We start from the raw sequence: 44277 nt of genomic DNA on the forward strand, positions 1-44277 counted from the left end.
ACTCCCCCGACGACCCGGATGGCCGTCGACCTCGTCTACGAGTCGCACTCCACCAAGGAACCCCCCACGGATTCCTGCCCACCGACCGGCCCCGGGGGTCACCGGTCCTTGAACTCCTCGATGGCCGAGCGGACGGCTCGCTGCATCGCCTCGCTCCCGGCGTGCCCGGAGTCCTCGACGATGTGGAGCCGTGCGTCCGGCCATGCCTCGGCCAGTTCCCACGCCGTCTGCACCGGACAGCCCATGTCGTGCCGTCCGTGCACGAGTACGCCGGGGATCCCGGCCAGGCGGTGGGCGTTGCGGAGCAGTTGGTCCTCCTCCAGCCACGCGCCGTTGCTGAAGTAGTGGGCGCAGATCCGCACGAAGGCGATCCGTGCGTCGACCTCCCGGTCGCTGTACATGCCGGGCACGCCGTTGGGCTGGTTCGAGACGACCGCGTCCTCCCAGGCGAGCCGGTCGGCGGCGGCCCTCGCCCGGACCGCCCGGTCCGGGTGCTCCGTCAACCGGGCGTAGGCGAGCAGATCGCTGTCCCGCTCGTCCTCGGGGACGCCGTCGCGGCCCCGGTCCCACGCCTCGGGGTGGAACCGTCCGGCGCCGCGGTACAGCCAGTCGATCTCGGTGCGGCGGCTCGTCATCACCGCCGGGACGACGATCTCGGTGACCGCTCGGGGTGTTGCTGCGCGTACGCCAGGACGAGGGTGGCGCCCCAGGAGCCGCCGTTCAGCAACCACCGGTCGATGCCGAGGTGTTCGCGCAGCCGCTCGATGTCCTCGATCAGGTGCCGCGTGGTGCTCGGGCTCATGTCCGCGGCAGGGTCACTGGCGTGCGGCGTACTGCGGCCGCAGTTGCACTGGTCGAAGCGGACGACGCGGTAGCGCTCCGGTCCCAGGCCCTCGTCGGCCGCCGCGGCGCGCCCGCTCCCGGGCCGCCGTGGACGTTCAACGCCGGCTTGCCCCGGGGGTTTCCGAGCTGTTCGTAGGAGATGCGGTTGCCGTCCCCGGTGTCGAGGAAGCCGCTGTCGTAGGGACCGGTCGGAGGATGGAGTTCAACCACGGCGGCTCATCGTAGGCGGCTGCCGCCCGGCGGGAAAACGGTTTGCCCGCGGGCCCCGACCCCGGCCATGATCGCCCACATGTACATGTAACGGCTGCCACACGGCAACGACCGACCTGTCGCGCGGTCCACCTCCGGGCCTGGCCATTCGGCCCCGAGGCGACGACTCGCGCCCTCGTGTGCATCCGTCATGTTCCAGGAGCCCCGGCCCGGCCGCGAGCGCTCCTGCCGAGTCCTGAAAGCAACCACAGCCATGAATACCGACCGCAAGGCCCTGTGGGCCGTGCGTCAGTCCGCCCTGCCCACGGTCGTGCGCCCCTGCCCGGACTGCTCCGGCACGCGGCACCGCCCCACGGGCCGGATCCGCGTCAACGCGAGCGGCAAACTCCTCGACGTCTGGCTCCTCCTGGGCTGCGCGGCCTGCGACCGGACCTCGAAGGTGCCCGTCCACGAACGCGTCCACGTCTCGTCGCTGGAGCCCGCTCGGCTGGTGGCGTACGAGAACAACGACCCGGCCGTGGTGCGGGAGCTGACGGTGAGTGCGTCGCTCGCCGCGAAGAACGCCTACCGCCTCGACTGGACGGGAACCTGGGCGCTGGAGATCCGCACGCCCCTGCACGCGCTCGACGACCCGACGCCGCTCACCGTGCGGGTCGGCTTCGAGCTGCCCGTGCCGGTGCGCGTGGAACGGCTGCTCATGCTCGGCCTCGGTGTGAGCCGCGGCGCGGTGCGGCGCCTGGTCGCGGACGGGCGGGTCCGCCTGCCGCTGGCCCTGGACGCCAAGGCGCACCGGGACTTCGAACTCACCGTCCACGCACCGGGCGCCGCCGGCGCCGCGCAACGGCCGGAGCTCCTCGGCGGTCCGGACACCGAGCGCACCGGCCCGACCCGCATCGGGCCGGCCGACCCGCACCGGTTCGCACGCCCGGTGACGGCGGGAGCGTAGCGGCGTGACGGCAGGGCCTCCCGGACCGCGCGAGGGCGCAGTCGGCCTTCGAGCCGCCGGGAGGCCCTGCCCCTGGCGGTGTCGTTGACGATTCGACGGTTCTCGTCCGGCGTCACCCTGCGGAGCAGAGGCCGTCGTTCGGGCAGAACATCGCCCACACCGCGTTGTAACCGGGCTGGACGGTCAGGCTGACCGGGTCGGGGCCGGCGTTGAGGTACGACCCGGGGTCCGGGGTGGCCGTGAAGGTGACCGTGGTGCCGACCGGGAACGAGGCGGCGCAGGTGCCGGTCGGGTTCTCCTGGCCGACGCCGTTCCACGGGTCGGCAACGGTCTGGTGGCAGTTGATGCCGGCGGGTCGGCTGGTGACGGTGCCGCCGCCCCAGCCGTCGCTGACCCAGGAGTACACCTGGCCCTGCGGGGCTGGAGCGGCGGCCCTGGCGGTGAACGGAGCGGCGGTGCCGAGCGCGGCGGCGGTCACCAGGGCGGTGGTGACCACGATCGTGCGGCGGACGGCGCGGGCCCCGAACGGCTGCAGGGCGGATCTGACGGTCATGACGGTCGCCTCCCGCGGACGGTGCGGGTTGCCCGCGGATCGTGGTGGTCCGCGGGCGCCGCGGTGGCGCCGGATCTGATGTTCATGGGCGGCTTCCTCAGTGCTCGGTTCGCACCCCCACCACTCCAGTGTCCGCGCGAACCGGCCTGCGCAACACCCCGTCCGGCGGGCCGACTTCCTGTCACCGGGAGGCCACTGAGCATGACCGGGACTCAGGCGGCGGGCAGGAACGAGCCCACAGCCGGGCATCGGCCGGCAGGTGCGAGCACAGCCGCGCCGACGGGCCCGAGGTGCAAGGACGGTGTCCGGAACCGCCGACCACGGACCGTGCTCACAGGCACGGACGGTGACGTCCGACAGGCTTCGCACAGAACGTGACGCTCCCTCATGAATTGTCCGGCGGGTCCGGACGGGGCCCGCGCCGGGGACCAGCGGGTGCGGGTGCGGTACTGCGGGTCGTGGAAGTCGGCGTGGTGGCCGCGGCCGGTCAGGTCCCGGGCCCAGAGTCCGAGGAAGGCCCCGGTGAAGCCGAGGGCGCGGCGGCCACCGGCGTCGTGTTCCTCGGCGTGTTCGTCCGGGAGGACGGTGGCGTCCAGCAGCGGGCCGAAGGACTGCCGGCCGTCGCCGTGGTCGTAGCGCAAACGCAGCTGCGGGCCGTCGAGGTCGAGGCCGAGCCGGACGGTGGTGCCGGCGGTGAGGGGCCGCTGTCCGGTCTCGTCGACGGTGGTCACGCCGCGGTCGCAGCCTGCCCGGCGCAGCCCGGTGCGGCCGGTGCGGTCGGCGGTCAGGTGCAGGAAGTACCAGTTGCGGGTGTTGTCGTAGGCGGTGATGCCTGCCAGGTGCTGGAAGCCGGTGGGGGGCGAAGTCGACGGCGGCCTCGAAGGTGCAGTGCCGGGCGGTCGCGCGGCGCGCGGCCGGGGAGGCTCCGGTGAGGCTCTGCGGGGAGCGGTCGCCGCGCAGCCGGAGGCCGCCGGGGCGTTCGGTCGCGGAGATCCAGTCGGGTGCGGCCGGGCGGTGCAGGGTGGACCACTCCGGCCCGAGCAGGGGTCTCCGGGCCGGGCGGCCGGGCCGGGCAGCCGGGCCGGGCGGCGGGTCGGCCGGCGGGTGGGGGTGCGGGGCGGGCGGGCCGGCGGTGCCGCGACCGCGGCCTCCGGGAGGCCGGTGCGGGTGCGCGGCCAGCCGTCGTCGGTCCAGTGGACGGGAGCGAGGGCGGTCTCCCGGCCGAGGATGCACGGGCCGTGCCGGCCTTCGGGCCGGGCGACCAGGTACGCGAGGTAGGTCGAGCCGTCGGGGGTGTCGACGAGGCTGCCGTGACCGGCCTTCTGCAGGGGCAGGTCGGGGTGGTCGCGGGAGGTGAGCAGCGGGCCGGCCGGGTCGGGCTCGTAGGGGCCGGCGAGCGTGCGGGAGCGGGCGACGGTGACCTGGTGGCCGTAGCCGGTGCCGTCGTCCGCGGTGATCAGGTAGTACCGGTCGCCGCGGCGGTGGAGGCTGGGGCCTTCGATCCAGCCGGCCCGGGGCGGGAGCAGGAGCGGGACCGGTTCGCCGACGAGGCGGCGTCCGGCGCGGTCGTAGCGGGTGGCCTCGAGTCCGGCGCTGCCGCCGTGGCCGGGGCTCCGGTGGACCAGGTCCCGCGAGTGGTGCAGCCGCACGCCGGGGTACCACTCGAAGGTGGGGGTGGCGAGGTGGTGGTCCTCGCCGACGCGCAGGATCGACGGGTCCGGGTGCGAGCCGGGCAGCACCGGATTGTGGATCCCCGCCGTCTCCGGCCTGCGCGTCCGCCCGTCCACCCGTGCCCTCCGCGTCCGCCGGCCGCCGGGGGCCGGCGGGCGGGAGGAACGCTACGGTCGAACACGTTCGCGGACAACGGCGGTCTCCGCCGTGTCCTCCCTGTCGGAGGCTGCCGCTACGCTGCGGACCGCAGACTTCCCGTCAGGAACGGACCCGCTCCATGGACCTCGTCTTCGCCGGCCGCGTCATCGAGTGGCGCGGGCCCTCGCCGTTCTACTTCGTGCCCGTGCCGGAGGAGCAGTCCGCCGACGTCCGCGAGGTCGCCGCGCAGGCCACCTACGGCTGGGGCGTCGTCCCCGTCGACGCCCGGATCGGCGGCGTCGCGTTCGCCACCTCGCTCTTCCCGAAGGACGGCGGCTACCTGCTCCCGCTCAAGGCCGCCGTGCACACGTCGGGGGCCCTCTCCGCCGGGGACGAGGTGAGCGTCGAGATGACCGTCCGCCTCGACCGCCGCACGGCCCGGCCGTAGCCCGGCGCAGCCCGGTCGGGACCGGCCGGGATCGGCGACGGAGCAGCCGGCGGCGGGTCAGCCGGTGAAGGGGAAGCTCGGCAGGCTCCGGCAGGCGGCTTCGGGCGGCGTGCCCGGACGGGGCGGCGCGGGGGCGCCCGTTCCGGTCACGTGGAGCCCGGTCAGCACCGCGGCGGTGACGGCCAGGACGGGCAGCAGGTACCACCGGGCTGCGCGGCAGCGGGGAGAGCACCGCGCCGAGCAGCAGCAGGACGACGAACACGACGGCCCACACGGAGCGGGTGGCCGCGGCCGTCCGGGGGTCGGGTTCGTGGTCCTGGGTGAGGCACCGGTACCAGGTCTCCGTCACCCGACCGGCGCCGTGGAGGACGCCCCCGGTGGCGAGCACGAAGGCCGCGAGGACCCACGGCGCCGCCCAGCCGCAGCCGCTGGCCGGCCGACGGGCCTTCACCGCTTCCGTGCCACCCCCGAGTTCGCCCTGTGGTTCGCGACGCGCCCGGCGCGTCCGCGGTTCCGGACCGGACGGCCGGGGCACCGCGCCCCCGTACCGGCCGGCGCCGGTACGGGGGCGCGCGCCCGCGGATCAGCCCGTGGCGCCCCAGCTGTGCGCCACGTCGATCACCAGCCGGCCGTCGAGCTGGAGGACGCGGTACGGCAGCCGCGCCCGGACGCCGAGCCCGATCTGCGTCTCACCCGCGTGCGAGCCGCCGCCCCGGGCCTCGACGAAGGTGGGGTAGCCCGTGAAGTCGAGCCCGGGCAGCTTCTCCCCCGTGCGCAGCGGGTAGGTCGTGTTCCAGTCGGCGTCGGTGGTGTGCGCGCCGATGACGATGTTCAGGACCTTGCCACCGGCGACCGGGATCAGCCGGTCGTCGGTGGTGGTGCCGATCGGCGAGTCCCGGTAGTCGATCCGGTACGCCACCGGGTCGGCGGGCGACGAACCGGGCACGTCCACGACCATGCGGTCGAAGCAGGGGTGCGTGCCCGTCCTGATGCCGGTCATGTACCGGTAGGCGTCCGTCCCGGCCCGACCGGCCTTGTCGAGGCTGCCCCAGCCCGAGTCGCACTGCACGGCGGCCGTCGCCGTCCCCGTCGCGGCGGCGGCCGGCATCACCGCCGATCCGAGTCCCACCAGCGCGAGTGCCACCGGCAGTGCCGTCCAACGTCGCATGTTCCGTTCCCCGTTCGATGAGTCGGTCGTGTACCCCTACAGACGCCTCGGACCCCGCCCGGGGTGTCACGGCGCCGCGAAGTCAGGACGTGTGGCGGGCCGCTTCCGGGGCAGCCGGTCCGTCGGGGGACGCGCCGGGGCGGGAACGGCCCGCCCGGCACCCGCGACACGAAGGAGGGCGCGATGAGCGACATCGTGATCTGGGACTTCCGCACGACGTCCGGCCACGTCGCCGGGAGCGACCTGGTCGGCTTCCACGTCGAGGCCACCGACGGACCCATCGGCAAGGTCGACGAGCTGTCCGAGCGGACGGACTCCCAGTACCTGGTCGTCGACACCGGGCCGTGGATCTTCGGCAAGCACGTGCTGCTCCCGGCGGGCACCGTGGTGCGCGTCGAGCAGGAGGAGAAGAAGGTCTACCTCGACCGCACCAAGGACGAGATCAAGAACAGCCCCGAGTACGACCCGGACCGGCACGACCCGGCGGACGACGACTACCGGGAGGCGTACTCCGCCTACTACGGCACCTACTACGGCGGTCCGGTCTGACCGGACCCGTCCGACCGGACCCGCAGCGGGCCGGGCCACCGCGCACGTCGGCGGCGGCCCGGCCCGCGTGCGTGCGGACGGCGCACCCGGGCGGCGGCGGTGTCCGGGCCGTCCGCCGGCCGGCGTCAGGGGCGGAGCAGCCGTCGAGTTCCCGGAGCTCGCTGTCGGCCTCGTCGAGGCGCGGGTTGTTCAGCCGTGCGGTCCGGCGCGGGCGCGGGGGGGTGTGCGGCGGGGAAAGCGGGGCAGCCGGGCCACAGGAAGAGGCCACGAGGGGAGGCCCGAGATGGACCACCGTGACAACGCGCTGAGGGCGATGGGCTGGGCACGCACCCTGCCCGTGTCGAGCGGCGTCCGGGCCGGCCGTGCCTGGGCGCGCCGTCACCTCGACGCGCTCGGCTGGACGGTGCACGCACCCGAGACCGCCGATGCCGTCGTGCTCACCGTGTCGGAGCTCATCACCAACGCCCACATCCACGCCCGCAGCGACGCCGATCTCGTCCTCACCTGGGACGGCTCCTGCCTCTACGTCAGCGTCCACGACGACTCGCCGCAGCTCCCGCGCCCGCGCGAGGCCGGGCCCGAGGCCACCTCCGGCCGCGGCATGCGCCTGGTCGACGCCCTCGCCGACGAATGGCAGAGCCGCCCCGACGCCCGGGGCAAGACCGTCACCGCCTGCTTCCACCCACCCGGCCGCCCCGGCCACTGAGCCCTGCCGGGGCGTCAGTCCTGCGGAGTACCGGGGTCTCCGTCGAAGAGCCGCCTGAGCAGGCCGTGGAGTCGGGTGCGCTCGGCGGCGGAGAGCGGGGCGAGGAGTTCCGCCTGGACGGCCTCGGCCTCGGCCTGCAGTTCGCGCAGGGCCGTCCGTCCGGGGTCGGTGACGGTGACCCGGATGCGGCGGCGGTCGGCGGGGTCGCGGGAGCGGTCCACCCAGCCGGCCGCGGCGAGTTCGTCGACGACCTTGGCGATGTCGCTGGGGTCGACGGACAGCCGCACCGAAAGGTCGCGCTGTGCGTGCGGGCCGAAGTCGGCGAGCGCCGCGAGCACGGCCAGGTGCCACAGCCGCAGTCCGCGGCGGGCGAGCCGCTCGGCGAGTCGGGTCCGGGCGGCCTTGCCGGTGCGGGACAGCAGGTAGGTGCTGAGGTCCAGCAGGCTCGGCGGGACGGCGGTGGGCTCGTTCACGACCCAATTCTAGGTCAGGACCTATAGTGGGTGTAGACCCACTATTTCGAGGAGCCTTCGTGGACGCGCTGCACCCCCGCCTGCTGGTCGACCGGTTCGCCGAGACCTTCCGCTTCTACCGGGCGGTCCTGCCCGAGCTCGCCGGCGCCGAACTGGCCCGGGGGAACGCCGAAGGCCCCTACGCCAGTTGGGACGTGGCCGGGCAGGGGGTGCTGGCCCTGTTCGACCGTGCCGCACTGGCCGCCGCACTCGGCACCGACCCCTCCGGCACCGGACCGGCCCTCGGCGGCGGCAGCGACGGCGGTGACGGCGGCGGTGGCGTGATGTTCGTGTGCCGGGTCGGCGACGTCGACGCCGGGTACGCCCTCTGCCTGCGGCACGGCGCCGAGCCGGTCGCCGCCCCCACCGACCGCCCGCAGTGGGGTCCGGGCCTGCGCACCGCCCACCTCCGCGACCCCGAGGGCACCCTCGTCGAGCTGCAGTCCTACTGACCCGCCCGGCCACGGCCGGGCCCGGCCCGCCACCGCCCACCCGCGCAGGCAACGGCGCAGCCCGGCGAGAGCCCCGAAACGCTCCCGATGCCCGTCCGGGCGGAACGGTGACGCCCGATCAGCTCGACACGGCAGGTACGGCAGGTACGGCGGGCCACGGGCTCAGGCCGTGAGCGCGGCCAGCTCCGCGTTGGCGCGCTCGGCGACCAGGGCGAGCACGCGGCCGGCGGCGGCCAGGTCGTCGGCGGGGATGTCGCCCCAGATGCGGGCGGTGATCGGGGCGGTCTCCGCCCCGACGGCGGCGAGCAGTGCGCGGCCGGCCTCCGTGGGGCGGAGGTGCTCGCCGTCCCGGACGAGCAACTGTCCGACCAGCAGGTCGTCGAGCGCGGCGCGAACGACGGCCGGGTCGGCCTTGAGCGAGGCCGCCACCTGGGCGAGGAGCCCGTCGGCCGTCGGCGGCTCCTCGGCGGTGACGGCGGCGCGCAGGGCGACCTGCTGCTCGAAGGTGCAGCCGTGCCGGGCCAGGACGTTCTCCAGGACTCCGCGGGCGGCGTAGTGGGCCAGGCCGAGGGCGCGGGCGTCGGCCTGGGGCGCGGGCGTGGTGGTGGCGTCGGTGGTCATGGTGTTTCCCCCTGGGAGTTCTCGGTGTTCCGGGAGTTCTCGGTGTTCGGTGCGGACGGAGCGAGGGGCGTGTCGAGCAGGAGCACCAGCTCGTCCGTGAACGCGCTGGTGCGCGGGGCGTCGAGGCCGCCGAGCGGTTCCAGCAACTGCCGGTGCAGGTCCTGGACCACCGCGACGGCCTGCCGGGTGACGGCTTCGCCCTGCTCGGTGAGGCGGAGCTGCACGGCACGCGGGTCGCGGGGGTCACGGGTGCGCTCGACGTGCCCGGCCGACTCCAGGGCGCGCGCCAGTTTCGAGACGTACAGGGCTTCCAGGCCGGTGTGGTCGGCGAGTCTGCGCTGACTGGGCCGCTCGCCGGCGCGCTGCATGCCGTACAGCGACGCGACCAGCGAGTACTGCGCGTGGGTGAGGCCCAGCGGGGCCACTGCGCGGTCGACCGCGACGCGCCACTTGTTGGCGAGCCGCCAGACCAGGAAGCCGGGTGTGGGACCGGGTGAACCCTTGCTCATACCTGAAAGAGTACATGGATATTATGTCCATGGCTACTGTTTTGCCGGACCGCGCGGCGAGGGGCGGACCCGAGGACACGACTCCACCGGTCAGCTGCCGGTCGCGAGCCGGAGAGCATGTGCCAGCCGGTCGCGGACGGCGGTCTGGGCGGCGATCCGCTCGTCGAGGACGGCCAGCCGGGCCCGGGCGATCCGTAGGCCCCCGTCCGAGGGCGCGGTCGCACCGAGGTCGCCGTCCAGGCAGGGCAGGAACACCCGGACGTCGTCGAGGGTCAGCCCGGCGGCCAGCAGCAGCCGGATGTTGCGGACCCGGACCACCGACCCCGGGCCGAAACGGCGGTAGCCGTTGGACGCCCGCTCCGAGGTGATCAGCCCGGCCTGCTCGTAGTGCCGCAGCGACCGGACGCTCGCCCCGGTCTCCGCCGCCAGTTCACCGATCTTCACTCCCACCGCCCCCTGCCCCGCCCTGCGCCGCCCGCGGGCGATCCTGTCACGCCACCAGCGCGCCGCCGTCCACCGGAAGCACCACGCCGGTGACGAACGAGGCCCCGGCCGAGGCGAGCCGGGTGATCGCCCAGGCCACCTCCCCCGGCTCGCCGACCCTCGCCAGCGGGGTGTGCGCCAGCTGCCACGCACGGACGGCGGCCCGGCGTTCCGGGGTCAGCCCCTGGTGCTCGCCGATCGGCGTGTCGACGGCGCCGGGCGCGACCGCCACCACCCGCACCCCGCGCGGCGCCAGCTCCACCGCCCAACTGCGGGTGAGCGTCTCCAGCGCCGCCTTGGTCGCGGCGTAGACCGAGCTGCCGGGCCAGGCCCGCTGCCCCACCGCCGTACTGATGTTGACGACCACTCCGCGGGCCCGCTCCAGCAGCGGCAGCGCCTCCTGGGTGAGCAGGACGGGAGCGACCAGATTGACGGCGAGCTGGTCCGCGACCGCGTCCGGACGGATCGAACCGAGGGCGCCGCTGCGGACGATGCCGGCGTTGTTGACCAGGACGTCGAGGCGGCCGTGACGTTCCCTCACCTCCCGGACGATCCGCTCGGCAGCACCCTCCGCCGTGATGTCGGCCACGAGCGGGGTGATGCCCGGGAACCCGTCGGCGGTCTCCGCCAGCGGCCCGGTCCGGCGGCCGATCGCGACCACGTGGGCGCCCTCGGCGGCGAAGGCCCTGGCGGTGGCCCGGCCGATACCGGTGCCGGCTCCGGTGACGGCGACGATGCGGGGAGGTCGCTGCGATGCGCTGGTGTCCATGCCAGCCATCCTGCGACCCTGCCACCGGTGTCAGGGTCAAGCGGCCGTCGACTTCCGCGGATCCCCGGTCACTCGGGCGGTCGGGACAGCCGCTCCACCATCGCGAGGACGTCGACCGGCCGGGTGACGACCTCGTCCCGCGTCAGGGCCTCGGCCGCGGACGCCACTTCGTCCGCCGTCGCCGAAAGGTCGCCGGCCTCGTCCGCGAGGACCACCCAGTCGCCGACCTCCATCGACCGCCCGCACCGCTCGATGAGCTCCAGAAGCCTCTGGTAGCGGTCGGCGAGCTGCCGCGCCGCAGGGGTGAGGTCGATCGCCCGGCCGTCATCGCTGGTCATACCGGCCACAGTAGGCCCTCCCCTGCGGATCCTCTCGGGCAGCGCGCGGCGCAGGCGCGGCTTCACGGCTCCTGACAGCGTGTCCGGCACACCGGGTTCGGGCGGCCGGGGCGAAGCGATCCGCCCCGGTGACTCGGCCCGGGTGCTACGGGCGGTGGTTGGCGAGCACCTCGTCGATGGCCTGCCCGAGGAATGCGCGTGCGAGGTACGACCGCCGCTCGATCCACCCGGCTGTGGCGGGAGCCGGCCGGCCGTGGCGGCGCCGTCCGATGTCGTGCACCAGCTCGGCGGGGGCGCCGAGGCCGGTCAGGACGGCGAGCGCCTCGGACTTGGTGATGAGGCGGCCGCTGCCGAGGGTCGTCGCCGCCCGGGCCGGGGTGAGCAGGCCGAGGTCGACCCAGATGTCCCGGCGCCACCGGTCGGGGTGGTCGAGGGCGGGACGCCGGTAGGTCCTCAGGTCGTCGGCGACGAAGTCGGCGAGTTGCCGGTCGGTGACCCGGGGCGCGAGGTCCGTCGGCGGGGGTCCGTGCAGGACCGTCCCGAACCGGTGCAGTTCGCAGCGGGTCACTGCCGTGACCGGGCGGTGCATCAACTCCCCGTGGGCCCAGGTGAGGTGCGGCGCCGCATGGTCGTCCCAGCCGTCGGCCGCGACGTAGCTGCAGTGCAGCTCGGCCGCCGAGGGGAACTCGGCGGCCAGCGCCTCGTGGATCCGGACGAGGTGCGCCTGCTGCTGCGGGGTGCAGGGCTGCTCCAGCACGGCGATCAGGTCGAGGTCGCTGCGGCCCGGTCGGTGGTCGCCCGCGGCGAGCGAGCCGTGCGCCCAGACGGAGACCAGCGAGGGCATCGGCCGGAGCAGGCCCACGAAACGGTCGAGGAGGTGCCGGGCCGCGTCGTCTGCCATGCGGGCATCCTCCCCCGTCCGGGCTCCGCGGGGTGGCGGCACGGCACGGACGACTGCGAGGCCGCCGGCGCACGGGGCCGGGGCCCGGGGTGACCGACGATCGCGTCTTCGGGCCGCGTACCGGCATGACACGGCCCGACCGCCAGGGGGGAGGGCGGCCGGGCCGGGTACGGGGGAGGCGGACCGGCGGACCGGGCCTCCTCACACCCACGACGATAGGACCGACGACCGGACTCGGCGGGGAGGCGCGCCCGAAACCCGACCCACCGAAAATCCGGACCGGCCGGCCGACCGGAAAATCCGGTGCGGTGCCTGCCCGGGCAGGAGCAGGATCGTCCCATGGCGGACATGCGGGCGTTCCGGGATGCGGTCACCGACTGGGCGGCGGGCGGTCCCGGCGGCCCGGCGGGCGAACTGGCCGTGCGGTCGGGCGTGCGGACCGCGGTGCTGGTGGAAGGGCCGAGCGACGGTGCGGCCGTGGAGACGCTGGCCGCCCGCCACGGCCGGGACCTGTCCGCCGAGGGCGTGTGCGTCATCCCCATGGGCGGCGCGATGAACGTGGGCCGCTACGCCGGCCTCCTCGGGCCGCCCGGTCTGGGCCTGCGCCTCGCCGGGCTGTGCGACGTGGGCGAGCAGCGGTTCTACGACCGCGGCCTCGACCGGGCCGGTGCGCCGCGCCGCGGGTTCTTCACCTGTACGGCGGACCTGGAGGACGAGCTCGTCCGTGCGCTGGGCGTAGCACGGGTCGAGGAGATCGTCCGGGCCGAGGGCGACCTCCCGGCCTGGCGGACCTTCGTGCGCCAGCCCGCCCAGCACGGGCGGCTCCCGCACCAGCAGATGCGGCGCTTCCTCGGCACGAAGAAGGGCCGGAAGATCCGCTACGGCCACCTCCTGGTCGAAGCCCTCGACCTCGACCACGTACCGGCGCCCCTGCACGGCCTCCTGGCGCACCTGCGGTCGGACCACTGAACGACTGAACCACTGACCGGCACCGGCCCGCGGGGTCAGGGCATCAGGAGGGCCTTGCCCCGGTTGCGGTGGGCCTCCAGGTCGGTGTGGGCGCGGGCCGCCTCCGCCAGCGGGTAGGTGCGCCAGATCGGCACGGCGAGCTTCCCGGCTGCGGTCAGGCGCACCAGTTCCGGCAGCGGTTCGCCGGCCCCGTCCGAGGTGCCTGCGCTGAAGCGGACGCCGTGCTCGGCGGCGGACAGGTCGGCGATGGTGATGACCCTGCCCGCGTCCCCGGTCAGGGCGACGGAGTCGGCCAGCACGCCCGCGCCGGAGGCGTCGAACACGAAGTCGACGCCCTGCGGGGCCGCGGCCCTCACCCGCTCCGCCCAGCCCTCGCCGTAGCGGACCGCGGTGGCGCCCAGGGCGGTGACGCGTTCCAGGTCGCGTTCGGCCGCGGTGCCGACGACGGTGATGCCGCGCGCGGCGGCCAGTTGCACCGCGATGATCCCGACGCTGCCGGCGGCGCCGTGGACGAGCAGGGTCCGCCCCTCCTGCACGCCGAGCTGCTCCAGCACCCGGTGCGCCGTCCGGCCGACGGTGACCAGCGAGGCGGCAACCTCCCAGGACAGGGCTTCGGGCTTGGCCACCGGCCGCTCCAGCAGCGCGTACTCGCCGTAGCTGCCGCCCACGGTGGCGCCGAGGACCTCGTCGCCCTCGGTGGCGGTGGCGCCCTCGCCGACGGCGTCGACGACACCGGCCGCGTCCAGTCCGGGCACCACCGGGAAGTCGGCGGGCGCCTTGGCGGCCAGCAGACCGGACCGGATCTTCAGGTCGAGCGGGTTGACCGAGGCGGCCCGGACCCGGATCCGGACCTGGCCGGGCCCGGGCTCCGGCGGGGTGACCTCCGTCAGCCGCAGCACCTCGGGTGCGCCGTACTCGGAGAAGGTGATCGCTGTGGACATCGGGAACTCCCGTGGAGTGGTGGGGGGGGACGGAGGGGGTCGCCGCCCGCCCGCGGTGCGGCGGACGGGGGCGGGTCGGAGCATGGGTCAGCGGGCGCAGCAGGTGCAGAGGGGTCAGAGGGTGGGGTAGTCGGTGTAGCCGCGGTGGTCGCCGCCGTAGAAGGTGGCCGGGTCCGGGGTGTTGAACGGGCCGCCGGCGGCGAGGCGGGCCGGCAGGTCGGGGTTCGCCAGGAACAGCGCCCCGTAAGCGATCATGTCCGCGGTGCCGTCCTCGACCAGCTCCAGCGCGGCCGGGCCGGTGGCCTCGGGGTGGGTGAACGGGTTGAGGACGAACGTGCCGGGCCAGGTCTTGCGCAGGCGCACGGTCAGGTCGCGGTCCGGGCCCTCCAGCAGGTGCAGGTAGGCCAGGTCCAGTCCGGCGAGCCGCTCCAGCAGCACCTCGTAGACCTCGCGCGGGTCGTCCTCGGCGATGCCGTTGTACGGGTTGCCGGGCGAGAGCCGCAGGCCCACCCGGTCGCCGCCGATCGCTGCCGCGACGGCGGTGACGACCTCGACGGCGAAGCGGGTCCGGCCTTCGGCGTCGCCGCCCCAGCCGTCGGTACGCAGGTTGGTGTTCGGCGCGAGGAACTGGTGGACGAGGTAGCCGTTGGCGCCGTGGATCTCCACCCCGTCGAAGCCCGCGTCGATCGCGTTCCGGGCCGCGGCGGCGAAGTCGGCGATCGTCCGGTGGATCTCCGCCTCGGTCAGCTCCTTCGGGGTCACGAAGTCCTGCGGGCCCTCGTGGGTGAACACCTGTCCGGGGGCGGGGACCGCCGACGGGGCGACCGGCACCAGGCCGTCGGGCAGCAGGGCGGGGTGCCCGATCCGGCCGGTGTGCATCAGCTGGGCGAAGATCACGCCGCCCTCGCGGTGCACCGCGTCGGTCACCCGCCGCCAGGCCTGCACCTGCCCGGCCGTGTGCAGCCCGGGAGTGTCGGGGTATCCCTGCCCGACCGGCGACGGCTGGATCCCCTCGGTGACGATCAGCCCGGCGCCGGCCCGCTGCGCGTAGTACGTCGCCATCAGCTCGGTCGGCTCCGCGCCCGGCCCGTACGCGCGGCTGCGGGTCATCGGCGCCATCACGAGCCGGCTGGCGAGGCGGCGGCCGCCCAGGACGATCGGATCGAAAGCGGTGGTCATGGTCTCTCTCTTCTTCCTTGCGGTCGGTGGCGGGCGGTGGCCCGGACACCCTCACCGTAGCAGTTACCTGCTCGAACAAGTAAATACCGCGGAGCATTCCCATGCCGGCCATCATGGGCATCCAGCAGGGGAATCGAGACAGGGAGGTGGTACCGATCCACGGGATCCGGCGCCCAGCGGGTAGCATTGACTGTCCGCCCAGGAAAGTGAGGAAGAGATGGCAGAGCCCGCCCCGCAGGCCGGCAGGGAACCCACCAGGACGGCACAGGAGGCCAGCGTCCCGGTGCCGGCCGCGGCGGGCGGCGGGCCGATCAGCCACGCGATCTTCCGCCTCGCCCGGCTCCACCGCATGTTCGCCGGTCAGCTGCTGCGCCGGATCGGCCTCCACCCCGGCCAGGAACTGGTGATGATGCACCTGTGGGAGCTGGGCCCGCAGCGCCAGACCGACCTGGTACGCCTCCTCGACTCCGACGCCGCCACCATGACCCGTACCATCCAGCGACTCGAACAGGCCGGCTTCGTCCGCCGCCGCCCCTCCCCCACCGACAAGCGGGCGTCGCTCATCGAACCCACCGCGGCCAGCCACGCCCTGCGCCGCGAGGTCGAGGAGGCGTGGAGCCGGCTGGAGGACCTCGTGGCGGCCGGCCTGACCGACGACGAACGCGCCGCGGCCCTGCACACCCTGGAACGCCTTGAGCAGAACCTCCTCCGAGCCGCCGACGACCCGCCCGGCGCCCCGCCGGAGTGACCGCAGCGACCCGCCGGGCGACCGGGCAGGTCAGTGGCGTCGGGCCGTGACCGCGAGGGCCTACGAACCGTCTTCAAAGAGCGCTCGGCTGGTCGGTTCAGGGGCGCGGGGGGGCACCTGTGTGGCATCCGTACGCCTTCGAAGAAACGTCCTGTCCGGACAACACACCTAGGCGGTCACCGAGAGCCCGAGGACTCCTCGGTCGTGGCCGACGAGGACCTCGACACCGGTGCCGGACCCGGCCGCGGCCAGGCAGGTGACCGCCACGTCCAGCTGGATGCGCCGGACGGTGCCGGTCTCCGGCTCCCACAGGCGCAGGCTCCGCCCCTGCCCGCTGCCGGTGAGGACGAGGCCGGGCCGACCGGGGAGTGCGAGGGCGGTCAGGGCCGTCAGCGGGGAGCCGCCGGTGTCCGGGGGCAGGCCGTCGCCGACCGGGAGGCCGGTCGCCGGGTCCCAGAGCACGACAGCGCCGTTGCGGTCCCCGGTGGCCAGCAGGGTACGACCGTGCACGGGCACCGCCGCGACCACGGTCACGCGGTGGCGGAGGTCGCCGCGCACCCGCTCGTCCGGCGGCACCGCCGCGCCGCGGTCCCAGGGATCGTCGACGGTCGGATCCCACAGGTGGACGTCGCCCTGGGCGTCCGCGGCCGCGATCAGCGTGTGGTCGGCGGCGATCGGGACGGCGGCGATCGAAGTGATCCGGCGACCCCGGGGGTTGAGACGTCCGAGGGGGTCACCCGTCAGCGGATCGCGCAGCCGTACCGCGCCCCGGTCGGTCGCCGTGACGAGGAGCGTCCGGCCGTCCGGCAGGGACGCGGCGCACATTCCGATCACCGCCCCTAGCCAGTTGCCGACCGGTTCCCGGACCGACTGCCCGGTGGCCGCGTTCCGGACGCCGACCGTACCGGCGTCCCCGCCGCTCACCAGGAGGACGTCACCGTCGGGCAGCGGAAGGACCGTCAGCGAGCGGACGGGATCCGGGTGACCGGGCAGCGGGCCGTGGCGCAGCCGGCCGTCGGCCGGGTCCCAGAGGCAGAGCACGCCGCTGTCCCCGCCGCCGGCGACCAACGTGGGCAGGCCGGGCCGCACCACGACCGCCAGGGCCTTGACGCCGGCGCGCGTGCCGGGCTCGGGGGAGGCGAACGCCTCGACGCGGCCGCGGAGTGTGCCGTCGGACGCGAGCAGCCGATCCCCGTCGCGCCGGAGTCCGGTTCGTCCGGCGGCCTCGGCCCCAGCCCCGCCCCCGCCCTCGTCCTCGGTGGGTGGCCATGCCTGGCGGCCGTGGTTCTGCGGGCGTGCCCCGTCGGGATGCGGCGCCAGGCAGTCGGCGGTCGTCCAGGTCTGCTCGCAGTCGGGGCAGCGGACGTAACCGGTCAGCAGCATCAGCGTCCTGGCCCATCGGGCTCCGGCCCACCCCGGCGTGCCCTTGACCGCGACCATGGCGGCGACCAGGCACAGCACGTCCGGCCCCGGTGTTCCGCGCGGCACGCCGGCGGCGGCGACCGTACCCGCCGCCCGCAGGAAGGGCTCCCATCCCTCGCCCAGCGCGTCCTCCCGCAGGACGGCGGCGACCTCGCCCCAGGGGTGCTCGCCCTCGCGGACCAGGTCGGGGCCGGGCCGCTCACGGTCCGGGCCCGGCCGCGCCGGGGCCTCGAAGGGCGGCCGCACCGGGTCCACGAGGAACTCGGGGAACTCGGTGTCGGTCTCGCAGTCGGGGCAGACCAGCACGAGGCAGGGCTCCTCGGGGTCGAGGAACCTCCACAGCACCTCGGCGGTGTGATGGCCGGCCAGGGCGACGCAGGCCAGCGCCAGTTCGGCGCAGCCCGCCGCGGGGGTGCCGGCCGCGAGGAAGCCGCGTACGGCTGCCCGTTCGGCCTCGCGGAGCGCGGCGTCGAAGCCCGGCCGGAGGTCCGCCGGGACGGGGGGACGGGCGGCCGCGGTGACCATCAGGCCCAGGTCCGTCCAGAGGTCCGTGAACCGCTCGGGCGGCAACTCCGCTGCTGCGGCCACCACATGCGGCAGTGCCGCGTAGGCGCCGTCCAGGACGACGTCCTCGCGCATCAGGCTGTCGGTCAGGCCCTGCCAGGCCTTCCGCCACCCGTCACCGGGGGTGCCGATCGCGTCCACGACCTGCCGCACGTCCTCGGCGGTCACCCCGTCGAGCTCACGCCAACGGGGGCTGTTCAGGGGCAGCTTCGCACGCATGGGACGAGGTTAGCGATCGGCACCGTCGGCCTGGGCAGGTGCCCGGGCGCCCTCCTGGTGGCGGCCGTCGGCTCGACCGGCCGGCTCGCCGACGCGCCCGCCCGTCCACGCGTCGACGGTGGCCACCAGCGCGTCGGGCGCGAGCCGTTCCAGCAGGGGCAGGACCTTGGACCAGCCGTCGAGTGCCGCCGCCCGGACGGCCAGCCTGCGGGCCTCCGACGGTTCGGACGACTCGGTCAGCACTTCGGCGAGTTCGGTCAGCGCGCGGGCCCGGGTCGCCCGGTGGACGATCGTCCGGGCGAGCGCCTCCGCCCGGTCCCGCTGCCCGTGGCGGGCCGTCTCCGGGACCACCGCCACCAGGGCGTGGTCCCGCAGCCACGGGTCGTCGATCGTGTCGGCGAGCCTCGCGGCCCGGTCGGTCTCCCCCTGCCGGGCGAGTTCGCGGACCACGGCGACCAGTGCGTGGCCGCGCGTCGCGCCGTCGCCGATCGCCCGGGCGAGCTCCTCCGCCCGGCCGGTGTCACCGCCGCGGGCCAGCTCCGCCACGATCTGCGTCTGCCGCTCCTCGCGGACGTCGGGGGCGTGCATCGCGTCGGCGAAGGCAGCGGCCCGCTCGACCTGCCCGTGCAGGGCCAGCATGCGCGCCGCCGCCGTGCACAGCGCGATGGCCTCCCCGGAGGACGTGGCACAGGCACCGAGCAGGGTCTGCGCCCGGTCCGCGAGGGCGAGGGCCGTCTCCACGTCGGTGCTCGCGGGGGCCGAGGCGAGCACGACCGCCATGACCCAGGCGTCGAGGGGCGACCGGCGCGGACGGCGGAGCAGCGCGTCGAGGCGGTCCAGGTCCCCCCGGTGGAGGTCGCGCACCAGCACCGTCGCCAGCGGCCGTGGACGGTCCCGGTCGAAGCCCCCGTCACGGCGCCCCCGGGACCGTGCCCAGTCCTCCAGCCGGTCGGCGAGGTCGTCCGCCCGGTCCCGGTCGCCGACGAGGTCGGCCACCTCGAGGAGGAGGACGAGCACCTTCGCCGCCGACGGATCGCCGCAGAACACGTGCTCCTCGGCACGATCGGCGAACGCCAGCGCGGCGCGGGTGTCGCCGCCGTCCGCCACCGCCTTGGCCAGCAGCGCCCAGGTGACGGCCCAGTGGTGGGGATAGCGGACGGTCTCCGCCAGCGCCACGGCCCGGTCGCGTTCACCGGCCCGCGCCCAGGCCGACACCTGGCCGACCAGTGCCTGGTCCCGGCACTGCCGCAGGGTGATGGAGTCGGTGAGCGCCTGGGCCCCGTGCACGTCCCCCGCGTCGGCCGCGGCCCGCACCACGGCCAGCAGCCTCTCCGCCCGGCCGAGTTCGTCCCCGGTCGACAGGGCCAGCTCGGCCGCCAGCGGCAGGTGTCCCGTGCGGGCGAGCCCCGCCAGCAGCCACGGGGGAAGGGAGTCGACGTCGGCGCCGAACCGGGGCGGTGCGGACAGCCGCAGGAGGGTCACCAGGCAGGGAGCGAATCCACTCCGGACGGTGTCCCGTCCGGTGTCCTCCGCCGGCGCGGGTCCGCGACCCACCTCCCACTGCCGCAGGAACGGAAGCGCGTGCCCCCACTGGTCCAGCCCGTTCCGCATCCCTGCAGCCCCCTCCCGCGCCGACTCGCCTCCCCCAGCATGACGGCGCCCGCCGACACCACCACCGGCCGGGTGCACCACCAGGCCCGCCCGAGCGGAGGTCGATTCGGGCGCCCCACGCACTCCTACGTGGCGTCCATACGCCCGCGAAGGCACGTCCTACGCCTCCGCGAGCACCGCCCGGATCACGTGCCGGGCGTTGTCCGCCATCACCGGGTTCGTCCTGCGGTAGTACGGCAGCGCGATCAGTGCCTGTGAGAGCGTCCGTCCCCGGCCCCTGGTCCAGGTCGCGTCGTCCACGTCGAGCGCCGCGCGGAAGACCTCCCTCGCGTCGGCGGGCAGCAGGTTCCACGCCGGGAACAGGTCGCAGGCCGGGTCCCCCACCCCCGCGCACCCGAAGTCGATGACCGCGGTCAGTCTGCCGTCGGCCACCAGCAGGTTGCCCGGCATGAGGTCGGCGTGCAGCCACACCGGCGGGCCGTCCCGGACCGGGGCCCGCAGCGCCTCCTCCCACACCGCGGTGGCGGCGTCGCAGTCGACGCCTTCCTCCGGGATCCCGCGCAGTTCCTCGATCGCCGCCCGGGTCGCGGCGTCGAGCGAGGCGACCGGCCCACCGCGGTGGGCCTGCGGCGCGGCCGGTAGGGTGATGCTCCGCATCGCCGCGACGAATCCGGCCAGGTCCTCGGCCAGCAGGACGGGTTCGCTCAGCGCCCCGGCCCCGGGGTTCTCCCCCGCGAGCCACCGGTACACCGACCACGGCCACGGATATCCCTCGGCCGGCCTGCCCGCTCCGAGCACCTCGGGGACGGGCGCGGGCAGGTGGGGCGCGAGCCGGGGCAGCCACGTCCGTTCGAGCGCCACGTCACCGGCGCCGCCCGCCACCAGCGGAAGCCGCACGACCATGTCCTCGCCCAGCCGGTACATGGCGTTGACCGTGCCACCGGACGGCACCCGCTCCACCTCCGCCCCGGCCCACCGGGGGAACTGCCCGGCGACCAGCCGCCGCACGAGGTCGCCGTCGACGGGATGCATGCCGGGGTGCATCTGCCCTGTGCTCATGACACCCCATCCGATCGCCGGACGCCCCCGGGCGTCAACCCCGTCGCGACGGGGCCGCCGTCGTCGTCACTCGTTTGCCCACGGACTCCGAACCGCTCAGAATGCAGCCACTATGACGCTTCATCACGAGATACTCGAGACCGCGCTGGCCCGGATCACGGCCGGATACGTGTTCCCCGAGCAGACGGCCGGCATCGATGCCGTGATCCGTCGCCGGCTGGCCGAGAGCGCGTACGACGGTTTGGACGAGCGGGAGTTGTGCGAGCGGGTCACCGCGGACCTGCAGCAGGCGTGTCCGGACAAGCACCTGCGGCTGCTGTGGAGCGAGGAACCGCAGTCGATGGAGGAGGAGCCGGAGGAGGTCAGCCGGGGCCGCTTCGAGGCGTTCAGCCGGGCCAACAACCACGGCGTCCGGCGGGTCGAGCAGCTCGACGGCAACATCGGCTACCTCGACCTGTCCATGATCGCGCCTGCCGAGCTGGGAGGCCCCCTCTTCGGTGCGGCGATGCACCTGCTCGCCGCCACCGACGCGCTGGTGGTCGACCTGCGCCGGTGCCTGGGCGGTTCGCCGGAGGGGGTGCAGCTGTGGTGCAGCTACTTCTTCCCCGGCGACGAGACCCACCTGAACGACATCTACGACCGGGCCACCGACTCGATCCGCCAGTACTGGACGGTCGGCCACCTCGCCGGCCCGCGCTACCTGGACCGCCCGGTCGCCGTGCTGACGTCGGCCGTCACCTTCTCCGGCGGCGAGGAGCTGGCGTACAACCTCAAGGTGCTGGAGCGCGCCACGCTGATCGGCGAGACCACCCGGGGCGGCGCCCACCCGACCTCGCGCATCCCGGTCTCCCCGCACGTCGCCGTCACCGTGCCGACCGCCCGCTCGATCAACCCGGTGACCGGCACCAACTGGGAGGGCGTCGGTGTCCTGCCGGACCTCGCCCTCCCGGCCGACCGGGCGCTGGAGGCGGCACTGGAGCACCTGCGCGAGCAGCTCGGCTGAGCCTCGGAGCCTCGACCGGGCCCCGGCGACGACAACGGCGGGGAGGGGGCCGCACCGGCTCCCTCCCCGTCCGTGCCACGAGTCGGTCGGATCAGCAGGGGAAGGTGCCGCTGTAGACGGCGTGGCCGTAGGAGGAGCTGCCGTTGCCGAAGCCGTGGATGCCGTCGTCGCTGAAGACCGCCTCGCGGAAGCCGTTGACGCAGGTCGAGGTCGGCGCGATCGCGAAGCCCTCCAGGTTGTCGGTCGGCATGACGGCCGGGTTGGTGTAGGTCACGTCGGGGACGACGGCGCCGGCGGCGCCGACCTTCAGGAAGGTGTGCGTCTCACCGCAGGTGTTGTCGCAGGTGGCGACGATGCGGCTGGTCCCGGCGTCGAACATCACGTCCATCACGGAGACCTTGCCGGTCGCGATCGTGCCGAACGTGGTGAAGGTGCCGTCGGAGTTCAGGCCGTAGACGTGCAGCGAGCCGTCCCACTCCAGGCCGGCGAAGAACAGGCCCGATCCGTGCAGCGGGTAGTTCGCCGGGTTGTAGGCGCTGCCGGTCAGCGGGTCGACCCAGCCGTTGGCGGTCAGCCAGCTGTCCGGCACGTAGCCGACGCCCTCGAAGCCGAGGTTGGCGTCGTCCTTGCTGCCGGTGTTGAGCTGCGGGAACTGCGAGGTCATGTCCCACTGGTGGACGGGCGTGAGCGTCGAGCCGGTCGCGGCCGGGTCGAACTCCATGATCGTGTCCTTGGGGACGGTGTTGTTGGTGTTGTCGCGCTCGGAGGTCACGTAGACGTGGCCGTTGGCGCCGATCGTCAGACCCTCGGAGTCCGGCTCGCCGGTGCCGCTCGCGAAGCGGATCTGCTTGCCGGTCGCGCTCCACGTCGCGTCGGGGACCCACGTGCCGTTGCTCTTGACCAGCTTGTACAGCCAGTTCTTGTTCTTGGCGGCCCACAGCACCGTCGGGTTCGCGGGGTCGAACGCCAGGCCGCTGACGTCCCGTCCCTCGGGTCCGGTGGACGTGGTGAACGCGCAGACGTTGTCGGCGATCGTGACGTCCGGGCCACCCGGCCAGGCCAGGGTGCCGGACGGGGTGGAACCCGTGCCGGAGGGCGCCTCGGGGCTGCAGCCGCTGGTGAGCGCGCCGCCGCCGCCGAGCAGCTGGCCGGTCTGACCGCCGCCGCTGCCGCTGCAGGAGTTCGCGCTGCCGAGCGTCGCGGTCACCGCGGTCCGGAACCAGCCGGTGCCGTTGGCGCAGCGCTCGTCGGACGGCTTGGCGCCGTCGGTCGCCCAGGTCACCGAGTCGACGGTGCTGCCGTTGCCGTCGAGCAGGAAGACCGAGTCGTTGTCGCCCAGGCCGAGGGTGGAGTTGAAGGTGACGTACCCTCCGGCGGGGATGCTGGTCGCGCTCGGCGAGGAGGACGAGATCGAGACCGGGGTGTGGGTGGTGTCGCCGTCGACGTACTTCCACGACCCGATGCTGACGGCGGTCGTGCCGCCGTTGTACAGCTCGACGGTGTCCGAGCCGTTGGAGGTGGCCTCGTTGATCCGCACCCGGCTCGCCGCCGGGATCGACGACGGGCAGCCCGGGGCGTTCGCCGCGCCGAACGTGGTCGCGGTGGCCGCGGTCACCCACGCCCCGGCGCCGTCGCCGCCGCAGCGCGCCATCGCCGGCTTCGCCCCGTTGGTCGCCCACTCGACGCGGTCGACCACCGTGCCGTCGGCCGTGTAGATCACCAGCTTGTCGGAGTCGCCCAGTCCCTTGGGCGAGTTGAAGGTGACGAAGCCGCCGGCGGCGATCGTGGTGGAGGAGGGGCTGAACGACTGCGGCGAGAAGCCGTCGTCGGACATCTTCCAGCCGCTGATGCTCACCGCCGTCGACCCGGTGTTGTAGAGCTCCACCGTGTCGTTGTTGGACGAGGTGACCTCGTTGATCCGAACGTTCTGGTAGCCGGCCGGGTCGGCGGCCGCCGCGGGCTGCGCGGCGACCAGCCCGGTGACGACCAGACCCGAAAACGTCAGAGCCGCGGCGCACACGGAGGCGACGCCGGCACGCGAGTGTGAGGTATGCACGGGGCCGAACTCTGGTGGCACGACCTTGAAACGGCGTGTACGGCGGCTGAATGCCGCCCGCTGGGCGCCGTAACGCTGGGCGCCGGTCCGCCGGGCGGGGTCGTCGGCGGCGGACCGGCGCCCGCGGTTCAGCCCCGCCCGGTCGGCCGCAGGTGGCTCTCGGCGTAGCGGAGGAGTTCCCTGCGGGTGCGCTCCGGGTCGGCCGCCGCCGTCGTGGCGCGGCTGGCGGGCAGGTAGCGGATCCCGTCGATCTCGCAGACCAGCGGCCCGGCACCGGTGTCGTGGACCAGGGCGTCGCCGACCGGCGGCGGCCCGCCGATGGTGCCGCGCCCGGTGCCGCGGGAGCCCGAGATCGGCTGCACGTACAGGGGTGCCGCGGTGTCCTCGCCCTCGGGCCGGAACAGCACCAGCACCATCCCGCCGGTGATCTCGCGCAGCCGGACGTACCGCATCGGCTGCCAGCTGCCGTCCGCCGGGTCGGAGCGCACGGCCCGCAGCACGGGGCGCCACAGCGAGGACCGGTCGGTGGCGAACCAGCCGATCCGGGCGACGGCGGCGATGCCGAGCGTGCCGAGGAGGAGGAACCGCCAGTGGCCCAGGTGGAAGTGGTCGTCGAGGATGCCGCCGAGGGAGAGCGCCAGGAGCACCCAGGCGCCGGTGCCGAGGGCGGTGGCCGCCGCCCAGCGGCGCGGCGGCACGGAGGTGCGGCCGGGGCCGCGGCGGGGCCGGGTGACGCGGGCGCCGGGGTGGTGCCGGTCGGCGTGCCGGGCGGCGGCCGCCAGGTTGGCGAAGGTCAGGCCGCCGTCGAGGGCGGGCCACTGCTCCTCGGTCCCGTCCGCGGCCCCGGCCACCGACGGCACCGGTACGGACCCGGTGCGCAGGGCCCGTCGGACGCGGCGGGCGCAGGCCAGCGGGGTGACCACCAGGCTGCCGGCGAGGCCGAGCAGGCCGAGGCCGCCCCCGGCCGCGGCGGCCACGGCCGGGGTGGTCCGGGTGTCGACGGCCTCGCCGAGGAAGGGCCACGGCAGGGCGATCACCGGCAGGTGGTCGCCGGGGCGGAGGTGCGCGGTGTCGCAGTCGACGTCGCTCTGCTGCGCACCGCCGTCCCAGCCGACGGTGCAGCCGCCGTTGTCGTGGTCCACGGCGAGGACCTCGGCGGTGGTGCGGTCGCCGAGCAGGGCGACGTCGGCGGCGGCCAGCGCCGTGAACAGGGCGCCGGTGAGGGCGAGGGCCGCCCACATCGGAGCGGCCGGCCGCAGCCGCCGGGCGGGTGCCGGGGCTGGGCGGGGCGGTTCGGCGAGCCAGGCGCCGACGGTCCGTGCGTCCCGGGTGGGCATGCCCAGTTGCAGGACGGTGCCCTCGGGCGTGCGGTAGCGCAGGCCGACCATCTCGACGGCGGCTCCGGTGACGCGCAGGAGCGTGGCGTCCAGGACCTCGCCGCCGTGCGGCAGGGCGGTGGCCGTGCCGTCGCGGTCGAGGAAGACGGGCCCGTCCAGGCGCGGGTCGGCCAGCAGCCTGCCCCTGCGGCCGTCCAGTCGGCACCGGAAGTGCACCGGCCGGCCGGCCGTCAGGGCGTGGCGCCGTCGCGCGGCCGCCCACCGCGCCAGTCCCGCGATGATCATCGGGATCACCACGAAGGCCAAGAAGCTGCCGATCATCCTGCTGTCGTCCCCTTCGTTCGGTCAACGAAGGGTAAAGGTGCCGGTCGTGGGCGCCGCACCGGGGTGCCTGCTCACCGGAAACGCCCGGCCGGACCTTGGGGTGATGGGCTAGGGTCTCGGCGTGGATCAGCCCGTGCCGCACCCGGCCCTCCCGTCATGAGCCTCGCCCGCGCGTTGGTCGACGTACGGCCGTTGAGGACGTCTCCGCTGTTCCGGCGGTTGCTGATCGGGCGCACGGTGTCCACGCTCGGCAGCTTCATGACCGTGGTCACCGTCATGTTCCAGGTGTGGGACGCGACCCGCAGCACGGTGTGGAGCGGGGCGGTGGGGCTGGCGCAGGCGCTGCCGATGATCGGCATCGGCCTGTTCGCGGGGTCGTGGGTCGACCGGGCCGACCGGCGCCGCGTCCACCTGCTCGGCAACGCCGGTCAGGCGGCCTGTTCGCTGCTGCTGGCCGTCCAAGGGTTCACCGGGCACGTCCCGGTGGCCGCCGTGCTGGCGCTGGTGGCGGTGCAGGCCTCGTTCGGGGCGGTGGGCGCGCCGGCGGCGGGGGTGTTCGTGCCGCGGCTGCTGCCGAAGGACCAGGTGGCGGCGGGGCTGGCGCTGAACCAGGTCACCGGGCAGGCGATGATGCTGCTCGGTCCGGCCGTCGCCGGTGTCGTGCTCGGCTGGTGGGGCATCGGCGTCTGCTACCTGCTGGACGCCGCCAGCTTCGGGGTGTCGTTCGCCGCGTCCTTCGCCCTGCCCGCGATGCCGCCCGTGGGCGAGCGGTCCCGTCCGGGTCTGGGCGGGGTGGCCGACGGGCTGCGCTTCCTGACCGGCCACCGCGTGGTGCGCGGTGCGCTGCTGACGGACCTGGCGGCCACGGTGCTGGCCATGCCGGCCAGCCTCTTCCCGCTGGTCAACAGCGAGCGCTTCGACGGCGACCCGCGCACGCTGGGCCTGTTCCTGTCGGCGCTGGCCGTGGGCGGTGTCGCCACGACCGCGCTGTCCGGTCCCGTCACCCGGCTGGCGCGCCCGGGCCCGGTGATGCTCGGCGCGGCCGGCACGTGGGGCGCGGCCCTCGCCGGGTTCGGCCTGACGACCAGTGCGTGGGCGGGCCTGGGGTTCCTGGTGGTGGCGGGGGCCGCGGACGCGCTGGCCGTCCTGTCCCGCACGACGATCGTGCAGACGTGCACGCCCGATGCGCTGCTCGGCCGGGTGACGGCCGCGGAGACGATCGTCGGCCAGGCCGGCCCCCAGCTGGGGAACCTGCGGGCCGGCGCGGTCGCCGGCTGGTCGTCGGGCGCGACCGCCCTGGTCACGGGCGGGCTGCTGTGCCTGGCGGCGGTGACCGCGGTCGGCACGTCGACCCCGGAACTGCGGCGCGGCAGCGGTCCGGCCGACGCCCCGGCGCAGCCGGCGGGAGCACCGACCGCCCCGGCGGTCGAACCCGGCTGACACACCGTCCGGCGCCGGAGCCGAGCAGGGCCGAACGAACGGGTACGGCCCGTCCCGGGACGCGCCGCTACATTCGGTCGCATGGCTGACGAGATCTTCGGGCACCCCCGGCTGGCTGCCGTCCACGACCCGCTCGACCCGGACCGCAGCGACCTCTGCGCCTACCTCGACCTCGCCCGGCAGGTCGGCGCGGAGCGGGTGCTGGACATCGGCTGCGGCACGGGGGTGTTCGCCCTCCTGCTGGCCGATCGCGGGGTGCAGGTGGTCGGCCTCGATCCCGCCCGGGCCTCGATCGACGTGGCCGGGGCCAAGCCGGGGAGCGAACGGGTGCGATGGATCTGCGGTGACGCGACGGCCCTTCCGCCCCTGCAGGTGGACCTCGTCACGATGACCGCGAACGTCGCCCAGGCGATCGTCTCCCCGGACGCGTGGCGGCGGACGCTGACCGGCGCTCACGAGGCGCTGCGGCCGGGCGGGTACCTGGTCTTCGAGACGAGGGACCCTGCCGCGCGGGCCTGGGAGGCGTGGAACCGCGCGGCCTCGCGGCGGGTCACGGAGGTCCCGGGCGTCGGTGGGGTCGAGAGCTGGGTCGACCTGGTCGAGGTGGCGGACCGCCTGGTGACGTTCCGTTGGAACTACGTGTTCGCCGCGGACGGCTGCCACCTCACCTCCGATTCGACCCTGCGGTTCCGGGAGCGTCACGAGATCGAGGCTGACCTGGCGGCGGCGGGTTACGGGCTGCAGGAGGTCCGGGACGCGCCCGACCGCCCGGGCAAGGAGCTCGTGTTCGTCGCCCGCCGTCCCTGACCCGCCCCGGCCGCTCGGGCTCAGCCGCTCGGGCTCCGCGGCACGTCGAACTGCTCGGCGGAGACCCGGAGCCGGAAGACGTGGTACGTCCAGCCCTGGTAGGCGAGCACCAGCGGGAAGAAGACGATCGCGACGATGCTCATCACCTTCAGCGCGTAGTTGCCGGAGGCGCTGTTGTGCACGGTGAGGTCGAAGGCCGGGTTGGTGCTCGACACCATCAGCCGGGGGTAGAGGTCGGCGAAGAACGACATGACGGTGGTCGCGATGACGACGGTGGTGGCGACGAAGGCCCAGCCCTCGTGCCGTCCGGCGAGCAGCCAGCCGGCGGCCAGCACCGCGAGCATGGACACGAGTTCGAGGACGTCCGGCAGGACGCCGCCGCCGGCGACGGAGTGCGTCCACGGCTGGAAGGCCAGCACGGCGAGGACGGTGAACGGGGCGATCCGGCGGGCGAGCCACAGGGCGTGCTCCTGCACCGCACCGGTGGTCTTGAGCGTGATGAAGGTCGCCCCGTGCAGCAGGCAGAGCAGCACCAGGGTGATGCCGGTGAACACCGAGTACGCCGAGAACAGGTCGCCGAAGTCACCGGTGAACTCCTGGCTCCGGTCGATCGGCACGCCGTGCAGCAGGTTGCCCAGGGCGATGCCGATGAGCAGCGGCACCAGCAGGCTGCCGACGGTCAGCAGGGTGTCCCAGGTGCGGATCCAGCGCGCGCCGTCCACCTTGCCGCGGAACTCGAAGGACACGCCGCGCACGATCAGCCCGGCCAGCAGCAGGACCAGCGCGGGGTAGAAGCTGGAGAACATGGTCGCGTACCAGGCCGGGAAGGCTGCGAACATCGCGGCCGCGGCGACGATCAACCACACCTCGTTGCCGTCCCAGAGCGGCCCGATGGTGTTGATCGCCGCCCGCCGGCCCGCTTCGTCACGCGAGACGAAGGTGTGCAGCATCCCCACGCCGAGGTCGAAGCCCTCCAGGACGAAGAAGCCGGTCCACAGGGCAGCGGTGACGATGAACCAGAACGTGGCGAGCGCCATCGGACGGCCTCAGTAGGTCAGGGCCGGGACCGGGGTGTCCTCGGCGGGGGGCGGGGAGAGTTCCTTGCGGGCGTACCTGGTGAGCAGGACGAAGGCCACCGCGGCGAGCGCGGCGTAGAGCAGCAGGAAGACCACCAGGCTGGTGGCGACGGTGGCGGTGCTCACCGACGGGGACACGCCGTTCCTGGTCAGTTGGAGTCCTTGGACGATCCACGGCTGGCGGCCGTTCTCGGTGAGCAGCCAGCCGGCGGTGTTCATCAGGAAGGGCAGCACCGCGGCCCAGACCGCGACCCGGTGGAACCACCGCGCGTTGCTGAGCCGTTTGCGCCACAGCAGCCACAGGCCCCACAGCCCGACCAGGAGGACGACCACGGCCAGGTAGGCCATCACCCGCATCGACCAGTACTGGATGAAGATGTTCGGGATGTAGCTGCCGGGCCCGTACTGCTGCTCGTACTGGGCCTGGACGGCGTTGAGCCCGAGGACCTTGCCGTTCCAGTGGTTGGTGGCCAGCAGGGAGAGCAGGTGCGGGATGGCGATGATCTGGGTCGGGGTCATGTCGTTCTTGCCGCCGCTGATCTGGAACAGCGAGAACGAGCAGGGTTGGCAGGTGTCCCACTGCGCCTCGGCGCCGGCGATCTTCATGGGCTGGTACTTGCCCTCGGTGACGCCGAGTTCGCTGCCGACCAGCATCGCCGCGAGGATCACCGGCACCAGGACGACCAGGGCGAGCCGGGCGGCGGCGTGGAAGGCGAGCGGGGAGGACCCCTTGCGCAGCTGCCAGGCGGAGACGGCGAGCATCACGACGGAGCCGGTGACCAGCGAGGCGAGGATGACGTGCAGGTACCCGCGCAGGAACACCGGGTTGGTGAACAGCTTCCAGACGTCGTTGAGCCGGGGCCGGCCGGTGGAGGGGTCGATCGTGTAGCCGACGGGGTGCTGCATCCAGGAGTTGGCGGCCATGATGAACGCCGCGGACAGCGCGCCGCCCACGGCCACCAGCCAGATGGTCGCCAGGTGCACGCGCGGGGGCAGCCGGTCCCAGCCGAACAGCCAGAGCCCGAGGAAGGTCGACTCCAGGAAGAACGCGGCGAGCCCCTCCATGGCCAGCGGCGCGCCGAACACGTCGCCGACGGTGCGGGAGTACGCGGACCAGTCCATGCCGAACTGGAACTCCTGGACGAGCCCGGTGACCACACCCACCGCGATGTTGATCACCAGCAGGGTGCCGAAGAACCGTGTGAGCTGCAGGAGTTCGGCCCGGCCGCTGCGGTGCCAGCCGGTCTGCAGCAGGGCGGTCAGGAATCCCAGGCCGATGGTGACGGGCACGAACAGGAAGTGGTAGATCGACGTCATGGCGAACTGCAGCCTGGCGAGGTCGAGTTGACTCATGTGCTCCCCATCGCGAGGTGGCTCGGCCTCAGTCAAGCACGCCCCGGGCGGCCCGGACGGGACGGCACGGCCGGTGTCATCCCGTCGGCCGTCGACCGATCGGCGTACCCGGGGACGGGCCCGTCACTTCGGGTCGTGCCAGTGGTCGCCGTCGGGCAGCAGGCCGTCGGCCTCCTTCGGGCCCCAGCTGCCCCTGGCGTAGGGGAGGACGGGTGCCGCGTCGCCCAGGACGGGGTCGACGACCCGCCAGGCGGCCTCGACGGTGTCCTGCCGGGCGAACAGCCAGCGGTCACCGTCCAGTGCCGCGCCGATGAGGCGGTCGTACGGGCGCATGTCGGATCCCGGCACCTCGCTGAAGGAGAGTTCCTCGTGCTTGGCCTCCCAGCCGCCGCCGGGTGCCTTCCCCGCAAGGGTGAGGGCGACCTGCGTCTCGGGCCAGACCCGGAACCGCAGGCTGTTGGCGGCGGGGCTGGGCCGCAGCCCGAACACGTCGTGCGGCGCGCTGCGGAAGTGGATGCTCACCTCGGTCGCCGTCACCGGCATGCACTTGCCGGCGCGGATGAGGATCGGCACGTCCGCCCAGCGCCAGGAGTCGGCGGCGAGCCGGACGGCCGCGAAGGTCTCGGTCGTCGAGCCCGCGGCGACGCCCTCGACGTCGAGGTATCCGTCGTACTGTCCGCGGACGATGTGCTCGGGGGTGAGCGGTCGCAGCGAGGACACCACGTTGGCCTTGGCGTCGCGCCAGGACTCCAGGCCCTCCCCCGACGGCGGCTCGGCCAGCACCGTCGCGAGGACCTGCAGCATGTGGTTCTGGACGACGTCCCGGACGGCGCCGGTGCGGTCGTAGAAGCGGCCGCGGTCGGCGACGTCGAAGGCCTCGGCCATGGTGATCTGGATGCTTCTGACGTGCGTGCGGTTCAGCAGCGGTTCGATGACGGAGTTGGCGAACCGGGCGAAGAGCACGTTCTCCACGGGGTCGAGGCCGAGCCAGTGGTCCACCCGGTAGATCGAGTCCTCGGGGAAGTACTCGTGCATGGTCGCGTTGAGTTCACCGGCGCTGCGCAGGTCGGTGCCGAAGGGCTTCTCGACCATGACGCGGGCGCCCTTCGCCCGGCCGGCGTCGGCGATCCCCTTGGCGATCCGGCCGAACAGCGGCGGCGGGACCTCCAGGTAGAACAGAGCGCGCTCGCCGCTGCCCATCTCGCGCGCCACGGCCCGGTAGGTCGCGTCGTCGTCCAGGTCGCCGTCCACGTAGCGGAGCAGCCCGAGCATCTTCCGGGCGGCGGGCGTGTTCGGGTCCATCCCGTTGAGTTTCAGCGACGCCTCGGCGTAGTCGCGGAACTGGTCGAGGCCCCAGCCGCTCTTGGCCACGCCGACGACGGGGACGTCGAGCACGCCGCGGTCGACCAGGCCGACCAGGGCGGGGAAGGTCTCCAGCTTGGCCAGGTCACCGGTCGCGCCGAAGATGACCAGGGCGTCCATCTGCTGTGCTGCCATCTCGTTGACTCTCCTGCTCATCGCATGCGGTCGGCGAGGTGGTCGCCGACCCGCAGCGCGTTGGCGATGGCCGTCAGGGACGGGTTCACCGCTCCGATGCTCGGGAAGAAGCTCGTGTCCACGACGTAGAGGTTGTCCAGGTCGTGCGCCTTGCAGGTGACGTCCAGGGCGGAGGACGCCGGGTCGGTGCCGAACCGCACCGTGCCCGCCTGGTGGGCGGTCGCGCCGATGGGCATGCCCTTGTGCAGGTAGATGCTGTGGGAGAGCAGGTGGTGCTCGTGCATCCCCAGCTTGCCGAGCATGCTCTGGAGCTTGTGGCGGAGCCGCTTGAGTCCGGCGGTGTTGTTCTTCTCGTCCAGGGCGAGGTGGACGTTGCCGTCGGCGTCCAGGGTGACCCGGTTGTCGGGGGCGGGGAGGTCCTCGCCGCAGAGCCAGAAGTCGACGGCGTGGTGGGCGATGACCTCGAACGGCATGTCGGGGCTGACCGCGCCGGCCCAGCGCGGGGCCTCGCCGTGGATCTGGGCGGCGTCCGACTTTCCCAGCATCTGGATGCCGCCCATCGGGAACTCCCAGTCGTCCCCGGCCAGGTACCAGTCGTGGAGGGCCAGGGTCTTCTGGAACAGGGTGGGGTTGGGCTCCTTGGAGAGGGCCATCAGCGCCAGGTTGTTGTGGCGCATGTAGTGGCGGCCGACCGTGCCGGAGCTGTTGGCCAGTCCGTCCGGGTGCTTGTCGTTGGCCGATCGCAGCAGCAGTACGGCCGAGTTCACCGCGCCGCAGGCCACCACGACGATGTCGCCGCTGAAGGTCTCGGTGCTGCCGTCGGAGAGTTCGGCGACCACGCCGGTGACCGTCCGGCCGGTCGGGTCGGTCTCCAGCCGCCGGACGTCGGCGTGCGTGATCATCTGCACGTTGTCGTGCTGCAGCGCCGGGTCCACGCAGATCACCTGGGAGTCCGACTTCGCGCCGAGCAGGCAGGGGAAGCCGTCGACGCGGTCGCAGCGGATGCAGGCGCTGTCGTGCGCGGCCGCTCCGCCGGCGTCCTGGGTCAGGTTGACGCCGATCGGCAGGTGGAAGGGGTGCAGGCCGTGCTTCTCCAGGTCGTCGCTGAGCTGCTGGATGCGCGGCTCGTGCTCGACCGGCGGGAAGGGGTACTGGGCGCTCGCCGGGCCGGCGGTCGGGTCCTCGCCGTGCCGGCCGTGGACGCGGTAGAGCTGCTCGGCCTGGGAGTAGTAGGGCTCCAGGTCTTCGTACCGGATGGGCCAGGCGGGGGAGATCCCGTCGTGGTGGTGCAGCTCGCCGAAGTCCTCGGGGCGCAGCCGGAACAGTGCGGCGCCGTAGAACTTGGTGTTGCCGCCGACGTAGTAGTTGACCTCCGGCGGGAAGGCGTTGCCGTCCTTGTCGTACCAGTACTCCGGCGCCCGGTACTTGCCCTTGACGAAGACGGCGGTCGAGTCCCAGTTGTCCCGTTCGCGCGGCAGGTAGCCGCCGCGTTCGAGGACGAGGATCCGTTTGCCGGTCGGGGCCAGCCGGTGGGCCAGGGTGCCGCCGCCCGCGCCGGTGCCGATGATGATGACGTCGTAGTGCTCGTTGTCAGCCACGGGGACTCCGTTTCCGGGCCGGTGCCGCCCTCGCGGGGCGGGCGGGCCGGCGTCCTGCGGTCCTCACCCGCTGTCCCGCCCGGGGGCGGCGGCCGGGCCGGGACCGTCTTCTCCGACGCTAGAGCGGGGGTCGCGGGAGGGCGAGCGCAGACGGGCATCGGGGTCAGTCCGGGCGGGGCCGCGGGCGAGTGCCTCGGTGGCCGCCGCCAGCGTCCGGGCGGCGCTGCCGGCCGCGCTCACCCTGGTGCCGGGTTCGTCGGCGGCGAGGGGTTCGAGCGTGGCGTACTGGGAGTCGAGCAGGCCGGGCGGCATGAAGTGGCCGGTGCGCGCGGCGATGCGCCGGGCGGCCACCTCGGGGTCGAGGTCCAGTTCGAGGAACCAGATCCGCGCGCCGGTCCGCCGGAGCCGGTCGCGGTACGCCCGCTTGAGTGCCGAGCAGGTGACGACGCCGCCGCGGTCGGCGTCGGCCCACTGCCGGATGCGGTCGGCCAGTGCCGCCAGCCAGGGCTCGCGGTCCTCGTCCGTCAGCGGACGGCCGGCGGCCATCTTGTGGACGTTCTCCGGGCTGTGGAGTGCGTCGCCTTCCAGGAACGGCACGCCGAGACGGGCGGCCAGGGCGGATCCGAGCGTGCTCTTCCCCGAGGAGGAGACCCCCATGACGACGACCACGAGGGGCGCGGGTGCTGCTTCCATGCACGTCTCCCTGCCGGTCGGCGGGCACCGTGTGACACTGGTGCACGTCCACTGTCGTGTGCAGGCCCGGCTCCCGCAGGAGATGACATGCCCGGCGGCGTCGTGAGCGGTCCGCGCGTGCTGCTGCCCTGGGCGCCCGGCGAGGTGGGCGGTCTGCCCGGGGGCTGGACCGCCGCGGTCTGGGACGGCACGGGCGGTCCGCCGGGGGCGGACGTGCTCGGATCGGTCGAGTTCTTCGTGATCCCGTACACCTTCACGGCGGCCGCCCGGCCGCTGCTGGCCCGGATGCCGCGGTTGCGGGTGCTGCAGTCGCTCAGCGCCGGTGTCGACGACCTGGCACCGCACGTGCCTGCGGGCGTGACGCTGTGCAACGCGCGCGGGGTGCACGACGCGAGCACGGCGGAGCTGGCGGTGGCGCTGGTGCTGGCCTCGTTGCGCGGGATCCCCGGATTCGCGGTCGCCCAGCAGGCCGGGCGGTGGTCGGGCGGGTTCCGTCCCGCCCTGGCCGGCCGGACGGTCCTGATCGTCGGCCACGGATCGATCGGCACGGCGGTGGAGGCGCGGCTCGCGGCCTTCGAGTGCGAGGTCGTCCGGGTGGCGCGGACCGCCCGGGAGGGCCCGGGCGGTCCGGTGCACGCGTTCGGAGAGCTGCCGGGTCTGCTCGGTGCGGCGGACGTCGTGGTGCTGACCGTCCCGCTCGTGCCGGAGACCCGCGGGCTGGTCGATGCCGGATTCCTGTCCCGGATGAAGGACGGCGCCCTGCTGGTGAACGTGGCCCGCGGCCCGGTGGTGGACACCGGTGCGCTGCTGCGCGAGCTGCGCAGCGGGCGGCTGACCGCGGCGCTGGACGTCACCGATCCCGAACCGCTGCCGGCCGGCCATCCGCTCTGGTCCGCACCGAACGTCCTGATCACTCCTCATGTCGGCGGGAACAGTTCGGCCTTCGAACCGCGCGCCCGGGAGCTGGTGCGCTCGCAGCTCGCGCGCTTCACAGCAGGGCTCGCGCCGGTGAACGTGGTGCCGGGCCCTGCCGGTGCGCCCGGGCGGTAGCCGCAGGAGTCAGAGCACCGCGATCGGGCTGACCGGGGAGCCCGTTCCGCCGACCAGCCGCAGGGGTGCGACCACGCAGAGGAACGACCAGCGGCCCTCCTCGACGCAGAGCGGCAGCAGGTCCTCGAACTGCAGGTAGTCGAGCAGGTGGACGCCCAGTGCGTGGACGGCGAGCACGTGGACGGGGAAGCCGACTCCGTCGACCGGGCTGGGCGCGCAGTCGTTGTTGCTGTCGCTGCCCAGGACCGCGATCCGCCGCTCGGCCAGCAGTTCCACCGCGCTCGGATGCAGGCCGGCCCGGGCGGCGGCCGCGTCCCACGCCCCCATCTCCCGTCGCCGCCGCCGGTGGCCGACGCGGACGAGGAGCAGGTCGCCCTCGCCGAAGCGCACGCCCTGGGCCTCCTCGGCGGCCAGCAGCTCCTCGGCCGTCACGTGCTCCCCGGGCTCCAGCCAGGGCACCCCGCGCAGCCCGGGGATGTCCAGCAGCACCCCGCGGCCGACGATTCCCGCCCCGGCGAGGCCGACGGAGAGCGCCTCGGCACCGGTCGCGGTCAGCGTGGCCGCGGGGACGCCGCCGTACAGCGTGCCGTCGTAGACGACGTGGCACAGCGCGTCGAGGTGGCTGTCGGCGTCCCCGTGCACGTTCATCTCGATCCGGTCCCGGGCGAACTCCAGCCCCTGCCCGCGCAGGTGTCCGGCGACCGCGCCGGTCATCGGGTGGTGGGCGGGTTCGGGGTTGTCCGGCCTCGCGCGGGTCCCCACGGCTGCCGCCAGGCTGACGTGTCGGCCCGTCCGCACCTCGCCCACGGCCGCCAGGACGTGCGCCGGGGTGATGGTCTCCAGGGCCCCGCGCGGGCGGGCACCGGTCGGCGCCGCGGCGACGACGCGCCGGTACAGGTCGTCGAACGCGGCCCGGTCGAGCCGTGCCGCGCCCGGCTGCGGCGGGTTCCGGTCCTGCTCCTCGTCCATGCTCCGCTCCCCTGCGGTCAGCGCCTGCTGGCGCGGTCCAGGGCGTCGTCGAGCGAGGACGCCGCCATGATGAGCGAGAGGTGGGTGAACGCCTGCGGGAAGTTGCCCAGTTGCTCGCCGGAGGGGCCGATCTCCTCGGCGAACAGACCCACGTGGTTGGCGTAGGTGAGCATCTTCTCGAAGGCGTAGCGGGCCTGCCGCAGCCGGCCGGCGCGGGCGAGCGCGTCGACGTACAGGAAGGTGCAGAGGCTGAAGGTGCCCTCCGAGCCGCGCAGGCCGTCGGGTGAGGCGGCCGGGTCGTAGCGGTAGACGAGGCTGTCCGAGACCAGCTTGCGGTCCATCGCGTCGAGCGTGGAGAGCCAGGCGGGGTCCTTCGGCCCGAGCAGGCCCACGCGCGGGATCAGCAGCAGGGAGGCGTCGAGGACGTCGCCGTCGTAGTGCTGGACGAGCGCCTGCTCCTTCTCGCTCCAGCCGCGCTCCATGATCTGCTTCAGCACGGCGTCGCGGGTGTTCCGCCAGCGCACGATGTCCGCGGGGCGGCTGAACTCCTCGGCCAGGCGCATGCCGCGGTCGAAGGCGACCCAGGTCATCACCCGGCTGAAGGTGAAGTCCTTGCGGCCGCCGCGGGTCTCCCAGATGCCCTCGTCGGGGCGGTCCCAGTTGTCCGCGAGCCAGTCGAGGGTCTTCGCCGCGGCCTTCCAGCCCTCGTAGCCCGGCTGGACGCCGGACCGCCGCCCCTCGGCGAGGGCGTAGAGGGCCTCGCCGTAGATGTCGAGCTGGAGCTGGTCCATCGCGGCGTTGCCGGCGCGCACCGGGGCGGATCCGCGGTACCCCTCGAAGTGTTCGAGGATCTCCTCGGACAGCTGCGGGTCGCCGTCGATCCGGTACATGATCTGCAGCCGCTCGCCGGGGAGGTCGAGGCGCTCGCGCAGCCGTTCGTTGAGCCAGCCGGTGAAGGCCTCCGCCTCCTCGGTGAAGCCCAGGTCCAGCAGGGCGCGTACCGAGAGGGACGCGTCGCGCACCCAGGTGAAGCGGTAGTCCCAGTTGCGCTCACCGCCGACCTGCTCCGGCAGGCCCATGGTGGGTGCGGCGACCAGCCCGCCGGTCGGGGCGTAGGTGAGCAGCTTGAGGGTGATCGCGGACCGGTGGACGGCGTCCGGCCACCGGCCGCGGTAGTTCGACTGGCGCACCCAGGTCTGCCAGTGGTCGACGGCGGCCCACAGCTGCTCGGTGAGCCAGCCTTCGGAGGGCGGCGGCGGGGCCTCGCCGTCGGGGCCGCAGGAGGTCATGACGACGCCCGAGGTCTCGCCGGCGTTGAGCGTGACCGTGCCGCGGACGTCCCGGTCCGCCCGGTGCAGCGGAAACAGTGCGCGCAGGTGCAGTGCCGCGCCGGCCGAGCGGAAGACGGCGTCCTGGCCGTCGACGGTCACCTGGTGGTCGGCCCGGCCGTAGTCGAACCGCGGCCGGCAGTCGAGTTCGAAGCGGACGGTGCCGCGCACGGCGCGGACGGCCCGGATCAGCGTGTGGCGGTCCGAGGCGCGGTTGCTGTTGTCGGGGAGCATCCAGTCGATGACCTCGCCGACGCCGTCCTCGGACATGAACCTGGTGACCAGGACGGCGCTGTCAGGGTAGTAGAGCTGACGGAAGGTCGGGGCGTGCTCCACCGGGGCCAGCCGGAAGTGCCCGCCGCGGTCGTGGTCCAGGAGGGCGGCGAAGATGCTGGGCGAGTCGAACCGCGGCGCGGCGAACCAGTCCACCACGCCCTGCGAGGAGATCAGCGCGGCGGTCTGCAGGTCTCCCACCAGTCCGTGGTCGGCGATGGGCGGGTAACGGTCCATGAGCGCTCCGAGGTCGCGGCTTCCTCGACGCAGCGTAGCTGTTATGTCATGGATGTCCTGGTATGGCGCGATACTGTCGCGACGGTCCCGCCGACGCCACGGCCGCCTCCTGCGCCGTGCCTGGGTCCGGCGCCGACCGGGGCCGGGGCGCCCGTATGCTCGCAGGCATGGGCGGCACACAGGCACGCGGTGGCGGGCGCGGACCAGGACGGCCGCGGGAGGAGCGGGTGACGGGCGCCGCCCTGAACGCGGTGATCGAGCTGGTCACCGAACAGGGCGTCCGGGCGGTCACCATGGACGCCGTGGCCGCCCGCGCGGGTGTCAGCAAGCCGGCCATGTACCGGCGCTGGCCGTCCAAGCAGGCCCTGGTGATCGCGGCCGCCGAGAGCCGGATCGGGCCGCTCTCGGTGCCCGACCTCGGTGATCTGCGGGCCGAACTGCGCGAGGTGCTGACCACGCGCCTGGCCTCCTACCGGATGCCCGGCACGGACCGGCTGGTGGCCGAGCTGATCGGCGCCGCTGCCGCGGCGGAACCCGGCGAGCACGGCGCCTACGCGGCCTACACCGACCGGATCATGGCGGAGACCCGCAGCATCCTGGAGCGGGGCATCGCCCGGGGCGAGGTCCGCCCGGAGATCGACATCCGCTCGGCCGCGACCCTGGTGGCGGCCCCGATGATCTACCGGCTGCTGGCGGAGCGCGAACTGCCGGACAGTCACCTCGTCGACGACCTCGTCGACTTCGTCGTGCGCGCGGTCAGCCGCACCTCCTGATCCCTGCAGCCCCCCGGCCGCCGGGGGTGGGCGCGCCCCCTCGTTGCGCCTGGGTGCGCCACAGAATCTCCTCGTCCCAGCCTCTTGCCCTGTCGCGGGCAAATATCAATACTGCCGGTAACGAATTCCGCCGCGAACCGTGGAGGACCCCATGGGCACCGCCGTGAGCACGACCTCGCACCCGATCCTCGCCAAGCCGCTGTTCCACGCCGGCCGCCGCCGGCTGGAGCGGACGGCGCCCGACACTCCGCACGCCGACTTCCGCCTGCTGGAGATCACCCCGATGACCCCGCACATCGGCGCCGAGGTCACCGGCGTCGACCTCGCCGGCCCGATCGGCGAGGATCTCGCCGCCGAACTGCGCCGGGCCCTGGACGAGTGGAAGGTGATCTTCTTCCGGGACCAGCACCGCTTCGACGCCCGCGCCCACCTCGCCCTGGCCGGCGTGTGGGGGCCGCCCGAGCCGAACCCGTTCTTCCCCAAGGGCGACACCACCGGGGTCTCCCGGCTCGCCAAGGACGCCACCGCCATCGGCCAGGAGAACATCTGGCACAGCGACCACTCCTTCATGGCCGCCCCGGCGATGGGCTCCGTCCTGCGGGCCGTGGAGGTCCCGGCCGCCGGCGGCGACACCATGTGGGCCGACATGGGCGCCGCGTACGACAACCTCGCCCCCGAACTGCGCGAACGCATCGAGGGCCTGACGGCGGTCCACGACTGGGAGCCCACCTGGGGCTCGTTCATGACCCCCGAGCAGATCGCCGCCCTCAGGAGCACGCTGCCCCCGGTCGAGCACCCCGTCGTGGTGCACCACCCGCGCACCGGCCGCCCGACCCTGTACGTCAACGAGCCGTTCACCACCCGCATCGCCGGCCTGCCCGAGGCGGAGAGCCGCGAGCTGCTGCACCTGCTCGGCCTCCAGGCGCGGATCCCCGAGTTCCAGGTGCGCTTCCGCTGGCAGCCGGACTCGATCGCGATCTGGGACAACATCGCCACCCAGCACTACGCGATCAGCGACTACTACCCGCAGCGGCGCGTCATGGAGCGGATCGCCGTCGCCGGCGGCCCGCTCTCCTGATCCAGGACGCCCCCACTCCCCCATGCCGGCCGCCACCCCCGCGGAGCCCCGATGACCGACACCGACGTCAGAACCACCGCCCTGCCGGCCACCGACCCCGGGCGCCGCGCCTGGACCGTGACCGGCCTGCTGGTGGTCTTCATGATGATCAATTTCGCCGACAAGTCCGTCCTCGGCCTCGCGGCGGACCCGATCCGCCGCGATCTGGGCCTGTCGGCGACCGCCTTCGGGCTCGCGAACAGCGCCTTCTTCCTGCTGTTCTCGATCTCCGGCGCCGCCGTCGGCCTGCTCTCCGACCGGGTGCGGCCACGTCGGCTGCTGCTGGCCATGGTGCTGCTCTGGTCGCTCGCCCAGGCGCCCATGGCCCTCGGCGGCGGCGCCGCCCTGCTGGTGGCCTCGCGGATCCTGCTGGGCGCCGCGGAGGGACCGGCCTTCCCCGTCGCCCAGCACACCGCCCTCTCCTGGTTCCCCGACCGGCGGCGCAACCTGCCGGGCGCGCTGGTGATGGCCGGAACCACCCTGGGCGTGGTGGTCGCCGCGCCCGGGCTGACGTGGGTCGTCCACCACCTGGGCTGGCGCTCCGCGTTCGGCGCCGTCGCCGTCGCCGGCATGCTGTGGGCCGTCGTCTGGACCCTCGCCGGACGGGAGAACGGCCGCACCGCCGACACCGACCGGCCGCGCCGGGATCCGGCCCGGGACACGATCGGCGCGCCACCCGCCGGCCCGTCCTACCGGCGGATCCTCGCCACCCGGACCTGGATCGGCAGCACGGCCGCCTACTTCGGCACCTACTGGATGACCGCACTGCTGCTGGTCTGGGTGCCGAGCTACCTCCACGACGGCCTCGGCTACTCCGACACCGCCACGGCGAACCTGGTGGCCGCCCTGTGGGCCGTCAACACGCTCGCCCTGCTGGGCCAGGCCTGGCTCACCGGCCGGCTGCTGCGCCGGGGCGTCGCCAGCCGCTGGGCCCGGGCCCGCGTCGGAGGGGCCGTCCTGCTGGTCTCCGCACTGGCCTGCCTCGCCCTCCCCGCGCTGCCGCACTCGACGGCCACCGTGCCGCTGCTGATCGCCGCGTTCGGCCTGGGCGGAACGATGGTGACCGTCGCGGTGACCACGGTCGCCGAACTCGCACCCGAAGAGCGCCGCGGCGGCGCCCTCGGCCTCATGAACGCCGTCGTCACCACCGCCGGCCTGGCGGCCCCCGCCCTGACCGGCCACCTGGTCGACCTGCACGGCGGCGCCGGGTACGGCCTCGCCGTCCGGATCGCCGGCCTCCTCCTGCTGATCGGCGCAGCGGCCACCCTGCTCGTCGACCCCGCCCGGGACGCCGCCCGTCTCCGCTCCGCCTGAACCCGACCGCTCCCGCCACCCGCTCGGAGGAACACCGTGCCCGACCCCGTCGCCACCGACCCCACCGTTCCCGCCGACCTCGACCGCGCCCTCGCCGACCTGCGCGCCCACGCGGCCTCCTGGGCCGCCGCCCCGGCGGACCTGCGCATCGGCCTGCTGGAGCGGCTGCTGCCGAGGATCCGGGAGACCGCCGCCGCCATGGTCGACGACGCCTGTCGGCACAAGGGCCACCGGCCCGACTCCCCGTGGGCCGCCGAGGACTGGGCGGGCGGCCCCTGGGCCCTCGCCCAGCACACCGCCGCCCGCCTGCACGGCCTCCGGCGTCTCGCCGCGGGCCGCGACCCGCTGCCCGCCGACCGCGTCCACGAGACGGACGGCCGGACCTGGGTCGACGTCTTCCCCGCCACCGCCGCGGACCGCCTGCTCCTGGCCGGCTACCGGGCCCGCGTCCGTCTCCTCCCCGGCACGAGTGCCGAGCGGGCCCGCGAGCGCGCCGCCGCCCGCCACCGCCACGGCACCGCCCGACCGGGCATCGCCCTCGTCCTCGGCGCCGGCAACGTCGCCGCCCTCACCGCCACCGACATCCTGCACCAGCTGTACGCCGAGAACCGGGTGGTCATCGCCAAACTGAACCCGGTCAACGCCTATCTGCGGCCCCACTACGAGCGGATCTTCGCCGAGTTCGTCCGGAACGGCTGGCTGCGCCTGGTCGACGGCGGCCCCGCCGAGGGCGCCCTGCTCACCACCCACCCCGAGGTCGACGCCGTCCACATCACCGGCAGCGCCCGCACCCACGACGCCGTCGTCTGGGGCACCGACGACCGGGCCGGACAGCGCCGCCGCGCCGGCATCCCGCTGGTCGACAAGCCCCTCACCAGCGAACTCGGCGGTGTCAGCCCGTTCCTCGTCGTCCCGGGCCCGTGGAGCGCCGCCGACTTCCGCCACCAGGCCGAGCACATCGTGACCGCCAAGATGAACAACTCCGGCCACAACTGCATCGCCGCCCAGGTCCTCCTGGTGCCCCGCCGGTGGGACGGCACCGAACGCCTGCTCGACGCCGTCCGTGCCGTCCTGCGCGACCTGCCGTTCCGCACCGACTACTACCCCGGCTCCGCCCAGCGGCTCGCGGCCGTCCGCAGGGCGCACCCCGGCGCCGAGATGTACGGCGACGGCTGTCGCCTCCTCGTCCCCGACGTCGCCGACCCCGCCGACCCGCTGCTCACCGAGGAGGTGTTCGCCAGCGCCCTCGGTGTCGTCCGCCTCCCCGGCGACACCCCGGCCGCCTTCCTCGACCAGGCCGTCCGCTTCGCCAACGACCGCCTCCCCGGCACGCTCGGCGCCACCGTGCTCGTGCACCCCCGCACCGAGCGCGACCACCCGGCGGCCGTGGCGGGCGCCGTGGACCGGTTGCGCTACGGCACGATCGCCGTGAACACCTGGTCGGGCGTGGGCTTCCTCCTCGGACACACCCCGTGGGGCGCGCACCCCGGGCACACCCCGCAGGACATCGGCAGCGGCACCGGCTTCGTCAACAACACCTGGATGCTGGACGACGTCGAGAAGACCGTGCTCCGCGCCCCCTTCGCCCCCGCACCGCGCGGTCTGTTCACCGGCTCGCCCTCCCTGGCGCCGCGCCCGCCCCACTTCGTCACCCACCGCTCCGGACGCGCCACCCTGGAACGCCTGGCCCACTACACCGCCGCCCCCGCCGCCCGCCGGCTGCCCGGCCTGCTCGCGTCCGCCCTGCGCGGCTGACCGCGTCCGGCAGCGCTCAGCGGCCGCGTCCGGGCCGGGTCAGCGAGGCGATCCGCGCCACCAGGACGCCGGCCACCACCCAGGTGCTCCCCCACACGGCGGCCCCGGCAAGCACTCCGGTCGACGTGGCGGTGGCCCATCCGGCGACCACCGCGGCGGCCCCGCCGACCGCGAGCACCGCGAGCAGCTCGGCGAGCGTCCGCACGCTCCCCCACCAGCGGGGGCCGACGCGGTGCCGGCCCAGCCTCCGGGCCAGCCGCCGGTCACGGGCGAGTTCGTCCTCGGCTTCGGCGAGCAGACGCAGTTCACGCGGAGTGAGCACGGCGCACCTCCCGACCGGCACGGAACCGCACACGTCGGCACCTGGTCCTCTACCCGCAGGCCGGCGCGGAATGCACGGAGCACCGGGGTGAACCGGGACCGGCCGAGGCCATGTCGCCCTCGTGCCCGGCGGACTCGGCGCGGGCCTGCCCGGCCTCGGCGTCCGGCACCGTGCCGACGGAGGCCGCGCCCGCCCCCGTCGGCCGTCGGGAGCGGTCCCCGTCCGGCTGCTACGGCGCGGGGTTCGGCCCGTCCGCGGGCGAGGTGGGCCCGGATGCCGGAGCGGGAGGCGCCGGAGGCGGGTAGGTCGGGGCGAACGGCCCGGTGGCGCCCGGCCCCGGCCGGGGCGCGCGGGTGGCGATCCCGACGACCGTCACCGCGACGGCCACGGCGAGCGCGAAGTACGGCTGCAGCATGATGAACATCGCGTCGAACGGCAGGTCGAAGACGCTGTGCAGCCGCAGGGTGGTCAGCTGGGCGAAGAGCTGCTGTCCGGAGGCGGAGAGGGTCGTCACGAGGAGGAGCACCGCCGCGGCGGGCCGCACCCAGGACACCCCCCGGAACGCCAGCACGGCGAGCACCGCGGTCGAGGCCGACGTCACGGCGAGCGGCGTGAAGTAGGCGGTGACGGCCAGTGCCGGCAGGTCGGCCTGCCGGTGGGCCATCCCGATGAGGTAGCCGTAGGTGCCCTGCATGATGCTGACGACCACGGCGATCGCGAAGATCCCCAGGTACACCAGCAGCAGCACTCCGATCGCGGTCAGTCCGCGCCCGGGTTCCCTCCCCGGGCCGTGTCCCGGCAGCGCGTTCCCGCCGTACGCCATGAGCCCCACCCCTCGTCGTGTTCCTGGCGAGAGGTTAGCGCCCGGTGGCGACGGCCCGGGGCGGATTTCGGGCCCCGTGACGTACGCACGTTCGATGCGGGGCGCGGCGGGAGCGGGCTCGGACCCATCCGCGACGTCCACGACGTCCCATCCACCCGAATTCAGTTCGAAGACGAACCACCGCCGTGTCTCAACGTGTTCGCCCGACTACCGATGGTAGCTTCCAGCTGCCGCCCGCTCGGGACGGCACTCTCGGAGCACCATGCGAAGGAGTGACCCATGACCCAGCTCAGCGCGACCGCCGCGGAGACCAAGAAGGCGATGGCCAGCGAGGTCGCCGCCACCAAGACCTGGCGCCACGTCATCCAGCCGGACGCGGACGCCGCAGCCAACTACCTCAACCTCCCGCCCGCCCAGGGGCCGGGCGAGGCGACCATGGCCACCCGGACCGACGGACAGGTCGACCTCCTCGTCCTGCTCTAGGAGCAAGGCGTCGAACGACCGCCGGTCCCGCGGCGCGGCCCCCGCCCCGCGGGACCCGCGGGGCCCGCCGCCCGCCCCCCCCCCCCCGGGGACCCCAGGAAACCCCCCCGGGGCCCGAGG

42 protein-coding genes and 3 pseudogenes are annotated in these 44277 nt (G+C 74.3%); 16 read left to right on the forward strand and 29 right to left on the reverse strand.

What is annotated here, in order from left to right:
- Positions 1-98: 98 nt before the first annotated feature.
- Positions 99-1053: pseudogene (pip, locus tag AB0442_RS32045) on the reverse strand (prolyl aminopeptidase).
- A gap of 253 nt (positions 1054-1306) precedes the next feature.
- Here pip and AB0442_RS32050 point away from each other — a divergent pair.
- Positions 1307-1999, forward strand: a complete 693-nt coding sequence (locus AB0442_RS32050; RefSeq protein ID WP_366167120.1) for a DUF1062 domain-containing protein — start codon at positions 1307-1309, stop codon at positions 1997-1999.
- A gap of 112 nt (positions 2000-2111) precedes the next feature.
- Here AB0442_RS32050 and AB0442_RS32055 read toward each other — a convergent pair whose 3' ends face one another.
- From AB0442_RS32055 to AB0442_RS32070, 4 genes and pseudogenes are all read right to left on the reverse strand, one after another.
- A complete protein-coding gene (locus AB0442_RS32055) occupies positions 2112-2552 on the reverse strand; it encodes a hypothetical protein (RefSeq protein ID WP_366167157.1) in 441 nt (146 codons plus the stop codon).
- 212 nt (positions 2553-2764) lie between these two features.
- On the reverse strand, positions 2765-3391 hold the full coding sequence (locus AB0442_RS32060; protein WP_366167158.1) for a hypothetical protein: 627 nt from the start codon (positions 3389-3391) through the stop codon (positions 2765-2767).
- Between the two features lie 73 nt (positions 3392-3464).
- Positions 3465-3785, reverse strand: a pseudogene (locus tag AB0442_RS32065) (hypothetical protein); the annotation flags it as partial.
- A pseudogene (locus AB0442_RS32070) lies at positions 3737-4339 on the reverse strand (family 43 glycosylhydrolase); the annotation flags it as partial. The pseudogenes AB0442_RS32065 and AB0442_RS32070, both read right to left, overlap by 49 nt.
- Positions 4340-4500: 161 nt before the next feature.
- Here AB0442_RS32070 and AB0442_RS32075 point away from each other — a divergent pair.
- Positions 4501-4809: a DUF1905 domain-containing protein gene (locus tag AB0442_RS32075; protein ID WP_366167121.1), complete on the forward strand. Its 309-nt coding sequence runs from the start codon at positions 4501-4503 to the stop codon at positions 4807-4809.
- Between the two features lie 583 nt (positions 4810-5392).
- Here AB0442_RS32075 and AB0442_RS32080 read toward each other — a convergent pair.
- Positions 5393-5977, reverse strand: coding sequence for a hypothetical protein (locus AB0442_RS32080; protein ID WP_366167122.1), 585 nt, complete (start codon positions 5975-5977; stop codon positions 5393-5395).
- Positions 5978-6160: 183 nt separating this feature from the next.
- On the opposite strand from AB0442_RS32080, the gene AB0442_RS32085 reads away from it, so the two are divergent.
- Together AB0442_RS32085 and AB0442_RS32090 are read left to right on the forward strand one after the other, a co-directional pair.
- Complete coding sequence (locus tag AB0442_RS32085; protein WP_366167123.1) at positions 6161-6526, forward strand: PRC-barrel domain-containing protein; 366 nt, start codon at positions 6161-6163, stop codon at positions 6524-6526.
- Between the two features lie 283 nt (positions 6527-6809).
- Positions 6810-7232 (forward strand): ATP-binding protein, encoded by a 423-nt coding sequence (locus AB0442_RS32090; RefSeq protein WP_363548632.1) that lies wholly within the window; start codon positions 6810-6812, stop codon positions 7230-7232.
- Between the two features lie 14 nt (positions 7233-7246).
- Here AB0442_RS32090 and AB0442_RS32095 read toward each other — a convergent pair whose 3' ends face one another.
- Positions 7247-7705 carry a MarR family transcriptional regulator gene (locus tag AB0442_RS32095; protein WP_366167124.1) on the reverse strand — a complete coding sequence of 153 codons (459 nt, stop codon included), beginning with the start codon at positions 7703-7705 and terminating at the stop codon, positions 7247-7249.
- Between the two features lie 59 nt (positions 7706-7764).
- Between AB0442_RS32095 and AB0442_RS32100 the strand changes: the two genes are divergently transcribed.
- Positions 7765-8196, forward strand: a complete 432-nt coding sequence (locus tag AB0442_RS32100; RefSeq protein ID WP_366167125.1) for a VOC family protein — start codon at positions 7765-7767, stop codon at positions 8194-8196.
- Between the two features lie 162 nt (positions 8197-8358).
- Here AB0442_RS32100 and AB0442_RS32105 read toward each other — a convergent pair whose 3' ends face one another.
- From AB0442_RS32105 to AB0442_RS32130, 6 genes are all read right to left on the reverse strand, one after another.
- Positions 8359-8817, reverse strand: a complete 459-nt coding sequence (locus AB0442_RS32105) for a MarR family transcriptional regulator (protein ID WP_366167126.1) — start codon at positions 8815-8817, stop codon at positions 8359-8361.
- Positions 8814-9326, reverse strand: coding sequence for a MarR family transcriptional regulator (locus AB0442_RS32110; RefSeq protein ID WP_366167127.1), 513 nt, complete (start codon positions 9324-9326; stop codon positions 8814-8816). Before AB0442_RS32110 ends, AB0442_RS32105 begins: the two co-directional genes overlap by 4 nt.
- A 90-nt stretch (positions 9327-9416) precedes the next feature.
- Entirely contained in the window at positions 9417-9770 is a 354-nt protein-coding gene (locus AB0442_RS32115; RefSeq protein ID WP_366167159.1) for a MerR family transcriptional regulator, read from the reverse strand.
- Between the two features lie 46 nt (positions 9771-9816).
- Positions 9817-10587 (reverse strand): SDR family oxidoreductase, encoded by a 771-nt coding sequence (locus tag AB0442_RS32120; RefSeq protein WP_366167128.1) that lies wholly within the window; start codon positions 10585-10587, stop codon positions 9817-9819.
- A gap of 59 nt (positions 10588-10646) precedes the next feature.
- Positions 10647-10916 carry a hypothetical protein gene (locus AB0442_RS32125; RefSeq protein WP_366167129.1) on the reverse strand — a complete coding sequence of 90 codons (270 nt, stop codon included), beginning with the start codon at positions 10914-10916 and terminating at the stop codon, positions 10647-10649.
- A 145-nt stretch (positions 10917-11061) separates the two neighbouring features.
- Entirely contained in the window at positions 11062-11817 is a 756-nt protein-coding gene (locus AB0442_RS32130) for a nucleotidyltransferase domain-containing protein (RefSeq protein ID WP_366167130.1), read from the reverse strand.
- Between the two features lie 339 nt (positions 11818-12156).
- Between AB0442_RS32130 and AB0442_RS32135 the strand changes: the two genes are divergently transcribed.
- Entirely contained in the window at positions 12157-12786 is a 630-nt protein-coding gene (locus tag AB0442_RS32135; RefSeq protein WP_366167131.1) for a TOPRIM nucleotidyl transferase/hydrolase domain-containing protein, read from the forward strand.
- 35 nt (positions 12787-12821) lie between these two features.
- On the opposite strand, the gene AB0442_RS32140 is transcribed toward AB0442_RS32135, so the two are convergent.
- Positions 12822-13727, reverse strand: a complete 906-nt coding sequence (locus AB0442_RS32140) for an NADP-dependent oxidoreductase (protein WP_366167132.1) — start codon at positions 13725-13727, stop codon at positions 12822-12824.
- A gap of 114 nt (positions 13728-13841) precedes the next feature.
- Positions 13842-14906: an alkene reductase gene (locus tag AB0442_RS32145; RefSeq protein WP_366167133.1), complete on the reverse strand. Its 1065-nt coding sequence runs from the start codon at positions 14904-14906 to the stop codon at positions 13842-13844.
- A 217-nt stretch (positions 14907-15123) separates the two neighbouring features.
- Between AB0442_RS32145 and AB0442_RS32150 the strand changes: the two genes are divergently transcribed.
- On the forward strand, positions 15124-15654 hold the full coding sequence (locus AB0442_RS32150; protein WP_366167134.1) for a MarR family transcriptional regulator: 531 nt from the start codon (positions 15124-15126) through the stop codon (positions 15652-15654).
- 168 nt (positions 15655-15822) lie between these two features.
- Here the strand turns inward: AB0442_RS32150 and AB0442_RS32155 are convergent, their stop codons facing one another.
- The 3 genes from AB0442_RS32155 to AB0442_RS32165 all read right to left on the reverse strand — a co-directional run bounded on the left by AB0442_RS32155 (position 15823) and on the right by AB0442_RS32165 (position 20529).
- Positions 15823-17859, reverse strand: coding sequence for a hypothetical protein (locus tag AB0442_RS32155; RefSeq protein ID WP_366167135.1), 2037 nt, complete (start codon positions 17857-17859; stop codon positions 15823-15825).
- 9 nt (positions 17860-17868) lie between these two features.
- Positions 17869-19341, reverse strand: a complete 1473-nt coding sequence (locus tag AB0442_RS32160; protein ID WP_366167136.1) for a hypothetical protein — start codon at positions 19339-19341, stop codon at positions 17869-17871.
- A 288-nt stretch (positions 19342-19629) separates the two neighbouring features.
- Positions 19630-20529 (reverse strand): aminoglycoside phosphotransferase family protein, encoded by a 900-nt coding sequence (locus AB0442_RS32165; RefSeq protein WP_366167137.1) that lies wholly within the window; start codon positions 20527-20529, stop codon positions 19630-19632.
- A 112-nt stretch (positions 20530-20641) separates the two neighbouring features.
- Here AB0442_RS32165 and AB0442_RS32170 point away from each other — a divergent pair, with 112 nt between their 5' ends.
- Positions 20642-21532: a S41 family peptidase gene (locus AB0442_RS32170; protein ID WP_366167138.1), complete on the forward strand. Its 891-nt coding sequence runs from the start codon at positions 20642-20644 to the stop codon at positions 21530-21532.
- 91 nt (positions 21533-21623) lie between these two features.
- Here AB0442_RS32170 and AB0442_RS32175 read toward each other — a convergent pair whose 3' ends face one another.
- Positions 21624-23588, reverse strand: coding sequence for a lamin tail domain-containing protein (locus tag AB0442_RS32175; protein ID WP_366167139.1), 1965 nt, complete (start codon positions 23586-23588; stop codon positions 21624-21626).
- Between the two features lie 128 nt (positions 23589-23716).
- On the reverse strand, positions 23717-25246 hold the full coding sequence (locus AB0442_RS32180; protein WP_366167140.1) for a hypothetical protein: 1530 nt from the start codon (positions 25244-25246) through the stop codon (positions 23717-23719).
- Positions 25247-25405: 159 nt separating this feature from the next.
- Here AB0442_RS32180 and AB0442_RS32185 point away from each other — a divergent pair, with 159 nt between their 5' ends.
- Both AB0442_RS32185 and AB0442_RS32190 read left to right on the forward strand, forming a co-directional pair.
- Entirely contained in the window at positions 25406-26689 is a 1284-nt protein-coding gene (locus AB0442_RS32185; RefSeq protein ID WP_366167141.1) for an MFS transporter, read from the forward strand.
- Between the two features lie 81 nt (positions 26690-26770).
- Positions 26771-27496 carry a class I SAM-dependent methyltransferase gene (locus tag AB0442_RS32190; protein WP_366167142.1) on the forward strand — a complete coding sequence of 242 codons (726 nt, stop codon included), beginning with the start codon at positions 26771-26773 and terminating at the stop codon, positions 27494-27496.
- Positions 27497-27516: 20 nt separating this feature from the next.
- Here AB0442_RS32190 and cydB read toward each other — a convergent pair whose 3' ends face one another.
- From cydB to AB0442_RS32215, 5 genes are all read right to left on the reverse strand, one after another.
- Positions 27517-28533, reverse strand: coding sequence for a cytochrome d ubiquinol oxidase subunit II (gene cydB / locus AB0442_RS32195; protein WP_366167143.1), 1017 nt, complete (start codon positions 28531-28533; stop codon positions 27517-27519).
- Positions 28534-28542: 9 nt separating this feature from the next.
- Positions 28543-29925 carry a cytochrome ubiquinol oxidase subunit I gene (locus AB0442_RS32200; RefSeq protein WP_366167144.1) on the reverse strand — a complete coding sequence of 461 codons (1383 nt, stop codon included), beginning with the start codon at positions 29923-29925 and terminating at the stop codon, positions 28543-28545.
- 123 nt (positions 29926-30048) lie between these two features.
- Complete coding sequence (gene zwf, locus AB0442_RS32205) at positions 30049-31422, reverse strand: glucose-6-phosphate dehydrogenase (protein ID WP_366167145.1); 1374 nt, start codon at positions 31420-31422, stop codon at positions 30049-30051.
- 17 nt (positions 31423-31439) lie between these two features.
- Positions 31440-33020 (reverse strand): GMC family oxidoreductase, encoded by a 1581-nt coding sequence (locus tag AB0442_RS32210; RefSeq protein WP_366167146.1) that lies wholly within the window; start codon positions 33018-33020, stop codon positions 31440-31442.
- A 63-nt stretch (positions 33021-33083) separates the two neighbouring features.
- Positions 33084-33713, reverse strand: a complete 630-nt coding sequence (locus AB0442_RS32215; protein ID WP_366167147.1) for a gluconokinase — start codon at positions 33711-33713, stop codon at positions 33084-33086.
- Between the two features lie 87 nt (positions 33714-33800).
- On the opposite strand from AB0442_RS32215, the gene AB0442_RS32220 reads away from it, so the two are divergent.
- The gene (locus AB0442_RS32220) at positions 33801-34763 is read left to right on the forward strand and encodes a 2-hydroxyacid dehydrogenase (RefSeq protein WP_366167148.1); all 963 of its coding nucleotides are present in this window, start codon (positions 33801-33803) and stop codon (positions 34761-34763) included.
- 9 nt (positions 34764-34772) lie between these two features.
- Here the strand turns inward: AB0442_RS32220 and AB0442_RS32225 are convergent, their stop codons facing one another.
- Both AB0442_RS32225 and AB0442_RS32230 read right to left on the reverse strand, forming a co-directional pair.
- Positions 34773-35732 carry a cyclase family protein gene (locus tag AB0442_RS32225; RefSeq protein ID WP_366167149.1) on the reverse strand — a complete coding sequence of 320 codons (960 nt, stop codon included), beginning with the start codon at positions 35730-35732 and terminating at the stop codon, positions 34773-34775.
- A 17-nt stretch (positions 35733-35749) separates the two neighbouring features.
- Positions 35750-37570 (reverse strand): glycoside hydrolase family 15 protein, encoded by a 1821-nt coding sequence (locus AB0442_RS32230; protein ID WP_366167150.1) that lies wholly within the window; start codon positions 37568-37570, stop codon positions 35750-35752.
- Positions 37571-37797: 227 nt separating this feature from the next.
- Here AB0442_RS32230 and AB0442_RS32235 point away from each other — a divergent pair, with 227 nt between their 5' ends.
- From AB0442_RS32235 to AB0442_RS32250, 4 genes are all read left to right on the forward strand, one after another.
- Entirely contained in the window at positions 37798-38343 is a 546-nt protein-coding gene (locus tag AB0442_RS32235) for a TetR/AcrR family transcriptional regulator (protein WP_366167151.1), read from the forward strand.
- Positions 38344-38494: 151 nt separating this feature from the next.
- Positions 38495-39421 (forward strand): TauD/TfdA family dioxygenase, encoded by a 927-nt coding sequence (locus tag AB0442_RS32240; protein WP_366167152.1) that lies wholly within the window; start codon positions 38495-38497, stop codon positions 39419-39421.
- A 51-nt stretch (positions 39422-39472) separates the two neighbouring features.
- Positions 39473-40774: an MFS transporter gene (locus tag AB0442_RS32245; RefSeq protein WP_366167153.1), complete on the forward strand. Its 1302-nt coding sequence runs from the start codon at positions 39473-39475 to the stop codon at positions 40772-40774.
- A 36-nt stretch (positions 40775-40810) separates the two neighbouring features.
- Positions 40811-42529 (forward strand): aldehyde dehydrogenase family protein, encoded by a 1719-nt coding sequence (locus AB0442_RS32250; protein ID WP_366167154.1) that lies wholly within the window; start codon positions 40811-40813, stop codon positions 42527-42529.
- A gap of 16 nt (positions 42530-42545) precedes the next feature.
- Here the strand turns inward: AB0442_RS32250 and AB0442_RS32255 are convergent, their stop codons facing one another.
- A complete protein-coding gene (locus AB0442_RS32255) occupies positions 42546-42851 on the reverse strand; it encodes a DUF3040 domain-containing protein (protein WP_344623141.1) in 306 nt (101 codons plus the stop codon).
- Positions 42852-43080: 229 nt separating this feature from the next.
- The gene (locus tag AB0442_RS32260) at positions 43081-43674 is read right to left on the reverse strand and encodes a hypothetical protein (RefSeq protein WP_366167155.1); all 594 of its coding nucleotides are present in this window, start codon (positions 43672-43674) and stop codon (positions 43081-43083) included.
- A gap of 279 nt (positions 43675-43953) precedes the next feature.
- On the opposite strand from AB0442_RS32260, the gene AB0442_RS32265 reads away from it, so the two are divergent.
- Positions 43954-44157: a hypothetical protein gene (locus AB0442_RS32265; RefSeq protein WP_366167156.1), complete on the forward strand. Its 204-nt coding sequence runs from the start codon at positions 43954-43956 to the stop codon at positions 44155-44157.
- Positions 44158-44277 lie beyond the last annotated feature (120 nt).

It is taken from the genome of Kitasatospora sp. NPDC085895 (assembly GCF_040702125.1).
Taxonomy (GTDB): Bacteria; Actinomycetota; Actinomycetes; order Streptomycetales; family Streptomycetaceae; genus Kitasatospora; species Kitasatospora arboriphila.

What these genes read in the sequence shown, in the direction of transcription:
- AB0442_RS32050 (WP_366167120.1), top strand. Translation starts at nt 1,307, where the DNA reads ATGAATACCGACCGCAAGGCCCTGTGGGCCGTGCGTCAGTCCGCCCTG.
- AB0442_RS32055 (WP_366167157.1), bottom strand. Translation starts at nt 2,552, where the DNA reads ATGACCGTCAGATCCGCCCTGCAGCCGTTCGGGGCCCGCGCCGTCCGC.
- AB0442_RS32075 (WP_366167121.1), top strand. Translation starts at nt 4,501, where the DNA reads ATGGACCTCGTCTTCGCCGGCCGCGTCATCGAGTGGCGCGGGCCCTCG.
- AB0442_RS32080 (WP_366167122.1), bottom strand. Translation starts at nt 5,977, where the DNA reads ATGCGACGTTGGACGGCACTGCCGGTGGCACTCGCGCTGGTGGGACTC.
- AB0442_RS32085 (WP_366167123.1), top strand. Translation starts at nt 6,161, where the DNA reads ATGAGCGACATCGTGATCTGGGACTTCCGCACGACGTCCGGCCACGTC.
- AB0442_RS32090 (WP_363548632.1), top strand. Translation starts at nt 6,810, where the DNA reads ATGGACCACCGTGACAACGCGCTGAGGGCGATGGGCTGGGCACGCACC.
- AB0442_RS32105 (WP_366167126.1), bottom strand. Translation starts at nt 8,817, where the DNA reads ATGACCACCGACGCCACCACCACGCCCGCGCCCCAGGCCGACGCCCGC.
- AB0442_RS32110 (WP_366167127.1), bottom strand. Translation starts at nt 9,326, where the DNA reads ATGAGCAAGGGTTCACCCGGTCCCACACCCGGCTTCCTGGTCTGGCGG.
- AB0442_RS32120 (WP_366167128.1), bottom strand. Translation starts at nt 10,587, where the DNA reads ATGGCTGGCATGGACACCAGCGCATCGCAGCGACCTCCCCGCATCGTC.
- AB0442_RS32125 (WP_366167129.1), bottom strand. Translation starts at nt 10,916, where the DNA reads ATGACCAGCGATGACGGCCGGGCGATCGACCTCACCCCTGCGGCGCGG.
- AB0442_RS32130 (WP_366167130.1), bottom strand. Translation starts at nt 11,817, where the DNA reads ATGGCAGACGACGCGGCCCGGCACCTCCTCGACCGTTTCGTGGGCCTG.
- AB0442_RS32135 (WP_366167131.1), top strand. Translation starts at nt 12,157, where the DNA reads ATGGCGGACATGCGGGCGTTCCGGGATGCGGTCACCGACTGGGCGGCG.
- AB0442_RS32140 (WP_366167132.1), bottom strand. Translation starts at nt 13,727, where the DNA reads ATGTCCACAGCGATCACCTTCTCCGAGTACGGCGCACCCGAGGTGCTG.
- AB0442_RS32145 (WP_366167133.1), bottom strand. Translation starts at nt 14,906, where the DNA reads ATGACCACCGCTTTCGATCCGATCGTCCTGGGCGGCCGCCGCCTCGCC.
- AB0442_RS32150 (WP_366167134.1), top strand. Translation starts at nt 15,124, where the DNA reads ATGGCAGAGCCCGCCCCGCAGGCCGGCAGGGAACCCACCAGGACGGCA.
- AB0442_RS32155 (WP_366167135.1), bottom strand. Translation starts at nt 17,859, where the DNA reads ATGCGTGCGAAGCTGCCCCTGAACAGCCCCCGTTGGCGTGAGCTCGAC.
- AB0442_RS32165 (WP_366167137.1), bottom strand. Translation starts at nt 20,529, where the DNA reads ATGAGCACAGGGCAGATGCACCCCGGCATGCATCCCGTCGACGGCGAC.
- AB0442_RS32170 (WP_366167138.1), top strand. Translation starts at nt 20,642, where the DNA reads ATGACGCTTCATCACGAGATACTCGAGACCGCGCTGGCCCGGATCACG.
- AB0442_RS32180 (WP_366167140.1), bottom strand. Translation starts at nt 25,246, where the DNA reads ATGATCGGCAGCTTCTTGGCCTTCGTGGTGATCCCGATGATCATCGCG.
- AB0442_RS32185 (WP_366167141.1), top strand. Translation starts at nt 25,406, where the DNA reads ATGAGCCTCGCCCGCGCGTTGGTCGACGTACGGCCGTTGAGGACGTCT.
- AB0442_RS32190 (WP_366167142.1), top strand. Translation starts at nt 26,771, where the DNA reads ATGGCTGACGAGATCTTCGGGCACCCCCGGCTGGCTGCCGTCCACGAC.
- cydB (WP_366167143.1), bottom strand. Translation starts at nt 28,533, where the DNA reads ATGGCGCTCGCCACGTTCTGGTTCATCGTCACCGCTGCCCTGTGGACC.
- AB0442_RS32200 (WP_366167144.1), bottom strand. Translation starts at nt 29,925, where the DNA reads ATGAGTCAACTCGACCTCGCCAGGCTGCAGTTCGCCATGACGTCGATC.
- zwf (WP_366167145.1), bottom strand. Translation starts at nt 31,422, where the DNA reads ATGGCAGCACAGCAGATGGACGCCCTGGTCATCTTCGGCGCGACCGGT.
- AB0442_RS32215 (WP_366167147.1), bottom strand. Translation starts at nt 33,713, where the DNA reads ATGGAAGCAGCACCCGCGCCCCTCGTGGTCGTCGTCATGGGGGTCTCC.
- AB0442_RS32220 (WP_366167148.1), top strand. Translation starts at nt 33,801, where the DNA reads ATGCCCGGCGGCGTCGTGAGCGGTCCGCGCGTGCTGCTGCCCTGGGCG.
- AB0442_RS32225 (WP_366167149.1), bottom strand. Translation starts at nt 35,732, where the DNA reads ATGGACGAGGAGCAGGACCGGAACCCGCCGCAGCCGGGCGCGGCACGG.
- AB0442_RS32230 (WP_366167150.1), bottom strand. Translation starts at nt 37,570, where the DNA reads ATGGACCGTTACCCGCCCATCGCCGACCACGGACTGGTGGGAGACCTG.
- AB0442_RS32240 (WP_366167152.1), top strand. Translation starts at nt 38,495, where the DNA reads ATGGGCACCGCCGTGAGCACGACCTCGCACCCGATCCTCGCCAAGCCG.
- AB0442_RS32245 (WP_366167153.1), top strand. Translation starts at nt 39,473, where the DNA reads ATGACCGACACCGACGTCAGAACCACCGCCCTGCCGGCCACCGACCCC.
- AB0442_RS32260 (WP_366167155.1), bottom strand. Translation starts at nt 43,674, where the DNA reads ATGGCGTACGGCGGGAACGCGCTGCCGGGACACGGCCCGGGGAGGGAA.
- AB0442_RS32265 (WP_366167156.1), top strand. Translation starts at nt 43,954, where the DNA reads ATGACCCAGCTCAGCGCGACCGCCGCGGAGACCAAGAAGGCGATGGCC.